General features: G+C 59.5%; 47 protein-coding genes and 1 pseudogene (1 of these 48 running past the window's edge). 37 read left to right on the top strand and 11 right to left on the bottom strand.

All coding sequences use genetic code 11. From position 1 onward, the window contains the following. The 4 genes from JFT58_RS24665 to JFT58_RS24650 all read right to left on the bottom strand — a co-directional run. A protein-coding gene (locus JFT58_RS24665; protein ID WP_332875136.1) for a type II toxin-antitoxin system HipA family toxin crosses the window boundary here: on the bottom strand, window positions 1-1159 show its 5' portion. The gene continues 98 nt to the left of window position 1, outside the view; 1159 of the gene's 1257 nt are visible here — the first part of the coding sequence; the start codon lies at window positions 1157-1159; the stop codon falls past the left edge of the window. Beyond that, window positions 1101-1460: a helix-turn-helix domain-containing protein gene (locus JFT58_RS24660; RefSeq protein ID WP_014716379.1), complete on the bottom strand. Its 360-nt coding sequence runs from the start codon at window positions 1458-1460 to the stop codon at window positions 1101-1103. The genes JFT58_RS24665 and JFT58_RS24660 overlap by 59 nt, the downstream gene beginning before the upstream one ends. A gap of 205 nt (window positions 1461-1665) precedes the next feature. Further along, window positions 1666-2370 (bottom strand): DUF3142 domain-containing protein, encoded by a 705-nt coding sequence (locus JFT58_RS24655; protein ID WP_054896858.1) that lies wholly within the window; start codon window positions 2368-2370, stop codon window positions 1666-1668. Continuing rightward, window positions 2367-4529, bottom strand: coding sequence for a hypothetical protein (locus JFT58_RS24650; protein WP_054896850.1), 2163 nt, complete (start codon window positions 4527-4529; stop codon window positions 2367-2369). Before JFT58_RS24650 ends, JFT58_RS24655 begins: the two co-directional genes overlap by 4 nt. A 194-nt stretch (window positions 4530-4723) precedes the next feature. On the opposite strand from JFT58_RS24650, the gene JFT58_RS24645 reads away from it, so the two are divergent. The 23 genes from JFT58_RS24645 to JFT58_RS24535 all read left to right on the top strand — a co-directional run bounded on the left by JFT58_RS24645 (window position 4724) and on the right by JFT58_RS24535 (window position 37871). Then, on the top strand, window positions 4724-6304 hold the full coding sequence (locus JFT58_RS24645) for a glycosyltransferase family 39 protein (RefSeq protein WP_054896849.1): 1581 nt from the start codon (window positions 4724-4726) through the stop codon (window positions 6302-6304). Between the two features lie 32 nt (window positions 6305-6336). Further along, the gene (locus JFT58_RS24640; protein WP_054896848.1) at window positions 6337-6582 is read left to right on the top strand and encodes a DUF2789 domain-containing protein; all 246 of its coding nucleotides are present in this window, start codon (window positions 6337-6339) and stop codon (window positions 6580-6582) included. Window positions 6583-6682: 100 nt separating this feature from the next. After that, on the top strand, window positions 6683-8155 hold the full coding sequence (locus JFT58_RS24635) for a Fic family protein (protein ID WP_054896847.1): 1473 nt from the start codon (window positions 6683-6685) through the stop codon (window positions 8153-8155). Window positions 8156-8255: 100 nt separating this feature from the next. After that, window positions 8256-8540, top strand: a complete 285-nt coding sequence (locus tag JFT58_RS24630) for a hypothetical protein (RefSeq protein ID WP_125919887.1) — start codon at window positions 8256-8258, stop codon at window positions 8538-8540. 285 nt (window positions 8541-8825) lie between these two features. Next, window positions 8826-9245 (top strand): MarR family winged helix-turn-helix transcriptional regulator, encoded by a 420-nt coding sequence (locus JFT58_RS24625; RefSeq protein WP_034125424.1) that lies wholly within the window; start codon window positions 8826-8828, stop codon window positions 9243-9245. Then, a complete protein-coding gene (locus JFT58_RS24620; protein ID WP_054896846.1) occupies window positions 9242-11320 on the top strand; it encodes an FUSC family protein in 2079 nt (692 codons plus the stop codon). Before JFT58_RS24625 ends, JFT58_RS24620 begins: the two co-directional genes overlap by 4 nt. Beyond that, window positions 11317-11526 carry a DUF1656 domain-containing protein gene (locus tag JFT58_RS24615; RefSeq protein WP_003187469.1) on the top strand — a complete coding sequence of 70 codons (210 nt, stop codon included), beginning with the start codon at window positions 11317-11319 and terminating at the stop codon, window positions 11524-11526. Before JFT58_RS24620 ends, JFT58_RS24615 begins: the two co-directional genes overlap by 4 nt. Beyond that, a complete protein-coding gene (locus JFT58_RS24610; RefSeq protein WP_032878498.1) occupies window positions 11523-12413 on the top strand; it encodes an efflux RND transporter periplasmic adaptor subunit in 891 nt (296 codons plus the stop codon). Before JFT58_RS24615 ends, JFT58_RS24610 begins: the two co-directional genes overlap by 4 nt. Then, entirely contained in the window at window positions 12410-13852 is a 1443-nt protein-coding gene (locus JFT58_RS24605; RefSeq protein ID WP_054896845.1) for an efflux transporter outer membrane subunit, read from the top strand. The genes JFT58_RS24610 and JFT58_RS24605 overlap by 4 nt, the downstream gene beginning before the upstream one ends. An 81-nt stretch (window positions 13853-13933) precedes the next feature. Beyond that, window positions 13934-14566 (top strand): hypothetical protein, encoded by a 633-nt coding sequence (locus JFT58_RS24600; protein ID WP_054896844.1) that lies wholly within the window; start codon window positions 13934-13936, stop codon window positions 14564-14566. Window positions 14567-14818: 252 nt separating this feature from the next. After that, window positions 14819-16315 (top strand): YdgA family protein, encoded by a 1497-nt coding sequence (locus JFT58_RS24595; protein WP_034125427.1) that lies wholly within the window; start codon window positions 14819-14821, stop codon window positions 16313-16315. A 336-nt stretch (window positions 16316-16651) separates the two neighbouring features. Beyond that, window positions 16652-19132: a poly-beta-1,6 N-acetyl-D-glucosamine export porin PgaA gene (pgaA, locus tag JFT58_RS24590; protein WP_054896843.1), complete on the top strand. Its 2481-nt coding sequence runs from the start codon at window positions 16652-16654 to the stop codon at window positions 19130-19132. A 12-nt stretch (window positions 19133-19144) separates the two neighbouring features. Then, on the top strand, window positions 19145-21142 hold the full coding sequence (gene pgaB, locus JFT58_RS24585) for a poly-beta-1,6-N-acetyl-D-glucosamine N-deacetylase PgaB (protein ID WP_060766277.1): 1998 nt from the start codon (window positions 19145-19147) through the stop codon (window positions 21140-21142). 2 nt (window positions 21143-21144) lie between these two features. Further along, window positions 21145-22485, top strand: coding sequence for a poly-beta-1,6-N-acetyl-D-glucosamine synthase (gene pgaC, locus JFT58_RS24580; protein ID WP_054896841.1), 1341 nt, complete (start codon window positions 21145-21147; stop codon window positions 22483-22485). Between the two features lie 2 nt (window positions 22486-22487). Further along, window positions 22488-22964, top strand: a complete 477-nt coding sequence (pgaD, locus tag JFT58_RS24575; protein ID WP_034125431.1) for a poly-beta-1,6-N-acetyl-D-glucosamine biosynthesis protein PgaD — start codon at window positions 22488-22490, stop codon at window positions 22962-22964. A 455-nt stretch (window positions 22965-23419) separates the two neighbouring features. Then, window positions 23420-25141 carry a ShlB/FhaC/HecB family hemolysin secretion/activation protein gene (locus JFT58_RS24570; RefSeq protein ID WP_103299352.1) on the top strand — a complete coding sequence of 574 codons (1722 nt, stop codon included), beginning with the start codon at window positions 23420-23422 and terminating at the stop codon, window positions 25139-25141. Window positions 25142-25171: 30 nt separating this feature from the next. Continuing rightward, on the top strand, window positions 25172-33328 hold the full coding sequence (locus tag JFT58_RS24565; RefSeq protein ID WP_198834688.1) for a cytidine deaminase-like fold-containing protein: 8157 nt from the start codon (window positions 25172-25174) through the stop codon (window positions 33326-33328). Continuing rightward, entirely contained in the window at window positions 33325-33726 is a 402-nt protein-coding gene (locus JFT58_RS24560; protein WP_054896839.1) for a DUF6911 family protein, read from the top strand. The genes JFT58_RS24565 and JFT58_RS24560 overlap by 4 nt, the downstream gene beginning before the upstream one ends. A gap of 1010 nt (window positions 33727-34736) precedes the next feature. Then, window positions 34737-35168 (top strand): hypothetical protein, encoded by a 432-nt coding sequence (locus tag JFT58_RS24555; protein WP_054896837.1) that lies wholly within the window; start codon window positions 34737-34739, stop codon window positions 35166-35168. Window positions 35169-35567: 399 nt separating this feature from the next. Beyond that, on the top strand, window positions 35568-35924 hold the full coding sequence (locus tag JFT58_RS24550; protein WP_054896836.1) for a hypothetical protein: 357 nt from the start codon (window positions 35568-35570) through the stop codon (window positions 35922-35924). Between the two features lie 234 nt (window positions 35925-36158). Continuing rightward, entirely contained in the window at window positions 36159-36740 is a 582-nt protein-coding gene (locus tag JFT58_RS24545) for an imm11 family protein (RefSeq protein WP_229999312.1), read from the top strand. A 103-nt stretch (window positions 36741-36843) separates the two neighbouring features. Beyond that, window positions 36844-37317 (top strand): competence protein ComJ, encoded by a 474-nt coding sequence (gene comJ / locus JFT58_RS24540; protein ID WP_072445731.1) that lies wholly within the window; start codon window positions 36844-36846, stop codon window positions 37315-37317. A gap of 110 nt (window positions 37318-37427) precedes the next feature. Beyond that, window positions 37428-37871, top strand: a complete 444-nt coding sequence (locus JFT58_RS24535) for a hypothetical protein (RefSeq protein WP_072445732.1) — start codon at window positions 37428-37430, stop codon at window positions 37869-37871. A gap of 77 nt (window positions 37872-37948) precedes the next feature. Here JFT58_RS24535 and JFT58_RS24530 read toward each other — a convergent pair whose 3' ends face one another. Then, a complete protein-coding gene (locus JFT58_RS24530) occupies window positions 37949-38206 on the bottom strand; it encodes a hypothetical protein (protein ID WP_005783616.1) in 258 nt (85 codons plus the stop codon). Between the two features lie 253 nt (window positions 38207-38459). Here JFT58_RS24530 and JFT58_RS24525 point away from each other — a divergent pair, with 253 nt between their 5' ends. The 4 genes from JFT58_RS24525 (at window position 38460) to JFT58_RS24510 (ending at window position 41376) form a co-directional block, all read left to right on the top strand. Then, window positions 38460-39152, top strand: a complete 693-nt coding sequence (locus tag JFT58_RS24525) for a hypothetical protein (protein WP_198834687.1) — start codon at window positions 38460-38462, stop codon at window positions 39150-39152. Window positions 39153-39656: 504 nt separating this feature from the next. Further along, entirely contained in the window at window positions 39657-40337 is a 681-nt protein-coding gene (locus JFT58_RS24520; RefSeq protein WP_005783620.1) for a CsgG/HfaB family protein, read from the top strand. A gap of 29 nt (window positions 40338-40366) precedes the next feature. Beyond that, window positions 40367-40729 carry a DUF4810 domain-containing protein gene (locus JFT58_RS24515; protein WP_054896834.1) on the top strand — a complete coding sequence of 121 codons (363 nt, stop codon included), beginning with the start codon at window positions 40367-40369 and terminating at the stop codon, window positions 40727-40729. Next, window positions 40726-41376 carry a DUF799 domain-containing protein gene (locus tag JFT58_RS24510; protein WP_043049149.1) on the top strand — a complete coding sequence of 217 codons (651 nt, stop codon included), beginning with the start codon at window positions 40726-40728 and terminating at the stop codon, window positions 41374-41376. Before JFT58_RS24515 ends, JFT58_RS24510 begins: the two co-directional genes overlap by 4 nt. A gap of 6 nt (window positions 41377-41382) precedes the next feature. Here JFT58_RS24510 and JFT58_RS24505 read toward each other — a convergent pair whose 3' ends face one another. Then, entirely contained in the window at window positions 41383-42306 is a 924-nt protein-coding gene (locus JFT58_RS24505) for a S1 family peptidase (protein ID WP_054896833.1), read from the bottom strand. A gap of 220 nt (window positions 42307-42526) precedes the next feature. Between JFT58_RS24505 and JFT58_RS24500 the strand changes: the two genes are divergently transcribed. The 3 genes from JFT58_RS24500 to JFT58_RS24490 all read left to right on the top strand — a co-directional run bounded on the left by JFT58_RS24500 (window position 42527) and on the right by JFT58_RS24490 (window position 45506). Then, window positions 42527-44155 carry a vWA domain-containing protein gene (locus JFT58_RS24500; RefSeq protein ID WP_054896832.1) on the top strand — a complete coding sequence of 543 codons (1629 nt, stop codon included), beginning with the start codon at window positions 42527-42529 and terminating at the stop codon, window positions 44153-44155. Window positions 44156-44349: 194 nt separating this feature from the next. Next, window positions 44350-44922 carry an RNA polymerase sigma factor gene (locus JFT58_RS24495; protein ID WP_054896831.1) on the top strand — a complete coding sequence of 191 codons (573 nt, stop codon included), beginning with the start codon at window positions 44350-44352 and terminating at the stop codon, window positions 44920-44922. After that, window positions 44919-45506, top strand: a complete 588-nt coding sequence (locus tag JFT58_RS24490; protein ID WP_198834686.1) for a hypothetical protein — start codon at window positions 44919-44921, stop codon at window positions 45504-45506. Before JFT58_RS24495 ends, JFT58_RS24490 begins: the two co-directional genes overlap by 4 nt. A gap of 48 nt (window positions 45507-45554) precedes the next feature. On the opposite strand, the gene JFT58_RS24485 is transcribed toward JFT58_RS24490, so the two are convergent. Continuing rightward, window positions 45555-46586: an SDR family oxidoreductase gene (locus JFT58_RS24485; protein WP_054896829.1), complete on the bottom strand. Its 1032-nt coding sequence runs from the start codon at window positions 46584-46586 to the stop codon at window positions 45555-45557. A 116-nt stretch (window positions 46587-46702) separates the two neighbouring features. Here JFT58_RS24485 and JFT58_RS24480 point away from each other — a divergent pair, with 116 nt between their 5' ends. Continuing rightward, window positions 46703-47602: a LysR family transcriptional regulator gene (locus tag JFT58_RS24480; protein ID WP_054896828.1), complete on the top strand. Its 900-nt coding sequence runs from the start codon at window positions 46703-46705 to the stop codon at window positions 47600-47602. A 252-nt stretch (window positions 47603-47854) separates the two neighbouring features. Here the strand turns inward: JFT58_RS24480 and JFT58_RS24475 are convergent, their stop codons facing one another. Then, window positions 47855-49075 carry an alginate lyase family protein gene (locus JFT58_RS24475; protein ID WP_054896827.1) on the bottom strand — a complete coding sequence of 407 codons (1221 nt, stop codon included), beginning with the start codon at window positions 49073-49075 and terminating at the stop codon, window positions 47855-47857. Between the two features lie 113 nt (window positions 49076-49188). Beyond that, the gene (locus tag JFT58_RS24470) at window positions 49189-50001 is read right to left on the bottom strand and encodes a MipA/OmpV family protein (protein ID WP_054896826.1); all 813 of its coding nucleotides are present in this window, start codon (window positions 49999-50001) and stop codon (window positions 49189-49191) included. Between the two features lie 218 nt (window positions 50002-50219). On the opposite strand from JFT58_RS24470, the gene JFT58_RS24465 reads away from it, so the two are divergent. The 6 genes and pseudogenes from JFT58_RS24465 (at window position 50220) to JFT58_RS24440 (ending at window position 55096) form a co-directional block, all read left to right on the top strand. Next, window positions 50220-50909 carry a response regulator gene (locus tag JFT58_RS24465; RefSeq protein WP_003187519.1) on the top strand — a complete coding sequence of 230 codons (690 nt, stop codon included), beginning with the start codon at window positions 50220-50222 and terminating at the stop codon, window positions 50907-50909. A 5-nt stretch (window positions 50910-50914) separates the two neighbouring features. Continuing rightward, on the top strand, window positions 50915-52090 hold the full coding sequence (locus JFT58_RS24460) for a sensor histidine kinase (RefSeq protein WP_054896825.1): 1176 nt from the start codon (window positions 50915-50917) through the stop codon (window positions 52088-52090). A gap of 522 nt (window positions 52091-52612) precedes the next feature. Beyond that, window positions 52613-52909, top strand: a pseudogene (locus tag JFT58_RS30865) (transposase); the annotation flags it as partial. Beyond that, on the top strand, window positions 52906-53250 hold the full coding sequence (gene tnpB, locus JFT58_RS24450; RefSeq protein ID WP_003425037.1) for an IS66 family insertion sequence element accessory protein TnpB: 345 nt from the start codon (window positions 52906-52908) through the stop codon (window positions 53248-53250). The pseudogene JFT58_RS30865 and the gene tnpB, both read left to right, overlap by 4 nt. Window positions 53251-53287: 37 nt before the next feature. Further along, window positions 53288-54793 (top strand): IS66 family transposase, encoded by a 1506-nt coding sequence (tnpC, locus tag JFT58_RS24445; RefSeq protein WP_003425038.1) that lies wholly within the window; start codon window positions 53288-53290, stop codon window positions 54791-54793. 3 nt (window positions 54794-54796) lie between these two features. Continuing rightward, entirely contained in the window at window positions 54797-55096 is a 300-nt protein-coding gene (locus JFT58_RS24440; protein ID WP_003425039.1) for a plasmid pRiA4b ORF-3 family protein, read from the top strand. A gap of 92 nt (window positions 55097-55188) precedes the next feature. On the opposite strand, the gene merB is transcribed toward JFT58_RS24440, so the two are convergent. Further along, the gene (merB, locus tag JFT58_RS24435) at window positions 55189-55827 is read right to left on the bottom strand and encodes an organomercurial lyase MerB (RefSeq protein WP_003425042.1); all 639 of its coding nucleotides are present in this window, start codon (window positions 55825-55827) and stop codon (window positions 55189-55191) included. A gap of 12 nt (window positions 55828-55839) precedes the next feature. Beyond that, on the bottom strand, window positions 55840-57522 hold the full coding sequence (gene merA / locus JFT58_RS24430; RefSeq protein WP_003425044.1) for a mercury(II) reductase: 1683 nt from the start codon (window positions 57520-57522) through the stop codon (window positions 55840-55842). Window positions 57523-57671: the final 149 nt, after the last annotated feature.

The raw sequence follows: 57671 nt of genomic DNA, 5'->3' as shown, positions 1-57671 counted from the left end.
GCACGACGGCATACATATCCGTGACGATGGACCTTGCTTCATCGGCCCCCAACCCAAAGCGTTCAGGCGTACTCAGCAAATTACTGACAGACGATAACCGGCCTTCATTGCCGATGATGAGCGCCTGCAAGCCTAGTTGGGTAGGGTGGGGCAACACGTCAAATACTGGCGCAAGGGAATAGCCCGAGGCGCTGGTCAGCAGTAGCCCGGTTTGTTTCAGGTGGTCGTCGCTATTGCCGATGAGCACATTGAAAGCCATACGCTTGTAAAGCTCACGCATGTCAAAGGTGGCATCGTCGCTGACCTTCTTCAATACGTCGGCGATCCTGGAGTAGGAAACGGCACCGTCAGCCGCATCAACCCGCATTCTCGGCTTCTCAGTGCTTACCAGAGAGTTGCAGCTGACATAGTGCTCGCGACCAGCGGCTTCATGTCGGTCAAAACGCTCGACCATCAACACCGGTTTGCCGGCGACCTCTACCAACTTGTGCTTGGCTGCGGGTAGACCTGCTGCATCCGCCATTTGAAGGCTGGCGAATTCCGCCCGTGGCTGGTCGAACACATCGTCGCTACGGCCGAGTTTAGCTATCCATTCCTTGCCTTCATGGGTCACGGTGACCTTCGGCCTGGCGCCGCCCATGGAACTCCCAAACTCGAATAACCGTGCGATTTCCGCAGGCAGGTCGACGTCACCCTTCTCGACTCGATCAAGGCCCACCGTGATTTTCTCAAGGTCTTCAAATTGCGGGGGTTGGTGCAGGGTTGGCAGCTGACTTCTTGACGCACTGAACAGCAGGCAACCCACTCCTGCTCCCCGCGAGGCAAGCAGCCATTCAACTTCGTTTTGTGGATGCTGTTTGTGGGTCGCCAGCAGAACACGCCGACCCCAATTATCGGGCGTTGCATCGTCGAGCACACCAAACATGCGCGTCGAGGAATACTGGTTAGGGGTCAGTGGCAAACTCAGCGGGTCAATCGCAAATGCGTCGGGCCGCGCGAGCCAACTGTTGGCGTAGCGAAAAACGAATCCATTCCCATGCATGGCCACCTCGCCAACAGGGACCGGGTCACCGACTAAGTGAGCTGAAAAAACAAAGGCATTACCAATCGGCTTCCAGGACATCGTGTTCTCCTTCAGTGCGAATTCGCTCAGGCTCACGGGCGAGGCTCATGGTAATGCCAACCTGGTCAAGTTCTGGTGACGCAATGCTCGCCATACCTTCTTCCAAGTCCATCGCGCTAAGCACATTCATCAGCACGCCGAGGGATACGCCGGCCTCGCCCTGCCTCAGCCGCTGATACGTCTGCCGTGTAATGCCCGCGCGGCTGCATATGGTGGAGATTTTCAACCGGCGACGAATGCGGGCTATTTCGATACCGTTCCCGATACCTCTCATTAGCTCAGCGCTTCTCTCTGAGATGTACCCTTTGTGCGGGTAGGGCTTCGCTGTTTCTTGCATGATATATCACTCTTTAAAGCAATAAAGGTAACTTATATCATCCAAGCCTCTAAGGCTACCTGCAAAAAACCGGCTCGATGCTAAGGCTTTTTGTAGGAGCGAGCTTGCTCGCGAAAAACTCACAGGCGCCGCGTTCAATCAGGAAACACGCGTTGTCGTTGACGTTTTTCGCGAGCAAGCTCGCTCCTACAGGTGTTACCAAACTTCAAAGATTCTGCAAAAACACCACATACCCCCGAAACCACTCATTGCCCCGCAGATACCCCGGCTCTTGCCACTCCCCGCCCTGAATCAAGCCAATCTTGAACGGCACGCCCAGCCGATTCATCCGCGGCAAATACGCGGCATAGTCAGGGATGCTGTGCCGCCCCTGATACGTCTGCACCACCACTTCATCCACCACGCCTTTGAGCTGGGCGATGGCGGCCGGGTCGGCGTTGCTGCTCCAGTCCATCAGGCCGGTGATGCTCAACCGCAGGTCGGCAGGCAGGCGCTGGCGCAGGTCGCGCAGAAAATCGGCGTATTCGTGCAGGTATTGGGTGCGAGCATCGAAGTCGATCTGGATACCGATCACTGGGTTACCCGTGTCGCGCCAGCGTTGCACCTGGCCGAGCACTTGGGTGTAGACCTGTTCCGGCCAGTGCAAGGTGTGGGCGCGATAGACCACCCAGATTTCGCCTTGGGTAATGCGGGGCACACTGATGCCCTGGGCGATCAATTGCACGCCGCGCTGGGGCGCGCGGCGGGTGGAGTTGATCTGGCCTTGCAGGATGTACAGGGTTTTTGCCTGCTTGATCACCGGCTGGGGCGTGACGCCACTCCACAGCCAGAAGGCGTCGTAGTCGCCTGCGTCAACGGCGCCAAAAGCCGGGCTTGCCAGCAACAGCAAGCCTAGCCACAGCGATTTCACCAGTAGTACTGCAGCGATTTGCCCCACTGGGTATCGGCAAAACCGCTCTTGAGTTGGCGGAACCATGCTTTGCGCACTGCCGGCGCAACGTCTTCGCCGCCGCAGCTGTTGTAGCCGGCCGGCGCGTAGCAGTTGATGGCGCGGAACAACGCATAGGCCTTGTCGGTTTTCGGCGCCTTGGCGTTGGCGATCACCTGTTTGTAGCCGTCCAGGCGCGAGAAGGTTTCACCCTTGAAGTCCGAGGCGGTACTGCCCAGGCTGCCGGCGGCGCGGGGTTGTTCCAACGGCATGCCGTCCAGGCCGTTGCGCAGGATGAATTCACCGAAGCAGTTCAACGCGTGCGGGTTTTTGGCCTCGTTCTGCAGGGTCGCCGCGGTTTGCGCGATGCTTGGGCACGCGTACCCAGATTCGGCCTTGTCGCCGTTCCATTGGAACAGCTTCAAGGTCTGGCCGCTGGTATAGGTGTAGCCCAGGCTGGTGCCGAGTTTGTCGTCAGAGAGCGAGGCCTGCTTGAGGTCATCGGCGAAGGTGGCGTACTGGCCGCGCAGCAGGTCTTTGTAGAGGAGCACGAATTGCGCGCTCTGACGCTCGATCGGGTCGCTGGCGTTGGCGATCTGCTGGCGTAGCAGGTCGGGGCCGGCGACGTTGCGCAGCAGGATGTAGCGCACTTGCTTGGCGCTGATCGGTGAGTCGGCGGCGAACACCTTGGCCAGTTGGCCGCTGCGCTCGTAGTTCATGGCCAATGCCAGCTCCAGCTGGTCACGTTGCAGCGGTTGCTTGGCCAGCGGCAGCAGTTGCAGCCACAGGGCTTCGGCGCCTTTCCAGTCCTGCTTGGCCTCCAGGGCGAGGGCGCGCAGGGTCTGTTGGCTGAAGGCGAAGTAATCCAGGCTCGATGGCACATCCGCAGGCAGGTGCTTCAAGGCCGTGTCGGGTTGGTGTTCGACGTACAGGGCATAGCTGGCTTGCAGGAAGTCAAACAGCGCGGGCTCAGTGGCGAAGGTGCTCTTTTGCTTATCCAGGTCTTCGCGGCTCAACAGCGGCGGGGTGTGGGCCCGCATCGCCATCAGGTCGCTGACCACTTGCAGCATCGGGCTGTTCGCGGCTTTGTTGCCGACCATCAGTAACTTGAGGTCGGCCTCTTCCACCAGTTCGTCCACGCTCACATTGCGCTGGGCGTCGGTGGCCTCGGTGAATTGCCAGGTGAAGTCTTCGGCAAGCTTGGCGTCGTCGTTCGCCAGCCAGTGCACACGGCGCAAGAGCCCACGGGCGGAGGCGACGTAATCGCCCTGTGGGTAAGTTTTCAGGTAACCGAGAAAGCCTTGCTCGGCATCGCTCAGGGCCGACTTATCCACATGCTCGCGTTGCGGCATGCCGTATTCGTCGAAGGCTTCGGCCTGGGCCTGATTCAGCGACGTACGCGCAGTCATGTACAGCGCCGTTTCCTTCAGCCACGGCACATCGCTGGTGGCGGCGGCGGCGAACCCGCGCTCGGCGTAATCGAAGCGCCCGCTGTAGAAATCGCCGGCGGCCTGCAAGTAGGTACGAAACAACTGAGCATTGGCCGACGGGGTCAGCTGCGCGTCCACCACCTGGCGGCTCCAGTCACAGGTGCTCAGTAATTGCAGGCGTGCTTTGACCAACACATCGCGCTCGGCGGGCGGCATCTGGGCCTTGATCACCTGGCTGATAAACGCCGTGGCGCTGTCATCGTCATTGCTGCGGCAACGGCTGCCTTCGCCATTCAGGAAGGCCTGGCCTGCGGTCTTGTACTCCTCGCGCTTGATACCCAGGGGCTGGAGCAAAGTGTCGAGTTCGGCTGTGCGTGAATCGTCAGCCTTGTTGTCAGGCTCCTCATTCGTGGCCGGAGCCGGCACCAGGCGGTACACCGGAAACGGCACCGGGCCGAACCCTTGCGCCAAATCGTCTTCGCCCAAGGCATTGGGGGCCAGGGGTGCTGCTTTTTTGTCGGCCAGCAACAGGCGCAGGTTCACTCGGCTGTCGTTGCCAGGGCTGAGAAACGGCTGGTTGCTGCACGGCTCGTAGCTGTCACGCGATACCCGCCAGTCGGGGTAGCACGAGTCGTCAGAACTGGCCTGGGCCGGTAGGGAAAAACCGGCCAGCAGGGCCAGGGCCAGAGGTGACAGCAAACCGATACGCATAACGTTTCCTTGATCCTGAGTCCTTGGAGAAGGGGCAATAATAGCCTGATCCGGCGAGTGCTTCGGTGAAGGCCTACACAAATTGCTGATTTGTCCGATTCCAGCAGCGAGGCCAGGGCTTTTGGCCTAGAGTGGCGGTGTTTGCGCATGCGTAGTGTTTGTCCTGTAAGAGGGGCAGTAGTAGCGGAGTCGATATGCGTCGGTCTGTGGTAGAGCAACACGAAAAAGACGGGGCATTGCCTGCCTTTCATCGCTTGAGCTGGGAAGGTGCCGGCTGGCTCAGCCGCCTGTGGTGGGTGCCGATCCTGGCGCTGGCCATGGCCCTGCGGTTTTACCACCTCACCTCGGCGGCGATCTGGGGCGACGAAGGCTCCAGCCTGTTGCTCAGCGAATACGCCCTGGCCGACCTGTGGTTTCACGCGGCCCATGATGTGCACCCGCCGCTGTACTTCTTGCTGCTGCGCGGTTGGATCGAGGTGTTCGGCGACAGCATCGGCTCAATTCGCAGCCTGAGTGCGATCCCCGGCGTGGCCGTCGTGGGCCTGGGCATCTGGCTGACACGGCAACTGTCCACCCGACGCGCAGCCGTGCTGGCGGGGATCCTGCTGGTTCTAATGCCCACTGCGGTGCGCTACAGCCAGGAAGTGCGTATGTATTCGCTGCTCGGCGTGTGGCTACTGGGCGCCACGCTGGCGCTGGTGTACTGGGTGAGGCAGCCCGAACGCGCGCGCTATTTGGCTGTGTATGTGCTGCTGATGAGCGCCGGGTTCTATACCCACTACTTCACTGCGCTGTGCGTGCTGGTGCATTGGGCGTACCTGGGGTTGCAGGCGCCGGGTCAGCGCTTGATCACGCGACCTGCCTGGTGGGTCGCCAACGTGGCGATAGTGTTGCTGTATCTACCCTGGCTGCCCAACCTGCTGGACCTGGTGCAGCACGTCGAACAGCTCAAAGTCGGCGGCGACATTGGTTGGGAAGAACCGGTCAATCTGCTGTCACTGCCGTCGATGGTCTGGCAGTTCCTGTTGCAGGATGACGGTCTCGGCCTGTGGCCGCCGCTGTTCTGGCTGTTACCCCTGCTGCTGGCCGTGGTGGTTGTATCGACGGCCTGGCGCAATAACGCGGCGCGCCTACCGGCACTGTTTTGCCTGCTACCGCTGCTGCTGGTCTATGGCGTGTCCTTTATCTCGCCCGTGTTTATCGAGCGCTACCTCACGGTGTATGCGTTAGGCCTGCCGATAGTCCTGGCGCTTGCCATCGACCGTTTGCCGTCCCGTTTGTCCTGGCTGGGCGTGGCGTTGTTCGCACTGTTTGTTGGCGTAGAACTGCTGGGGTTAAAAAACAACTTCGAGGTGGATGAACACGACCAGTTCAACGTGCCGGTGGAGTTCGTCAATCGCAACTACCAGGAAGGCGACCGCATCGTCCTCAGCGACATGATGTGGTACCTCAGCTACGTGTATTACGACCAGACCGACGCGCAACTTCAGCTCTACACCCCCCCCAAACCCGACGGGACTGCCACTCGCCCGAACGCCTATGGTTTCGGCACACTGGTGGACCAGGACGGTGGCCGCATCTATTTGGACCGCCTCTCAGCACTGCCTGCTCAAACGCGACGGGTATGGTTGATCAGCAGCAACGAAGCCCCGGATGAATTCGCGCCGCTGCCCACCAGTTGGCACGAACTCAGTCGCCAGGACGGCGGTGGCGCCAGGGCGCGGTTGTTCGTGCTATGCAACGCACCGGCGCCGCAACCTGAAGGCTGCCGCTAGACTCACTTCAACCTACTTATGAGGAACCCTCCATGGAATCGCCAGTGCACAGCCTACCGGCTTTGTTCAAACAGCTTGGCTTGCCGCACGACCCGGTCAGTATCGAGCAATTTGTCGCCTCTCATTCGCCGCTCAAGCCGGAGTTGAAACTGGCGGACGCGTTTTTTTGGAGCGACGCCCAGAAGGCATTTTTGCGTGAAGAGATTCTGGATGATGCGGATTGGGCGGTGGTGGTGGATGAGTTGAACTTGATGTTGCGGAGTGGGCGAGAGGTGTAAAAAAATATCCAAATAAGGGCGAGTATGTAAAAAAAAATGGTGAGCGGTAAAAAAAACTGGGCTTTAATCGCCTAAGTGAATTTTTTCTGGAAAGCTCGCCATGCCAACAGTCGGATACGCTCATCTGTGTGAGGCGCTGGATCTAAAGGTTATCGCACCCTTGAGGACTGCGATGATCAAGCCGGTGACCAGGATTACCTTGATCGGCGACTGCCTGGCAGTTCCCCATTCGGTGGCGCCCGCCCAACATGCGCTGTTTGAGCATGTGTTATTTGCGCTTAAGCATGAAGGCGTGAACCTGGCGATACTTGCCCAGGTGTTTGAACAGCTCGGCCCAGAACCGTTTTTGGACGCGCTGGCCGACTCGCCTAACGGTGCGTTTATCCGAAAAGCCTGTTTTCTGTGGGAAGGCTTTACCGGGAAAATGCTGGATCACACCCTTCCTGTTCGTGGTCGCGTTGTTCCCTTGTTCGATCCCCAGCGCTATGTAACCGGCCCGAGCATTCGCAACAGTCGTTGGCGAGTGGATTTCAACGGTTTGGGCTCTTTGCATTATTGCGCCACCGTAGAGCGAACGCCTGAGCTGGAAGCGTTGTTGGCGCTTGATGTATTGGCTCGTGCCAAATCCTTCATGGCCACCCTCCCTCCGGAAATGATGGACCGCGCCATCCAGTGGGCATACCTGCACGAAACCCGCGACTCATTTGCCATCGAAAAAGAACAACCCAGCGAAGAAAAATCCCGCCGCTTCGTCCAACTCCTGCGCCAGGCCCACGAAGGCCGTTTGCTCACCGAGGACTACTTGGTCGAGCTGCAAAACAGCGCCATCTCCAATCCGTTTGACAAAGCTGTCGCGTTTCGCCACGAACAGAACCATCTGCACAACGGGCTACGCGGCGCAGCCGGTGTGAGCTACGTGCCGCCAGCTCCCGCGCTTTGCCAGGAATTGATGGAAGAGCTGATGGCCTTCGCCAACCAGCCCGTGCGAGACGTCGATCCTTTAGTGGCGGCCGCGGTCACCGCTTTTGGTTTCGTCTTCCTGCACCCGTTCATGGACGGTAATGGGCGCCTGTCTCGCTTCCTGATTCACCAGACGCTCTGCCACTACGGCGCACTGGAAAATGGTTTGCTGCTACCGGTCTCTGTCGCCATGAAGCACGAGGAACAAGCCTATCTGGAGGCACTCAAGACCTTCTCCCAGCCGACTCGGGAATTCTGGAACGTCACCTGGCTGGACGCCGACCACATGGCGTTCGACTTCATCGGCCACTCCTCGATCTATCGCTACTGGGATGCGACCCGCAGCGTCGAATTCACCCTGCAAATGGCCCGCCGCGCACTGGAAGTGGAACTGCGCGAAGAAACCGAATTCCTCGACCGTTATGACCAAGTGATCAAAGCGGTGAACCAACGCTACGACGTGCGCGGCAGCGATCTGTCGAAGCTGGTGATGATGTGCCTGGATAACGGTGGGAAGCTTTCCAAGCATCGGCGTAAGCAGTTTCAGTACAGTGTGGCGGAAGAGGTGTTTGGGTTTATTGAGGAGGAGAGCTTGAGGTTGATGGGCGAGTAAGAGGTCATCCAGTCACGCCAGATGAGGCGTCTGAAAAAAAGGAATTCCGTATCTGAGTGATGTGATAAGCGCCTCAGATGTTTTGCGAGAGCACAGTGATGTGCAAATTGTCATGTTTATGGGGGCGTTGGTTGGTTTTACAGGCCTCAATTTTCGCATCCTGTGCCATGTTTTTTCTTCAGAAAAAATCAGTCAGGTGGCTTGTCTTTTTTCAAACCCCCTTACGACTTGTGCACATTATTCCGTCCGTTTCGCTCCTGTTGATTGGCGCTCGAGTTTTCCCGCATTACAACGTACTGGCAATGGCTGGATTGATCGCTGCGTCGGAGATTTTAAAAGTCTGGAGCGTGTGGCGATGGAGCAAAAAATGCTGACGCTGACCTAATGTGGGAGCGGGCTTGCCCGCGAAGGCGGCGTGTCAGTCACTGAATATTCAACTGAACCACCGCTTTCGCAGGCAAGCCAGCTCCCACATTTTGTTTGTCGTATGGCGAATATCAGCGATTTGCTGATGCCTACCCTAAAACCCGCTTTACTCAAGCCACATCCCACCACTCATCTGCGAAATTGTTTCAAAACTTGACGATGCTCCATGCATCGACCATATTGATAGTTAGCAAACTAACTGTATGCGAACTATCCAGTGCCTCAATCCCTCGAACAACTCCAGATGAGCCTCAGCAGCAGCATGGTGGTGGGCGCCCGTAATTGGCGCAAAATCTGCCAGACCACGCTGGTGAGCTATGGCATCTCCGAAGCCTGCGCCGTGCCGTTGTTGATGATCGGTCGCTTGGGCGACGGGGTACACCAGGTCAAAGTAGCCCAGGCTTCCGGTATGGAAAGCCCATCACTGGTGCGCCTGCTCGACCGACTGTGCGGTGACGGCTACGTATGCCGCACCGAAGATATCCACGACCGCCGCGCCAAGGCTCTGAGCCTTACCGAGCGTGGCCGTGAGCTGGTGCAGGCGGTGGAGGCGCAACTGGTGCGCCTTCGCAAGGACGTGTTGGCGGATATCGCCCCCGACGATCTGCAAGCGGCACTGCGTGTATTGCGCGCCTTCGAAGCGGCCGAGGCTGTGTCGCCTTGAACGGATTTTTTACCGGCTTCCCGCCTGCCCGCGATTGGTTCTACGGGGTGCGTACTTTCGCCGCGTCGATGATCGCGCTGTATATCGCCATGCTCATGCAGATGCCGCGTCCGTACTGGGCGATGGCCACGGTGTATATCGTATCCAGCCCGTTTGTCGGCCCTACCAGTTCCAAAGCCCTGTACCGCGCCATCGGCACCTTGATGGGCGCGGCGGCGGCGGTGCTGTTTGTGCCGATGTTCGTGCAGTCACCCTACATTCTGGTGGTGGTGATTGCGTTGTGGACCGGCACCTTGCTGTTTCTGTCCATGCACCTGCGCACCGCCAATAACTACGCCCTGATGCTGGCCGGCTACACCTTGCCGCTGATTGCCTTGCCGGTGGTGGATAACCCCTTGGCGGTCTGGGATGTGGCGGAGGCGCGTACCGAAGAAATCTTCCTCGGCATCGCGGTCGCAGCGGTGGTGGGCGCGATGTTCTGGCCTCGGCGCCTGATGCCGGTGTTCGATGGCTCGGTGGCCAAGTGGTTCAGCGACGCCCAGGTCTATAGCCAGCGCTTCCTCACCCGTCAGGTAGACCCAGAAGAAGTCAGTAACCTGCGCGGCGGCATGGTCGCCACCTTCAACACCCTTGAGTTGATGATCGGCCAGTTGCCTCACGAAGGCGCGCGGCCACAAACGGTGCGCAACACCAAGGAACTGCGCGGGCGCATGATCCATCTGCTGCCGGTAATCGATGCACTGGATGATGCGGTGTACGCCATCGAGCATCGCGCACCGGAGTTTCTCGACCGGCTCAAACCGTTGCTGGAAGAGGCCAACGCCTGGCTGCAAAGCACCACCGAACAAGCACCCCTGGAACGCTGGCGCGTGCTGCGTGACCAGATCGACGCCGCCCAACCCCAGGGCGAAGCGCTGGATGACCGCCACACGTTGCTGTTCTCCAACGCCCTGTACCGCCTGGGCGAATGGGTCGACCTGTGGCAAGACTGCCGCAGCCTGCAAGCCGCCATCCAGTGTGAAAGCCAGGACACCTGGCGCGCCGTCTACCGCCACTGGCGCCTGGGCCGGCTCACGCCGTTTCTCGACCGTGGCCTGATGTTCTACTCGGCGTTTTCCACCGTGACCGCGATCATCGTCGCCTCGGTGCTGTGGATTCTGCTGGGCTGGACCGACGGCGGCAGCGCCGTGATCCTTGCCGCCGTCGCCTGCAGCTTTTTCGCCTCGATGGACGATCCGGCACCGCAGATCTACCGGTTCTTTTTCTGGACCGCCATGTCGGTGCTGTTCGCCAGCCTGTACCTGTTTCTGGTGCTGCCCAACCTGCACGATTTCCCCATGCTGGTGCTGGCCTTCGCCGTGCCGTTTATCTGTATCGGCACCCTCACCGTGCAGCCACGCTTCTACCTGGGCATGTTGCTGACGCTGGTGAACACCTCGTCGTTCATCAGCATCCAGGGCGCCTATGACGCGGACTTTCTCAACTTCGCCAACGTCAACCTGGCCGGGCCCGTTGGCCTGCTGTTCGCGTTCGTGTGGACGTTGATCGCCCGACCCTTCGGCGCTGAATTGGCAGCCAAGCGCCTCACCCATTTCAGCTGGCGCGACATCGTCAGCCTCACCGAGCCCGCCACCCTGGCCGAGCACCGGCACATGGCCGTACAAATGCTCGACCGCCTGATGCAACACCTGCCGCGCCTGGCCCTCACCGGCCAGGACACTGGCATCGCTCTGCGCGACCTGCGCGTGGCGCTGAACCTGCTCGACCTGCTGGCCTACTCGCCACGCATCCTCGGTGTGCCACGGGTGTTGCTCAACCAGGTGGTGGAAGGCGTGGGCGGTTACTTCAAGGCCTGCCTCAAGGCGGGTGAACGCTTGCCCGCGCCCAGCGGTCTGCTGATGACCCTGGACCGCACGCGTCGCGCCCTCAATGGCCAGGGCCTGCAAGACGAAGACGACACGCGCCTGCATCTGCTGCACGCCTTGGCCGGCCTGCGTCTGGCGCTGTTGCCCGGTGTGGAGTTCATTGGCGGTACAGAGATGCAAGCGCCGTTACCTGATGGAGCGCCTTTATGATCGGTGACCTGGATATCAGCGGGGTGTTCCTGCCCACGCTGCTGGTGCTGATGGGCATTACTTATGTGTTGTTTCTGGTGGTGCACGGGCTGTTGACGCGCATGCACTTCTATCGCCTGGTCTGGCACCGGGCATTGTTCAATGTGGGGCTCTACGCGCTGTTGCTGGGCGCGGTGGACTCACTCAGTCGATATTTGATGACATGAAAAAACCTTTTTTGACTATCGGCCGTGTCGTCCTGACGTTGTTGATCGTGAGTTTCGCGGTCGTCGTTGTGTGGCGCATGGTCATGTACTACATGTTTGCGCCCTGGACCCGTGACGGCCACATCCGTGCCGACATCGTGCAGATCGCCCCGGACGTTTCCGGGCTGATCCAGCGCGTTGACGTGCGCGACAACCAGTTGGTGACCAAGGGCCAGGTGCTCTTCGCCGTCGACCAGGACCGCTTCAAGCTGGCCCTGCGCCAAGCCCAGGCCGCCGTGGCCGACCGCCAGGAAACCCTGGCCCAGGCCCAGCGCGAGTACAAGCGTAACCGTGGCCTGGGCAACCTGGTGCCCAGCGAGCAACTGGAAGAGAGCCAGTCCCGCGTCGCCCGCGCCCAATCGGCACTGGCCGAAGCGCAAGTGACGGTGGACTCCGCCCAACTCAACCTCGACCGCTCGGTGATCCGCAGCCCTGTGGACGGCTACGTCAACGACCGCGCACCGCGTACCCAGGAATTCGTCACCGCCGGGCGCCCGGTGCTGTCGGTGGTGGACAGCAATTCCTTCCACATCGATGGTTACTTCGAAGAGACCAAGCTCGACGGCATCCACGTCGGCATGGGCGTGGACATCCGTGTGATCGGCGACAACGCGCGCCTGCATGGCCACGTGCAGAGCATCGTCGCCGGTATCGAAGACCGCGACCGCAGCAGCGGCTCGAACCTGTTGCCCAACGTCAACCCGGCGTTCAGCTGGGTGCGCCTGGCCCAGCGGATTCCGGTACGTATCGCCTTTGATGACGTGCCGGCGGACTTTCGCATGATCGCCGGGCGCACGGCGACGGTGTCGATCATTGACGACAAAGTTAAAGACGGGGACAAACCATGAAGCGGCTTCTGGCAACCGCTTCCCTGGGGTTGTTGCTGTCGGCCTGCCAAGTTGTAGGCCCGGATTACAAACTGCCGGAACAGGCCGCAGTCAACCGTGGCGACCTGCAAGGGCCGATCATGGGTGAAGGCAAAAACGTGGTGTCGGCACCGGTGCCGGCGGATTGGTGGAAGCTGTACAAAGACCCGCGCCTGGACGAACTGGTACGCCAGGCCATGGCCTCCAACACCGACCTGCGCGTGGCCGCCGCCAACCTGCAGCGCTCGCGTTATCAGGTGCAGCAGGCCGAATCCGCTGGCGGCTGGAGTGCCGGCGTCAAGGCCGAGGCCCAGCGTTTACAGGAGTCTGGCGAGGCCTTCTTGCTGCCGGACAAAGTCCCGGTAGGCAATATCGGTAGCGTCGGGATTACCACGTCCTATCAATTCGACCTCTTCGGCACCTTGCAGCGCGGCATCGAAAGCGCCCAGGCCAGCGCCGATGCCACCCAGGCCGCGGCGGATATCGCCCGCATCACCCTGGTGGCCGATGTGGTGCGCTCCTATACCCAGGTGTGCGCGGCCAACGAAGAACTGGCGATTGCCAACGAGTCCCTCGACCTGCAAGCCCAGAGCACCAAACTGACCCAGCGCTTGCGAGATGCCGGGCGTGGCGATGAGACCCAGGTGACTCGTTCGCAAACCCAATACAAATCCCTGCGCGCCGACATACCGCGCTATGAAGCTTCGCGTCAGGCGGCGCTGTTCCGGCTGTCGATGTTGCTGGCCAAACCTGTCGACCAACTGCCAGCCGGCACGGGCACCTGTGCCGAGCTGCCACATATTGCTCAACTGCTGCCGGTAGGCGATGGCGCCACGCTGCTCAAGCGCCGCCCTGATGTACGCCAGGCCGAACGCCAGCTGGCCGCCGCCACGGCGCGTATTGGCGTGGCGACCGGCGCGTTGTACCCGGATATCAGCATCGGCGCCACGGTCGGCACCGTCGGCTTGTTGGAGAACCTCGGCACGCCTGCCACCAACCGCTGGGGCTTTGGCCCGATGATCAGCTGGACTGTACCGACCAACGGCGCTCGCGCCCGCGTGCATGAAGCTGAAGCCGCGACCCAGGGTGCCCTGGCCCACTTCGACGGCGTGGTGCTCAACGCCATCCGCGAAACCCAGACCGGCCTGGCCCAATACACCGCCGTGTTGCAACGCCGCGACGCCCTGGCCGACGCCGAACAGTCGGCGCGAGAAGCCGCCGGCCAGACCCATCGCTTCTTCCAGGCCGGCCGCGAATCCTTCCTGGCCGACCTGCAAGCCACGCGCACCTACACCGATATGCGTGCGCAACTGGCGGCGGCCAACACCCAGGTTGCCATGAGCCAGATCGACCTGTTCCTGGCCCTGGGCGGCGGTTGGGAAAGCGGACGAACGCAAGGGGTAAAACCCGGCAAACCGTGAGGTGATTGCTATGCTTTGTCAGGTGAGGCGCCGTGACGCCTCACCCGACAAAGCTCGCGTTTGCTCATGGGGATTCCAAGAATGAAAAACCCTTATGCTCCCGCTTTCTGGTGCGTGCTCTTCGCACTGGTTTTGTTATCGGCCGCGTATTTTTACGGCGTCATGCTCGCCCATCAACTCGACAAGGCCATGGTGTTCCTCGACAGCGCCTGCCTGGTGATCGGCACCTTGTCCATCGGCGTGGTGGCCTGGGCGTCGTATCAAAACCAGCGCGTGAAGAAAAAACTCCTCGAACAGGGCAAGACCCGCGTGGCGATCTGGGACACCAAGGTCGCCCTGCGCCGTGTCGAAACCGTGTTCGATCGCTATTTCTGGGGCAGTTACTGGCAGCCGGGGCGCACGTTCCAGGAAGTCATGGGCGACCTCACCGGCACGCCGCTGGAAAAAAGCCTCGAAATCCTGAAAAAACAATGTGTGCTGCTGGATCGGCAGGTTGCCGACGGTAGGCACTGGCTGGATAACGCGCGGGAATTGTCCGACGTGGCCACGCAAATGGCCCGCGAGCGCTACCAGCTGGACTTTTGCGACCCCAAGGCCGACACCCCCGGCAATGCCGTGATACATCGCGAGTTCGAGGTGCTGGTGTACACCTGGACCGCACGCTTGAAGAGTTTTGATCACCAACTGGATGAAGTCGAACAGGAGTACTCCTGAACTCCTGCTGAACTGATCCCTCTGAAAGGTTGGGCCGTTTACGCCCGCCAGTGCTAATCTTCCCCAGCCTTTGGCCACACGGGCCACGACTGTAGGAGCGAGCTTGCTCGCGAAAGACGCCAACGATAACGCGGGCATTCTGAATGAACGCGGTGCCCATGCGTTGTTCGCGAGCACGCTCGCTCCTACAGGAACCCCTACAGGGTTCAAGGAAGACAGCCCACTTCTCACAGGATTTGATCAGGTCACTTCATGAATAAGCCAGCCGTTGTTTTCTTGGGTTTTGTTGTCGCCGTCGGCGCCGTCAGTGCGGGCGGTGCCTGGTACACCGGTAAACAACTGGAGCCGGTCCTGCAAACCGCTATCCAGAGCGCCAATAAAGAACTGCAGACCTCCATGGCCGGCGTCGATGGCAGCGTGACCCTGGAGCTGGTGTCCCTGGACCGTGGCGTGTTCAGCAGCACCGCGCACTATCGCCTCAAGGGCCAAGGCAGCGTGTTCGGCGAAGACAACCCGAACCCCGAATTGCTGTTCGTCGACCATATCGAACACGGCCCGCTGCCGTTCTCGCGCCTGGTGACCCTCAAGTGGTTGCCGGTCATGGCCACCAGTCACTACGAACTGGAAAAGAACCCCACCACCGAAAAATGGTTCGCCGCCAGCAAAGACGTGTCGCCGCTCAAAGGCGTGGCGAATATCGGCTATAGCCGTTCGGTCAGCGGCAACATCGAATTGCTGCCCCTGGAGTTCAAGGACGCCACTTCCTCGGTGAGCTTCTCCGGCGCCAACCTCAACTTCGACAGCAGCGCCGAAGGCCAGAAGGTCAAGGCCGAAGGCTTCATGAACAGCCTCAAGGTTGCCGCAGTGGACGCCGAAGGCGCACCGTTCGAAGCGGAGCTGGCCGGCCTGACCGTCGCCAGCAACCTGGAAAAAACCACCTTCGGTTTCTACACCGGCCAGAACACCGTGGAGCTGACCGACACCAAGGTCACCTTCGGCCCGCAGAAAGCCGTGCTGACCCTCAAGGGTTTCGAGCAGAAAGACTCCAGCGAAACCAAGGACAACAACCTGGCTGGCCGCGTCGACTACAAGATCGACGAGATCGGCTACCAGGGCAAAGCAGTCGGTTCGGCCGCCATGGCCGTGAGCATGAAGAACGTCGACATTCCGGCGATGCTGGTGCTGACCAAGCTCTACCAGGACAAGATGCAACCGGTGCAAGCTGCCGCTGCTGCCGGTCAACCGGTGCCGGAGCTGCAAATGACCGAAGCCGAGCAAGCCCTTGCGGAAGCCAACGTCAACCAGGTGCTGGCCGCCAAGCCGCAACTGGCCGTGGAAAACCTGTCGCTCAAAACCACCCGTGGCGAAAGCAAGTTCAACCTGGTGGTGGACCTGGCCAAGCCAACGTCCATGGAGCTGCCGCCGGTTGAACTGGGCAAGCAAATGGTCTCGCTGCTGGATGCCAACCTGACCCTGTCCAAGCCGATGATCAGCGACGTGGCGGCCCTGCAAGCCCAGGTGGGCGGCGTGACCGACCCGCAAGCCATCGAACAGCAATCGCAGATGGCGGCTGAGATGGTCAGCAGCATGGCGGTCGGTACTCAACTGGCGACCCTGGTGGGCACCGACGTGGTTTCCAAGCTGCACTACGCCAACAACGAGGTGACCTTCAACGGCCAGAAGATGACCGTTGAGCAGTTCCTCAGCTTTGTGATGTCCAAAGCCGGTGCGGTCAGCGGCGCCCAATAAACCTGAAATGCGATAAAAAAATGTGGGAGCTGGCTTGTGTGGGAGCTGGCTTGCCTGCGATAGCATCGCCCCGGTCTGGCTGGACGACCGAGGTGCCTGCATCGCGGGCAAGCCCGGCTCCCACACAAACCCGGCTCCCACTTTTGTTTTGTGTGAGGGCAAAAAATCGCGGTCGTACAATTCTGAACAATTGTTCTGAATTGTGCTTCCCCCTACTTCCCTAAGGGATAGTTCCTACAGGAAAGCTAGGTCGGGTCCCGAGACGCCGACACCCTGAAGCGTTTCGCTCAGGACCATCTATCGTTAGAGCTTTCCGTGTGTAAGGAAGCTCACGACATGCTGCGAAACCACCCCTACAGTGCCTCAGGCCGGTTGCGTCTGCTTATCGGAGCCGCACTGTGCAGCCAATTGCTGGTCCCAGGCCTTGCATTTGCCGACCCTGCCTACGACGCTCTGATCATCCAGGCCCGCAACGGTCACTTCACGCCGGCGCTGACCCAACTTCGCCAACTCTCCGCCGAACGCCAGACCCCAGGCCAGGTCAGCGACCACCTGGTGATCGCCGGCTGGGCCGGGCAAGATGCTGAAGTGCTCAAGGTTTACGAGGCGCAAGGCAAGCATCGCAACCTCACCACCCAGGCACTCGCCACGGTGGCGCGCACTTATCGCAATCAAAAGCAGTGGGCTCAGGCCGAAGCGGTCTATCGCCAGGCGCTGCTGCGTGAACCCAATAACGTCGACCTGCAACTGGGCCAGGCCCTCACCCAGGCCGATGGCGGCAAAGCCAACGAAGCGGTACAACGCCTGCGCACGCTGGTGGCGGCGCAACCCAATGACCCCAATCGCCGCATGGCCCTGGGATATGCGCTGACACGTGCCGGCCTGAACTACGACGCGCTGTTCGAATTCGACCAAGCCTTTATCCGGGCGGGCGATAAACCCGAAGTGGCGCGTGAATACATCGTTGCCCTGCAAAAGGCGCGGCTGCCGGAGCCGGCACTGCGCCTCTCGGCCAAGCGCCCGGGGCTGGTGGACGCAGTCACCCAGCGCCGCCTCGAAGGTGACCTTGCCGCCGAGCGTGTGCGCATGGCTGAGTTCGCCACACGCAGCGAGAAGGAACGCTACGTCATCGCAGACCGTGCCCTGCAGGACTACGACAAACTGATCAGTCGCTGGGCGCCGGACGCCACAGCCAAGGACGACGTCATCCGCTGGCGCATTGACCGCCTGGGCGCGCTCAAAGCGCGAGCACGGCATGCCGAGGTGATCCGCGATTACCAGACCCTCACTGGCGAAGGCGTGCAACTGCCTACCTACGCGTTGCGTTGGGTTGCCGGCTCTTACCTGGAACAGCGCCAGCCGGAAAAGGCCGAGCCGTTGTACCGCCAGGTACTCACCGCCCCCGACACCGATGCCAGCTATCGGGTCGATGACAGTACGGCGCTGTTCTACGCCTTGTTGGAAAGCGACAAGGTCGAAGAGGCTCGCCAGGTCGCCAACAACCTGGCCAAGGAGCAAAACCCCCGCGTTGAGCTCAAGGGCTTGCCCATTGGTAACCCCAATGACAACTGGATGGACGCCCAACAATTATCCGCCCAGGCCGGTACCTATGGCGGTGACCTGCCCGGCAGCGAAGCCAGCCTGGAAGCCCTGGTGGCCAAGGCACCGGGCAATGTGGGCCTGCGCCTGGCCCAGGCCGACATGTACCGCGCCCGCGACTGGCCGCGTCGCGCCGAAGGCACGCTCAAGGAAACTGAAACCCAGGCTCCCCGCGATATCGGTCTGGAAGTCTCCCAAGCCTATACCGCCATGGACTTGCAAGAATGGCGGCAGATGGACGCGCTCACCGACGACGTGCTCGCCCGTAACCCGGACAACCGTCAGGTGCAGCGCCTGAGCCGCCTGCGCGATGTGCACGACATGGCCGAGTTGCGTGTCGAGGCCTACACCGGCAAGAGCTACGGTGGCGGCAATAACAACGACGCTGGTGCCGTCTCCGGCAGCCGAGACTGGGGCATTGAAAGCGTGATCTACACGCCTCCCATCGACGAAGACTGGCGCCTGTTCGCCGGTGCCGGCTATGCCACCGCCGACTTCCAGGAGGGCACTGGCCAACATCGCTGGCAGCGCGTGGGCGTGGAGCGTCGCACCCGTGACATGACCATCGAAGCCGAAGTGTCCAACCATTCCTATGGCGACGGTTCCAAGCAAGGCGCCAGCGTGTCGATTGCCCGCGACATCAACGACCACTGGCAATACGGCGGCAGCCTTGGCTATTTGCTCAGCACCACGCCGTTGCGGGCCCTGAATGACGGTGTCACAGCCAACGGCGGCAGCGGTTTTATCCGCTGGCGCGCCAACGAAAGCCGCGAGTGGAAACTGACCCTCAGCCCGTCCCATTTCAGCGACGGCAACGACCGCTTCGAAGCCTTGCTCACCGGCCGCGAGGGCCTCTACAGCTCGCCCCATGTGCAAGTGGACCTGGGCCTGGAAGTGGGCGCCAGCCGCAACAGCAAGCAAGACACCGTGTACTTCAACCCGAAGTCGGACTTCACGGTTTTGCCCATGATCAACGTCAATCACGTGCTCTATCACCGCTACGAAACCCAGTGGAGTCAGCAGTTCCAAATCGGCGCGGGTACCTACAGCCAGCGTGACTACTCCACCGGCGGTATTGGCCTGATTGGCTACGGCCAACGCTATCGCTGGAATGACGTACTGGAAATGGGCGCCAACCTCAGCCTGATCAGCCGACCTTATGACGGTGATCGCGAACGCGATCTGCGCCTGCTCGTCGACCTCACTTACCGTTTCTAAAAGAGCCTGACCATGACCGTCCTCAGCCGTTGCTTGTTGGTCCTGGGTGTAATGCTGGCCGCCGCCTGCGCCCAACAACCCGCGCCCTACACTCCACCCGCCGAACGGCCGATAGCGCCCAACGAAGCGCCGTGGCCGAAGAACCACTTTTTGGGCATTGCCTATCACGACGTAGAAGATCGCGACCCCGATCAAGCCGTGGTGGCGGTGCGCACCGAGCGTTTGATCGAGCAGCTGGCGTGGCTGCGTGAAAACGGCTACCAGGCGGTCAGCGTCGACCAGATCCTGGCAGCCCGGCGCGGCGGCCCGGCATTGCCGCCCAAGGCGGTGATGCTCAGCTTCGATGACGGTTATTCCAGCTTCTACACCCGCGTGATGCCGATTCTGCGTGCCTACCACTGGCCTGCATTGCTGGCACCGGTGGGGTCCTGGATCGACACGCCGTTGAACCAACCGGTGGATTTTGCCGGTACGCCACGACCACGGGGAGAGTTCCTGACGTGGCAGCAGATTCGCGAGGTGTCGCAGTCTGGCCTGGTGGAAATCGCCGCCCACACCGATGCCAATCACAAAGGCATCCTGGCCAACCCCCAGGGCAACCTGGAACCGGCCGCCACCACGCGAAGCTTTGACCCCAAAACCAACGGCTACGAAAGCGAAGCGCAGTTCCAGGCGCGTATGCGGGCTGACGTCGCCGCGATTTCGAACAAAATCCGAACCGTCACCGGCAAGGCGCCACGTGTATGGGTGTGGCCATACGGGGCCGCCGATGGCACCTCGTTGGCGGTGGTCGGCGAGCACGGCTACGAGATGGCGCTGACCCTGGAAGACGGGCTCGACGACCTCGGCAACCTGATGAACAGCCCACGCTTTCTGGTGGCCTCAGACCCGGACGGCGAGCATTTTGCCAACAGCATGGTCGCCGTGCAGACCAAAGCGCCGATGCGCGTGCTGCACGTAGACCTGGACAACGTGTACGACCCCGACCCGGCCCAACAGGCGCGCAACCTCGACGTGCTGGTTCAGCGCGTGGTGGACATGGGTGCTGGCACCGTCTTCCTGCAAGCCTTTGCCGACCCCAAGGGCGACGGCCTGGTGCATTCGCTGTACTTCCCCAACCGCCACCTGCCGATGCGGGCCGACCTGTTCAACCGGGTTGCCTGGCAATTGCATACCCGTGCCCATGCCAGTGTGTACGCTTGGATGCCGGTGCTGAGTTTTGCCCTGGACCCCAAGCTGCCGCGTGTGACCCGCTGGGACCCGAAAACCGGCCAGGTCGGCCCCGACCCGGATCAATACAAACGCCTGTCGCCATTTGATCCCAAGGTGCGGCAGGTCATCGGTGAGATCTACCAAGACCTGGCGCGTGTAGGGCCGATTGACGGCATCCTTTACCACGATGATGCGGTGTTCAACGACTTCGAAGACGCCAGCCCCGCAGCACTCAAGGCCTATGCGGCCCAAGGCCTGCCGGACACCATCGCCGCCCTGCGTGCCGACCCGGCCGTGATGCAGCGCTGGACCCGTTTCAAAAGCCGCTACCTGATCGACTTCACCCATGAGCTCACCGCCAAGGTCCGCGCTATCCGTGGGCCGCAGGTACTCACCGCGCGCAATATCTTCGCCGAGCCGATGCTCAACCCTGGCAGCGAAACCTGGTTCGCGCAGAACCTTGATGACTTCCTCCAGGCCTACGACTGGACCGCGCCGATGGCCATGCCGTTGATGGAAGGCCAGGAAGTGAAGACCTCCAACGCCTGGCTGGAAAAACTCATCGCCACGGTCAAGGCGCGCCCCGGCGCCATGGAAAAAACCATCTTCGAATTGCAAGCCAAAGATTGGCGCACCCAGGCCGCACCGGATATCAGCGCTGAGCAATTGGCAGAGTGGATGGGTGTACTCAAACGCCAGGGCGTCACCAGTTTCGGCTACTACCCGGACAACTTCCTGGAAAACTCCCCGGACTTGAAAACTATTCGTCCGGCCCTCTCCAACCAATGGAACCCTTGATCATGGTTGACAGAATCCTGGCTCTATTCGTGTTGGCACTGGTACTGGGCTTGCCCCTGGGCCTGATCTTCCTGGTGACCGGGCAGTTCCTGATGGACTTCGTGTTCTTCTACCCGTTGTTCATGTCGGCACTATGGATAGCCGGTGGCCTGTATTTCTGGCTGCACTGGGAACGCCACTGGCCGTGGAAAGAAGACACGCCGGCGCCGACCCTGGCCGGCGAGCCGCTGATCTCGATCATCATCCCTTGCTACAACGAGGGCGATAACGTCGCTGACACCATTGGCGCGGCCCTCGGCCAGTTGTACCCGAACATTGAAGTGATCGCGGTCAACGACGGCTCCAGCGACAACACCGCCGCAGTTCTCGATGCCCTGGCGTTGCAACACCCGCGCTTGCGCGTGCTGCACCTGGCGCAGAACCAGGGCAAAGCCGTGGCCCTGCGCATGGGCGCCGTGGCCGCCCGCAGCGAATACCTGGTGTGCATCGACGGCGATGCCTTGCTCGACAAAAACGCGGCCGCCTACATGGTCGCGCCGATGCTCGACAACCCGCGCCTGGGGGCCGTCACCGGCAACCCGCGCATTCGTACCCGCTCGACCCTGATCGGCCGGGTGCAGGTGGGCGAGTTCTCCTCGATCATCGGTTTGATCAAGCGTACCCAGCGGGTATTCGGTCGGATCTTCACGGTCTCCGGTGTGGTGGTGGCGTTTCGCAAGAAGGCCCTGGACCGCATCGACTACTGGAGCACCGACATGATCACCGAGGACATCGATGTCAGTTGGAAGCTGCAACTCGATCACTGGGCGATCTTCTACGAGCCGCGCGCGCTGTGCTGGATCCTCATGCCCGAAACCGTCGGCGGCCTGTGGAAACAACGCCTGCGTTGGGCCCAGGGCGGCGCTGAAGTGCTGTTCAAGAACATCCGTGGCATCTGGCAATGGCGCCACCGCTACCTGTGGCCGCTGCTGTTCGAGTACTGCCTGTCTACCGGTTGGGCCTTCACCTTCCTGCTGTCGGTGATCTTCTGGGCCGTGGGTAAATTCGTCACGCTGCCGGCGGCGATCACCGTGAGCTCGTTGGTGCCGCCCGCGTTCACCGGCCTGGTGCTGGCGATGGTGTGCCTGCTGCAGTTTGCGGTGAGCATCCTGATCGACCGGCGCTACGAAAAAGACCTGTGGAAAACCCTGTTCTGGACCGTGTGGTACCCGATGGTGTTCTGGCTGGTCAGCCTGCTCACCACCCTGGTCAGCTTTCCCAAGGTGTTGTTCAACCAGCATCAGAAACGCGCACGCTGGGTCAGCCCGGACCGCGGTATCAAACCTGCACAAGAGGAGGCGTGATCATGAAACTGGTCAGAACTCGCCAAAACACACTGATGTGGATCGTCGATGTGCTGCTGACCCTGCTGGCCTGGGGTGGGTTGATCTGGCTGCTGGCGCGAGGCATCAGCGCCATGCTTGAAACCCACGGCGGCCCACGCATCGAGGCGCCTATCTTTGCTGCGCTCAACACCTTGCAGGTTTACCTGTGGATCGCGTTGTTCAATGCGGTGATCCTGATCAGCTGGGCACGTTATCAACAGCATCGCGGGCGCAAATTCGCCCAGCGCCGCGCCGAGGCCAATGCGCTGAGCGACCAGCACCTGAGTGAAAGTTTCAACTTGGGCGACGGCGACCTCGAACAACTGCGCCGCCCCGGCGTGCTGGTGATTCACAACGATGAAGAGGGCGGCGTTGAAGAAGTGAAGTCCCACGTCTCCCGCGACGTCGAACGCCCCGGCCTGACCCTGGTACCCGACAAAGACAAGGGCATTATGTAGGAGCGAGCTTGCTCGCGAAAAACGCCAGCGATAACGCGTGCTTTCTGAATAAACGCGGCGCCTGTGAGTTTTTCGCGAGCGAGCTCGCTCCTACAAAATGGCGCGAGTGCTCCCCACCTGATTCAACGCACGTGTCGCAATTCCGATAAATGGGATCCAATTCACAAAACCCCCGCGAACTTTTCCCCCTTCTCCGGTACTAACCTAACTCGGCGAACATCTGATGGCTAAGTAATGGCAGTCGGAAAGTCATTCGTCGAATCGCCATCAAAACAGTTGCCACTTGTCGGAATAATCACTGCAAGTGCCCGACTTAAACTCTTTTGATGAAAAATTATCATTAATAATCAACAGGTTAGAAAACTAATCAGTCGAACGGCCCCACGTCGCCCGTTTCTAGGCGGGCTGGAAGTTCGATGTTAGTTTCGCGGCCCTTGATTTTCGATGGATCGAACATGTCTTCGTTATTGCCATGGACCCGGTTATTGCTCTGCACCCTCCTGCTCACCTGCATGGGCCTGAACAGTGCATCCGCCGCCCCCACGCCTGGCGATCAAGACTTGATCCGCGACCGGCAGAACCGCCTGCTCGAAGAGCAACAGCGGCGCCTCCAGGAGCTTCAGGATCTGCCCGGCAAAGCGGACAAGCCCCAAGCCCCGGCAACCCCGGCCGACACCCGTTGCTTCCCGATCAAAACCATCGAACTCAAAGGCGCCGACAGCCTGCCGGCGCCCGACCGCGAGCGCTTGCTCAAGCCCTACATCGGCCAGTGCCTGGGCGTGTCCCAACTGAACGACCTGCTCAAAACCATCACCGACTACTACCTCGGCAAAGGCCGCGTCACCAGCCGTGCCTACCTGCCGCAGCAAGACCTCTCCACCGGCCATCTGCAAGTGCTGGTGGTGGAAGGCAAACTCGAAGCGTTGCGCAGCGCCGAAGGCAGCACGGTGACCGACCGCGAACTGGCCATGGCCTTTCCCGGCAAAGTTGGCGAAGCACTTAACCTGCGTGAAATCGAGCAACTGGTGGACCAGCTCAACCGCCTGCCGTCCAAACAGGCGCAGATGGAACTCACCCCCGGCAAGCAAATCGGCGGCAGCGACGTGGTGGTCAAGAACACCGCGCAAAAGCCCTGGCGCGCCAGCCTGTCGCGCAACAACGACGGGCAGAAAAGCACCGGCGAACAGCAATGGGGCGCTGGCCTTGAGTGGGACAGCCCACTGGGCCTGGGTGACCAACTGATGCTGCGCGGCGGCCATGACGCCATCAGCGACCACCAGAAAACCTCGAAAAACACCATGCTCTACTACAACCTGCCCTGGGGCTGGTGGAACTTCAGCTACACCTACAGCGAAAGCGACTACCGCACCTACGGCGTGACCGACGGCTTCAAATTCAAGCAGGACGGCGACAACCAGAACCACCAACTGCGCGCCGAGCGGGTGATCCATCGCGACGATGTGAGCAAGACCTCGGTCAACGTCGGCCTGGCGCACCTGCGCACCAACAACTACATCCTCGACGCACGCACCGAGGCCAGCAGCAACCGCCTCAGCGAACTGCAACTGGGCGTCAACCACGGTCGGCGCATCGGCAGTGCCTTCGTCAACCTGGACCTTGGCATGCAAAGCGGCATCGGCCTGCTCGACGCCCAGTCTCAAGACGAGCGTGACCCGCTCGGTCGGCGTCAGCCCAATTCGCGCTACCGCAAATACACCGCCACCGTCAGCTACCTGCAACCGTTCAGCCTGTGGGGCGAGTCGTTCAGCTTCAGCAGTTTGGCCACCGGCCAACGTAGCGAAGACCCGCTGTTTTCGCCGCAGCGCATGAGCCTCGGCGGCTCGGCCTCGGTGCGCGGTTTCAAGGACCAGTTGCTGACCGGCGACAGCGGCGGCTACTGGCGCAACGAAGTGCGCTGGGCGCGCCCGGTGACCCTCGACTGGATGCGCCCGGCCTTCGCCGAGTACGGCGCCAGTGTCGGCTACGACCAGGGCGTGATCCGCAACGACCGCTACAACGACAACGTTCATGGCCGGGTGTCCAGCAACTCCCTGGAGCTGTTCGCCCGTGGCAAACACGTCAGCACCAGCGTGACCTTTGCTCATTCGTTAGAAAGACCCGGTGTGGTTACCGAGCGCGAAGCGCCGATCTACTTCCGCATGGATTTTTTCCTGTAATTCAACGCCCCGCTGCATGAGAGCCTGACAATGGATGTTCGCCAATTCGCCTTCCTGGCCCGCCAACCTTCTGCCGCCCTGAAGCGCCGGGACGCGTTCTTCGGCCTGCCCAAGCGCGGGCTGGCGTTGATCCTTGCCAACGCACTGTTCTGGCAGCCGCTGCTGGCCCAGGCCGAGGGCATTGTGGTCAGTGCGCCGGGCACCACCGTGGGCGCGGCGGGCAATGGCGTGCCGGTGGTAAACATCGCTACCCCCAATGGCGCGGGCTTGTCCCATAACCAGTTCAAGGACTACAACGTCGGCCCCAACGGCGTGATTCTCAACAACGGCAACACCGCCATGGTCAACACCCAACTGGGCGGGATCATTGTCGGCAACCCCAACCTCAAGGGCGGCGCGGCGAACGTCATCCTCAACGAAGTCAACGGCGGCAGCCCCAGCCAGTTGCGCGGCTACACCGAAGTGGCGGGGCAGTCGGCCAAGGTCATTGTCGCCAACCCGTACGGCGTGACGTGCAGCGGTTGCGGCTTTATCAACACCCCCAACGTCACCCTCACCACCGGCAAACCGGTGCTCGACGCCAGCGGCCAATTGCAGCGCTATGAAGTGGATGGCGGCGCCGTGACCATCGACGGCGAAGGCTTGAACGCCAGCAACGTCGAACGTTTCGACATCATCACCCGCTCGGCCAAGATCAACGCACAAATCAACGCCCGCGAACTCAACGTGATCGCCGGGCGCAACGACGTCGATGCGCAAAGCCTGAAAACCACCGCCCGCGCCGATGACGGCAGCGCCAAGCCGGAGCTGGCGATCGACTCGTCGGCCCTGGGCGGCATGTATGCCGGCGCGATCAAACTGGTGGGCACCGAGGCAGGTGTGGGCGTGAAGCTCGACGGCACCCTGGCCGCCAGTGGCGGCGATATTCAGCTCGACGCCAACGGGCGCCTGAGCATGGCGCAGGCGGCGGCCACCGGTAACGTCAAGGTCACCGCGCAAAACGTCGACCTCACCGACAAGGTCTACGCCAACGGCAACGTGCAGGTCACCAGCGCCCAGGCCCTGGTCAACCGCAAAAGCATCGCCGCCGGCCAGCGCATCGACATCAACGCGGCCAGCGTGAACAACCCCGGCATCATCGAAGCCGGCGTCGCCGCCGATAACAGCCGCAACACCACCGGCGATCTGGTGGTAAACGCGCAAACCGTCACCACCAGCGGCAACCTGTTGGCCAGCCGCGCACTGGCGATTACCGCCGCGCAAGCGCTGACCAACCAGGGCGCGATCATCCAGGCCAAGACCGTCGAGGTCAGCAGCGCCAAACTCACCAACCAGGGCGCCAGCGCACGTCTGTTTGGCGAACAAACCCTGGCGATCAACTCGCCGGCCATCGTCAACCTCGGCGGCCTGATCCGCTTCGGCGAAGGCCAGGCCGCCACGCTCAACAGCGCCTCCCTGGACAACCGCCAGGGCCGTATCGAAATGGCCGGCGGCAGCCTGGTGCTCACCAGCGCCGACCTGAACAACAGCGGTGGGCAAGTCATCGCCAACGACCTGACCGTCAACGCCGGCAGCCTGAACAACCAGAACGGCGTGCTGGTGGCCAAGACCGCGACCGTCACTGCCAGCAACCTCGACAACAGCCTCAAGGGCCTGATCCAGGCCGACGGCGGCGCGCTCAACCTCGCCGTGTCCAACACCTTTAACAACAACCAGGGTTTCGTCCAGGCCAGCACCGATCTGAACGTTACGGCCGGCACCCTCAGCAGCAACGCAGGCGGCGTACTGAGCGCCGACACCGGCAAGCTCACCCTCACCGCCGCGCAACAGCTCAACAACGCCCAGGGCCGCTTGCAGGCCGGGCAGGGCGATATCGAACTGCACGCCGCCAACCTGGATAACCAGGGCGGCACCATCGTCGGCAAGCAACTGCTGCTCGACGTGGCCGGCGGCGATATCGACAACCGCGCCGGGCGCGTGTTGGGTGACCACCTCGACGTGCGCGCCTCGGGCCTCGACAACCGCAACGCCGGCCTGCTGGCCGGTGGCGCCCAGGGCGTAAGCCTGCTGCTCAAAGGCCCGGGCCAGTTGCTCAACGCCCAGGGCCGCATCCAGAGCGAGGGCCTGCTGCAACTGCAAGGCGAGCGCTTCGACAACAGCGCCGGCATCCTGCTGGGCCAGACCGTCGACGTCACCGCGCAGACCTTCACCAACAGCAACAAAGGCGCGCTGGTCAGCGATGGCGGTGATGTGGTGCTCAAGGTCAGCGACCTGCTCACCAACGTCGGCGGCCAGATCGACGCAGGCGAACGCAGCGTGCTGGTCAAGCAGCTCACCACCCTCAACAACGACGGCGGCACCCTGCGCGGCAAGCGCCTGGACATCGCCGCCCAGCACCTGAACAACGACAACGGCCAACTGCTGGCCGGCGCCGAAGGCCTGAGCTACAGCGGCCAGGATGTAAGCAACCGCAAAGGCCTGATCCTCAGCGGCGGCGCCCTCACCGAACTGAACACCACCCGCCTGGATAACCAGGGCGGCACCGTGCAGGGCGACAGCCTGAGCGTCACCGCCAACAGCGTCGACAACGCCAGCGGCGGCCTGATGGCCAGCCTGGTCGGTAACCTGCAACTGACCGTAGAAGCCCTGGCCAACCGTGGCGGCAAACTGTTCGGCAAAGAACAAGTGACCGTCAGCGGCGCCACCCTCGACAACAGCGCGGGCGGCCAGGTCAGCGGCAATCAGATCAACCTGACCTCACGCGACACCCTCACCAACCAGGGCGGCCTGATCGAAGCCAACCAGGGCCTGGCCCTCACCGGCGGCAACCTGGACAACAGCGCCAACGGCCAACTGCGTGCCCTGGGCGGCGCCAGCAGCAAACTCAACCTCAGCGGTGCGTTGAACAACCAGAACGGCACCCTCGAATTCGGCAGCCAGGCCTTCAGCCTTGACGCCGCCAGCCTCAACAACCAGAACGGCATGCTGCAACACGCCGGCACCGGCCTGTTCCACCTCAACACCGCCAGCCTCGCAGGCAGCCAGGGCAATATCCAGGGCATGGGCAGCGCCGACTGGGCATTCGGCAAGGTCGACGGCCTGGGCCGCGTGCAACTTAACGACGTGCTCACCTACAAGAGCGACCAAGGGCTGGCCCTCAAGGCCGGCGACCGCATGGCCAGCGCCAAGGGCTTGATCCTCAACGTGGCCAGCCTGGACAACGGCGGCGAACTGCTCAGCGACGGCGACATCAGCATCACCACCGGCGATATCACCAACAGCGGCCGCGTCTCGGCCCTGCAAACACTCACCCTCGTCGCCAACAACCTCAACCAGAACGGCGGCCGCCTGGCAGCCACCCATGCGCGCCTGACCCTGGGCGGCACCCTGGACAACCTCGGCTTCCTCACCGCCCGCCAGCAACTGGACATCGCCGCCGCGCAAATCAACAACCGTGGCACCCTCGGTGCCCAGGGTGCAGTGAACCTCACCGCAGTCAACGGCATCACCAATGCCGCCGACACGCTGCTGTTCAGCGGCGGCGACATGACCTTGCGCAGCAATGGCTTCAGCAACAGCTATGGCGATGTCTACAGCAAAGGCAACCTGAGCTTCGCCGCCCGCGATGGCGGGCGTGCCGTGCTGTTCAGCAACCGCTCCGGCACCGTGGAAAGCGAAGGCTCGATCGCCATCAATGCGGGCTTTATCGAAAACGCCAAAGATGAATTCGAACTCGGGCAAACGCTGACCACCGGCAGCTTGAGTTGGATCTGTGGCCAGCACTGCGGCGAGAGCGACAACTGGGAACGCGGCGAGATCACCATCTACGAAACGTACCTCGAGGCGGCGACCAAGGACTCGGTAGCGGCGCGCCTGGTGGCGGGCAAAAACATGCTGCTGCAAGGCGACAACGTGCAGAACCGCTACAGCCTGATGGCCGCCAATGGCGACCTGAGCATCACTGCCGGTGACCTGCTCAACCAGGGCGCCGCCACGCGCACGGGCCAGCGCAAGCTTGTCATCGGCACGCCAGGTCACGTCTCCGACGATTTGTTTGAACGCATGCAATACGTCGACGTGCCCGCGTTCAATGCGGCCACGGCGGCCGGGAATTTTGATAAGGCGCGCTTCGAAGAACTCAAAAGCCGCTCACCCAACAGCCTGCCGTTCGCCTACGCAAGTGACGTGACCACCTGGACCAACAACAGCGGCCCCGGCTACGACGCCACCCTGCAAGCGGGCGGCACGGTCAACCTCAACGTCGCCCGCACCCTGCAAAACGGCACGCTGCACAACAACACCCTGGCCCAGTTGACCGGCACCCTCGGCGACGACCAGACCGGCATCCCCGTCGGCGGCATCAACATCAACCTGAGCAAACACGCCAACGACCCGAGCGCCCAGGCGCCCGGCAGCGTATTGCCCGTGGTAGGCGTGGCCCCTGGTGGCGGCTTCGTGCCCGTGGACTACACCGGCACCGCGTTTGCCCCGGTCGACCCCACCACCTCGCCCACCTTCCAACTTCCCAAGGGCGAGTACGGCCTGTTCGTCAAAAACGCCGACCCCGCCAGCCACTACCTGATCGAAACCAACCCCGAGTTCACTTCCGTATCGGGCTTCCTCAGCTCCGACTACCTGCTCGGCAAGCTCGGCTTCAACGCCGACAACGCCTGGCGCCGCCTCGGTGACGGCCAGTACGAAACCCGCTTGATCCGCGACGCCGTCCTCGCGCAAACCGGCCAGCGCTTCCTCGCCGGCGGCCTGTACAGCGACGCCGAGCAGTTCCGCTACCTGATGGACAACGGCCTCGCCAGCAAAGACGCCCTGCGCCTGAGCCTGGGCGTGGCCCTCACCGACCAGCAAGTCGGCGCCCTGACCCACGACATCGTGTGGATGGAAAACCGCGTCATCGACGGCCAGACCGTGCTCGTACCGGTGCTGTACCTGGCCCAGGCCGACTCGCGCAACGTGCGCGGCAACAGCCTGATCCAGGGCCGCGACCTCAACCTGGTCACCGGCGGCGACCTGATCAACGTCGGCACCCTGCGCGCCAGCAACAACCTCTCCGCCATCAGCAGCGGCAGCATCTACACCGGCGGTCTGGTCGAAGCCGGCAACAACCTCAACCTGCTGGCCCAGGACAGCATCCGCAACGCCATGGCCGGCGAAATCCGCGGCAAGCAAGTCAGCCTCACGGCGCTCAAAGGCGACATCACCAACGAAACCACCGCCATCCAGGTACGTGACGGCGCCGGCATGCGCACCCTCACCGACACCAGCGCCGGCACCATCGTCGCCCGCGAAAACCTCGCCATCGACGCCGGGCGCGACCTCACCAACCGAGGCGCACTCGTAGCGGGCAACGACGCCAACCTCACCGCCGGCCGCGACCTCAACCTCATCGCCGCCAGCGACACCCGCGTCAAACACGAGACCCGCGACGGCGGCGAAAAATCGAGCATCACCACTGACGTCAAAAACCTCGCCGCCAGCGTCACGGCGGGCGGCAACCTCAACATGCAGGCCGGGCAAGACGTCAACATCATTGGCAGCACCGCCACCGCCGGCAAAGACCTCAACATCGCCGCCGGCCGCGACCTCAACGTCGCCTCGGTCAGCGACATGCACAACGTCGAGGGCAAGGAAAAGGACGGCACAAAACGCATCAAGACTTCGGACGACCAGACTACTCAAGTGGCAAGCGTGCTGACTGCGGGTGGGGATTTCGTCAGCCAGGCGGGGCGTGATACCACGATTGTGGCGAGCAGGATCAGTGCGGGGAATGAGGCTTATCTGTATAGCGGGGATAAGTTGAACCTGCTGGCGGCGCAGAACAGCACCTACAGCCTTTACGACATGAAGGAGAAGGGGGGCTGGGGCGCGAAGAAGACCAAGCGTGATGAGGTGACCCACGTCACGAATGTGGGGACTGAGATCAAGACTGGTGGTGATCTGTCGCTGGTCAGTGGCGGTGATCAGTTGTATCAGCGGGCCAAGCTTGAGAGCGGTAAGGACCTGGCCATCACCAGTGGCGGCGCGGTGACCTTCGAGGCGGTCAAAGACCTGCACCAGGAGAGCCACGAGAAGAGCAAGAGTGACCTGGCGTGGACCAGCGCGAAGGGCAAGGGGAATACCGACGAGACGTTGCGCCAAAGTGAGTTGAAGGCACAGGGTGAGTTGGCGATCAAGGCGGTTAACGGGCTGAAGATCGACATTAAACAGATTGATCAGAACACGGTTAGCCAGACGATTGATGTGATGGTCAAAGCAGACCCACAGTTGGCTTGGTTGAAAGAAGCCGAGAAGCGTGGGGATGTGGATTGGCGGCAAGTGCAGGAACTGCATGATTCGTTCAAGTACAGCCATTCCAGCTTAGGCCAAGGAGCCATGCTGGCGATCATCATCGTAGTGACAGTTTTGACGGCTGGGGCCGCAAGTAGCGTCGCGGGCGCTGCTGCGGGTGCCAGTGCCGGGTCTGGTACGGCAATGGCTGCGGCAGGCAGTTCGGCTATGGTCTCAGCTGGTACGGCGGTTGGGACCGCAGCAGCCGGTTGGGGCAACGTTATGGCAACTGCTTCGTTAACTTCAGTTGCCAGTGGAAGCACCGTCAGCTTCATCAATAACGGCGGAAACATCGGTGCAACTTTTCAAGACATTACGTCAAGCAAAGCCTTGAAGGGGTATGCAACTGGGGCGTTAGCTGCAGGTTTTACCGCTGGCGTGCTTGATCCTGCGTTTGGTGTAACTGGCGACAACGTCAATCACATTACAAAAGGGTTTGACCTCAGTTCCGCGTCTGACATCGGTAGGTTTGCCGTCTATTCGGGGGCGCAAGGAGTTGCCCAAGCAAGTTTAAACACTGCTATTCAAGGCGGTAGTTTTGGAGACAATCTCGGTAGTTCCCTACGGTCGCAGTTGCAGAGCACGTTGCAAGCGGTCGCCTTTAACGCTGTAGGCGATTACTCGAAAGGCCAAAAATGGTCAGAATCAGGGCCTCAAAAAATCGCTCTGCATGCTTTGGTTGGCGGGCTTTTGAGTGAAGCTGGCGGCGGCAGTTTTGCTACGGGCGCTCTCGCTGCTGGAGCTAACGAAGCACTGGTAACCTCACTGGCGAAAGTGGTAGATGGCGATCCAGCGTTGTTGCTAGCCGCTTCGCAATTGGTCGGAATTGCGGCCGCTGGTGCGACTGACGGTGACGTGCAGAAAGGTGCTGAAATCGCGAAAAATGCCACGGCCTATAACTACCTAAATCACCATGAAGTTGATGATTTAGTTAAGGATTTGAAAGGGTGCCGTGGGGCAGCCAGCCCTTCATCCTGCCGTAGCGATGTGGCTACTAAGTACGCAGGAATCAGCGATAAGAAAACTGGCATTACGCTGCTGAAGTGTGATGATCCTACGAGTTGTAATGCGCAGCGCCTAGACGTGGAGGCGGGTAATGCAGCGCTGGATAAATATGATCAGAGCGGCGGGCTCAACAAAGCAGAACAGTCTATCGTTCGGGGCTTCCAAGATAAGAATCAGGACGACACGCGCCTCGCGGTGCAGCAAACTATGAAGGGTGATCATGCCGAAATGGTTGGCATGATGTTCGGCGGTGGGTTAGGAGGGGCAGGTAAGGTTGCTGGGCGAGTCGTTGAAGGAGCAGAGTTAGGAGCAGCCAAAGGCGCTGCGTCTAAGAATGCAAACGCAACAAGCATGTTTACGGATTCCGAAACCGCTGCACTGGCCGAGAGGAATGTTATAGAAGGGGCGGCTAAGGGCGCGGCTCCGAAAGTAGCCGCAGAGGGAAAGGTAGGTGGACAAACCTTCCAAGACGTCAATCAGACCTCTCGTCCGCTCAACGAGGCAGACCCGAAAATACCTTCGTTGATCACGGATAGGATTGCAGATAAAGCTGCTACGAATCCTGGCAAGCTTTATCCAAACGGAAATATGAAAGATGCCCACGCAGAAATAGGTGTGATTCAGCAAGCATATAGCTCTGGTAAAACTGCGGGGGCGGACATGTCCATGACGGTCGCAGGAAAAGATGTATGCGGTTTCTGCAAAGGTGACATTGCTGCTGCCGCAGAAAAAGCTGAGTTGAAATCGCTCACCGTGAAAGCTATAGATGATAAAACGGGACTTCCGAAAAACTATTACTGGGAGTCAGGCATGAAGTCCATTAAGGAGAAAAATAGATGATAATTGGAGGGTATACACTTAATCCTGAACACGGTAGATTGCAAATCCCTCTTGTTCGCCAACCGTCCCTGGAAGATGTGAAGTCCATTATAAGCAAGTATAGAAAATTTGACGGTGTCGCTTCGTTGTCTATTTCACCGACGCCTGAATATGGACCGTATGAAATCAATCTTTACGCTGATTCTGGAAATTATCTTTTGATGCTAAATCAATACCTTGAAGATGGTGAGCACGTCGTGCGTACTCTTAATAATACGTCGATGGGGACAAGTTCAGTTGAGATTTTGGGCGACTATTACCCGGCGAGTTTCATAACTAGAGATATAGGTGTCGTTACTTCTTGTTTTCAAGAGTTTTTGAATTTTGGTGATGTGAGTTCGTTCGTCTTGAGTGCATAGAAATAATAAAAATGTAATAAAAGAGTAAAAGGGGACAGTAAAAGGGGACAGATTTATTTTAATTCGAGATGGCGGTAAAGCCCTATTAAATAAATCTGTCCCCTTTTGTTCGTGCCGCCTGCTCTGCTTGTAAATTATGGAGCACTGTACGATAAGTACCGCCCAGCAATTGAGTCGGAGAAAAAGCGTGAAAATTAATAAATGGCTTTTAGTAGTATTATTGTCGGCCTTGGCTGGCTGCGCACCTTCCCATTCCAATTGGGAAAATGGAATGAATCTATGGGTAGGTACTCATTTCGATTCCCACCTTTACAAAGACTGCACTCGAGGATGTGGCGACTCATATTGGTCGCCTGTAAATAAAAATAAGACCTTTGATAAGGTTGTTGATGAAAACGGAGGCAGGCGGTATTACATAACTTGGATTAGGGATTGCCGATATTCGGTTTTTGTCGCTGCGGATCGGCTAATAAAGTCATGGAGATACGAAACTTCTAACGTAAAAGGATGTTATGTCGTTTAACTGCTGTTTTAAGGGTAAAGAAAAGAGAGAAAAGGGGGCGGATTTATTTAAATTAGAGTTTAAAGGTGCATTAAATAAATCAGTCCCCTTTTGTTGAGAAGAACGAATTAGTATGGTTTCCAATTTCGGTGAGCTGCAGAAAACCGTGAGTTTGATAGGCGCTAAGTTGGGAGCGCCTAAGTCTATGCTGTTGGTTAGAGAGAGCTCCCCCGAAGATGGTACTCCTCACGTGGAGTTTAAAAGTGAGGGTTTTGAATATGTCTCCTCAGAAAGAGGTTATGAGAAAGGGGACAGATTTATTTAAATTAGAGTTGAAAAGCATATTAAATAAATCTGTCCCCTTTTGTTATGTTCAGGGTTCGCCACTTACTGTGCCACTGCCTGATACACGGCATTTGGATGCGCATATGCCAGGAGGGTTTAGATATAATCCAGGCGGTCCAGGGTCGGCTCTCCCGGCATACCCTCCAAAAAAAGGAGCTGAATAATGCATTCCGTACCGCTAGAACATGAGAAGCAAAAGTTGATTTTCTACGTGGCTCAAGACTTAGATCAGTCTATTAGATCTAATGTGCAGCAGCTCGTGAATGAGCTCGCTGCGTCAAGAATATGGAGCATTGCCCCGCCAACCTTTATTGACGCGATAGACGAAGGGGGCGCGGAAGTGGTGGGTGGAATGTTGGAGATTTATTCAGCACTGCAACCGAATATACTGTCTGTTGATATGGATTCAAAAAATCTAGATGAAGTGGAAGAAATAGTCTGTGCCGTAAAAAAGTTATCGGAAAAGGAAGATATTTCCTTTGAGTTTCAGTTGGATACAACTTTTGTCGGCGCCATTGATGATGGTGTTGTTGATCGAGTCTTGTTGGAGGGACTGCTCGTGCCGTGGCGAAATCATATAAATGGAAAAAGTTGAGTCGGTGCCAGAGCGGAGATGAATAAAAAAGTGAGAAAAGGGAAAGGCTTATTTAGAATTAGAGTTGAAAAACGTATTAAATAAATATGTCCCATTTTTCACATTTTCACGGAGAGAAAACGTGAAAAAAATTAGCGTAATAATGGTAGTTGTATTTCTGATTGTGGGTTGCGCGCCGTCACGGTCTGCGTGGGTATCCAGTAAAGATGGATGGGTAGGTACCACCTTTTAATCTCACGAGAAAAGGGGACAGATTTATTTAATATTAGAGTTTAAAGGCGCATTAAATAAATCTGTCCCCTTTTGCAGTGATCCTCATGGTAAGCAGTACTTTAGCCCCGCGACTACTTTTGAAAAGAATTTTTCAGGTTATGTTGTTGTTCCAAAGGATGCTCTGAAATGAAATTAAGCATTAAGTTTCCCGAGAATTTGTTAACCCACAGCCTGCTCGAGCAAAGGCTGATTCCTTGCATTTGCAAAATTGCAACGGAGTTTGAAATTGAATTTTTGGACCCTTTGCCAGAAGCTGCAGGAACCGTTCTGGAGTGGGATCGTGCAGAACTTGAAAAAAGAGCGATAGGTGGGGTAGGTGGGCAATACTCTCACTATGCACACGGTCGGGTGTCGTTAAAAAAAGTTGATATTGATATCTACCAAATATTGGATCTTGAAATGTTTTATAGGCTTTTTGGATGGTGCAGCATCTTGGAAGATGGTAACTATGCGCCGCCGGGGCAGTTATGGGATGATGAATAAGTTGAAGAAAAGGGGACTGAAGAAAAGGGACAAGAAAAGAGGGCAGATTTATCTAGACTAGAGTTTAAAGGCTGTCTAGTCCTGAAGCAGGTGTAAACCTATTTCAGGACTAGACAGTCCCCTTTTTTCGTTGATTCGTGACAAAAATATTGGAAGGGATTAAGTCAGAAGCAGTAATCGTGGGTAGTGAAGTTAATAAATGGCTTACGAGGGACTGAAATGAGATATTACTTAATGCGACAAGATGTAACTGTCTGCGATAGGTGGGTGCTCGGAGATGTACATCATGTAGATAACTGGCATTTCAGTGATCCTCCAGTTAATTTTATGGAGCCAGGCACATATACCCTCGATGTAAGGTTCGACGGTAAAGAAGTTGATTATTCCCTCGCTGGATACGCCAGTATTCCTGTTTTAAGCGAGAGGGCAAAAAATTCGCTCGCCGGTTTGCCAGAGACAGACGAACTTTATCAGCATGTCGTTTTTGAGCCGGTGAAGATAAACAATAAAGTGGTTTGCCAGAGCTATTTTTTGATGATTATTGAAACGCAAATTGATTGCGTGGATGAAAAGCGCTCTCGCTATAAAAAGTTTGAGGTAGATGATCCTGTTAGGCCAGATATGGCCGGCAACTATCGTGCTTTCTACAATTTAGTGGTTGACCCGGGCAGGGTCGGATCAAGTCATATATTTAGACTTAAAAAATATTTGGGTGCGGTCATAGTAAGTGAAGAAGTGAAACGGCGATTTATGGCGGCTGGTGTTGTCGGCGTACTGTTTGATTCTGTTAATGGCGATCAAGAAACCGTTGCCTAGTTAGTCAGGTAGTTGTGAGGGCGGCGAATTTACTTAATTCGTGGTGGTAGTACAAAGGCTATTGAGTAAATCTGTCCCCTTTTGTTGAATTAAGGTGGGGCTAATGGCTGGGTTTAGAGAAAGTATATATTTGTCTTATTCGCAATTTTGCGTGTTTTTAAGCTCGCTTGATCAGCCGTATAATGATTGGAGTGATCGTAGTTATGCGCAAGGATTTGCGTGGAGGTTAGGAAGTGCCTCTTTTAGAGCTTTGATCGACGAAGGGGATCATATAATTAGCGTTTTCATTAACGAGCAAGTGCCCGCTATTAGCGCAGACGTGGTTCGGGCTCTTAAAGTTCCCTTCACGGTGAAAGATAGAAATGTTGAGCTTGGTAGTATTTCGAGTACGGTTCCTCTAGAACTGCCTGAAGGAGATTATTCTCTTCAGGTCGAATTTATAAGACCCTCCTCAAGTGGAGCGTATGAAATAAATGTCCATTTGAATTTAGGGGGCTGCGATTTTGAGGTGTTGAGAGCAGACGCCGAAATTGACGAGCAAGGTGAGTTTGATATCGATGCGGTTCCAGCAGGATAAAAATTCGGAGAAATGGGTAGAAAAGGGACAGATTTATTTAAATTAGAATTGAGAGCCTATTAAGTAATTCTGTCCCCTTTTGTTGTATTTAATTACATAGGGGGCGATTTGTGTCGGACAAACAAGTATATGAGCTAACGATTGATGATCTTGATAGCTATAGCGTTTGGTTTTTTCCGATGGACGAAACAGTGGAGGATGAGTCAACTGTACGCCCCCTCGCCGAACAGGAAACGTGCTCAGATTTTCAGATTATCGTTCTAACTGATTTTCTTGGTGAAAGTGGCGCTGTGTATCGCGGTTATTTATATTGGGACTCCAATGCCGCAATTGAATACGTAAAGCCTGTTATATTGTCTGATAAGGGAGACGCAGTAAGTTTTTGGAGCGGTATAGTCACTCCAACGTGGGAAAGTTCGGAGTTTGCCTGTTCGATTAGAACCGAGCTGCCTATTTCTTATGCCTCAGAATCGGTTTTCGGTCTTCCTTCCATTTGCGGAAAGCTGGAGGGACTTTATTATCTTTCGGATGATCAGGTTTGCTGCGTGAAATGACGAAAAAAGTGGACTGGTTTATTAAGTTGAATTGCTCACGCATAAAGGGGGCGACACTAAGGCCGCCCGATTTTCACTCAGGACGGATCGGCATTCAGCCTGCGACTGATGACATCCAGCAAGTCACACCCATCGCGCAGCGGAATGGCCAGCAAATGGGCGAAGTCTGAAAGCACGACGGCATCGCTGCTGAGTTGTTCGCGGAAGGCCAGGTTTTCCAGCAGTTGGGTGACGGCCCGAATGCGGTGCACGGCGGCGTCGTGAAGGACGTCGAGAGGTGCCTGGGTGTCGATGATCAGGGCTGGGACGGTGCAGTCGTGGCCGGTTAGGGGAATGTATCGATTCATCATTAAGCTCTCTGGATTATTGAGGGCTCGTTCTTCGGGTCGCCAAACCCGGTCGCTTTTTGAGCGACGGCCGGACTATAAGCCGCACCGCCAAGCCCGCGCAAGGCATCAAAATGCCGCTGCTTCGGAGCGTGCCCGCAGCGGCTAACATCTTGCTATCCATTGCCGACATACTGCCCACGAACAAACGCACTACGAATACGCAAATCCGAAGCCTCACCCCAAACATTAAAGGACCAATGTGAAAAACCTCCTCCTCATTCTCTTCACCACCCTCATCCTCGGCGGCTGCCTCAGCCACCCTCTCACCCCCGAAAACCGCGCGCAGATCAAGACCGTCAAAGTCCTGCCCGTGAAGTGGGAAAAGAACATGGTGTACTTCGGCCGCGAACAGGCCTGGGGCGCGGCCCTGGGGGCCGGGGTTGGTGCGGGTGTTGGCATGGCCAGCGGAGCGTCCAAGCTGGGTACTGCGGCGTTGAGTGGCGCCGGGTTTGCCGGCGGCATGAAGCTCGGGCAGTTGGCCGAGATGCCGACGCCGGTGGCTATTCTGACGGTGATGGAGGCGGAAAAACTCGATGTAGGCGTGTTGCTCAAGCAGGGCTTTGTCGATGAGTTGGGCAAGACTTCGACGCTCAAGGTGGTCGGCGACGATGAGCCCGCTGATGCGCAGATTCAGCTGACCGTGTCCGAGTGGGGCTTTCGCCTGACCCAGGGTTTCAGCAGCGTGATTTATCCGACCCTTAACGTGTTAGCTCAGATGGATCGCGGCGATGAGATGGTCTGGCGCACCTTTGAAGCGGTCACGCCGTTCAATGGTCAGAACGTTTATGGCTATACACCGTTAACCTACCGCACGGACCCTGAAGCTTTGCGCCGGGCGTTGACCGGGATTACGCAGATTTCTGCGCAGTATCTGGTGAAGGAGCTCAAGTAGGGCTGTGCGAAGGCTGGCGGCTGTTGATGGGCGGGCTTGGGCTAATGCCAGTCAGGGTTAAGCGCAGTTCCCCTGTGGGAGCGGGCTTGCCCGCGAAGGCGGTGTGTCAGTCGCTGCATCTGTTGCTGCACTATCGCTTTCGCAGGCAAGCCAGCTCCCACATTGGATCTTCGTTGCTTTGGGCATTGCGTTCGTTTAATTGATCGGCATTGGGCTTGCCCGCGAAGGCGTTGTGTCAGTCGCTGCATCTGTTGCTGCACTACCGTTTTCGCAGGCAAGCCAGCTCCCACATTTGATCTTTGTTGCTTTGAGTATTGCGGTCGGCAGTAGGCTAAGCCCCCCCACCTATGGCCGAAACAACTTGAGAACCGCTCTCAACCCCGTAAAATGCCGCAGCCGTTGCATCACCGTCTTTCAGGGAAGAATCCAGGCCAGCGCGTTTTCAAGCTGCCTTTCTCCTTGGAAAACCCAGCAACGCTGATTTCCTCACCCAAGGAGCACCCTGTGAAGACACTGTCCAAAATCCTGCTGTCGGGCCTCACCGCCGCGGCGCTGTTGACCGTGGCCGGTTGCGCCACCGAGAGCAACCGCGCGATGCCGGTGGAGCAAGTCGCCAGCGCCCACGTGGCCTATTCCGGCGTGCGTGTGCCGATTGCCGTGGGTAAGTTCGATAACCGCTCCAGCTACATGCGCGGCATCTTCTCCGATGGCGTTGACCGTCTCGGCGGCCAGGCCAAGACCATCCTTATCACCCACTTGCAGCAGACCAACCGCTTCAGCGTGCTGGACCGCGACAACATGGGCGAGATCTCCCAGGAAGCCAAAATCAAAGGCACCGTGCAGAAGCTCAAGGGCGCTGACTATGTGGTGACTGGCGATGTGACCGAGTTCGGCCGCAAAGAGACCGGCGACCGCCAGCTGTTCGGCATCCTCGGCCGTGGCAAGACCCAAGTGGCCTACGCCAAAGTTGCGTTGAATATCGTCAACATCAATACCTCCGAAGTGGTGTATTCCACCCAGGGCGCCGGTGAGTACGCGCTGTCCAACCGTGAAGTGATCGGCTTCGGCGGCACCGCCAGCTATGACTCCACCCTCAATGGCAAGGTGCTCGACCTGGCCATGCGCGAAGCGATCAACCGCCTGGTCGACGGCATCAACGCCGGCGCCTGGAACCCGCGTAACTGATCAGCCACACCACAAGGAGCAGTACACGGATGAGCAAGGCAGTGAAGTTGGCGCTGACGCTGGCAGCAATCGCAACGGTAGCCGGGTGCCAGACGGCGCCCCAGCCCCTGTATCAATGGGAGAGCTACCAGCCGCAGGTTTACGAGTACTTCAAGGGCGAGCCCAAGGAAGCGCAGGTGGAAGCACTGGAACGCGATCTGCAGAAGATCAACGCCAGTGGCCGCAAGGCGCCGCCGGGCTACCACGCGCACCTGGGCATGCTGTACATGAACATGGGCAAGGATGACCAGATGGTGCAGGAGTTTCGCACCGAGAAGGCCCTGTTCCCTGAGTCTGCTGCGTACATGGACTTTCTGTTGAAAAACGCCAAGACCGGAGTCGCCACCAAATGAGCCTGTTAAAACTCACCGGCGCCTTGCTGGCCCTGGCGTTGCTCGGCGGTTGCGCCGCGCCCAAGACGGTCGATTATTCGGCGTACAAACAGGCACGGCCCAAGTCGATCCTGGTACTGCCGCCGATCAACGAATCGCCGGAAGTGCAGGCGTCCTACAGCCTGGTGTCGCAAGTCACCTACCCGCTGGCCGAAGCCGGCTACTACGTGTTGCCGATTGCCCTGGTGGACGAAACCTTCCGCCAGAACGGCCTGACCACCGCCAACGATATCCAGGCCGTACAACCGGCCAAGCTGCATGACATCTTTGGTGCGGACGCGGCGCTGTACATCACCATCAGCGAGTACGGCACCCAGTACATGCTGATCTCCAGCGACACCTCGGTGACGGCCTCGGCCAAACTGGTGGACCTGCGCACCGGCACCACCCTGTGGACCGGTTCGGCGCGGGCGTCGAGCGAGGAGGGCAACAACAACGGTGGCGGCCTGGTGGGCATGCTGATCACGGCGGCGGTCAAGCAGGTGATCAACAGCTCCACCGATGCGGCACACCCGATTGCCGGTATCACCAGTGCGCGCTTGCTGTCGGCGGGGCAACGCACCGGGCTTCTGTACGGTCCGCGTAATCCCAAGTACGGCACGGACTGAACCGCGTCACCTCTGACGACGGTGCTGTTGGATCAAGTCGATGCGTGTGGCCGTGCCCATTGAGTCGCGCTGCCCGTTTACGCTGGCGCCGATGGAACCGTTGTGCAAGGCAACGATCTCGCCGGTGTCGACGCTGATCAGCGGTGAACCGGAAGTGCCGGGTTTCTTGAAGGCATCATGATAGACCGTGCCCTGATTACGGCTGTGCTGGTCGTATCCCTTGAGTGTGGTGGGTTGGCCCTTGGTATTTAAAAATGAAATGCCGAGGGCGTCTTGCCCATGGTTGGGCATAAAGACTTTCTGCCCAGGCGATGCTTGGGGGCCGGAGGCCAATTTGAGCGGCCGGAACTGCTCGGCCAAGGCTTTTTTCTCGCCGGCGGGCAAGTCGACACGCAGCTCGGCGTAGTCCAGCCGTGCATCGCCACTGAGCGGGTTGGGGTCCAGCGGCACTTTGCGCTCTACCTTCATTCGGCCGGTGCTGTCTTGTTCATACCCCAGCCACAGTTCGAGCTTGCTGCCTTTGGCCAGCGCGTCGCGCACATGTTGGTTGGTCAGTACGCTGTTGCCATCGTTGATCAGCGAGCCGGTACCCAACGAACGGGTATGCACGCGTTCGTAGCCCCATGAGTCACGTGTAATGCTCACTTCGCGAATCGTGCCCACGGCCCTGGCGGCGGTATGCATAGGCGTGCCCTTAAGGGATGCGTTGGCGTAGTTCTGCAAGGAGAACGGCGCTTGTTGTTGTACGGGCATTGGCTCGGGGCGCGGCTTGTACGGTGCTGTCTGCGCTGGCGTCGGCGGTTGAGGCCTGACCTGGGCGGGCCAGGTTGGCGCATTGCTTGCGCGTGCCAGTGCGCTGGCATAACTGGCTCGTTGGCCGACTGCGGGATGCTCATAGCGGTGTGTGAGGTTGTTGCTTACGAAGGTCATCGTGGTTTCTCTGATGTGAAAAGCCTCCAGGAAGCTCAAGAAACAGACGGTTCTGACTGGGAGGCGAGCTCTCGATATGTGGTTGCTGGTGACGGCCGGTTCAGTCGGTTGTGTCTCCAAGTGTGAGGCAGCGATCGGAGCGGATAAAGTGTTTAACCCGTATGAGTGCCGCCTCACGTCTGATCTGTTGAACGGATCATTCATTCACGAGGTTCAGCGCATGTCCCGCTCTCTGCTACTGCTGCGTCCTGCTGCCCACGGCTTTGCCGTTACCCTGCTGGTGGTGCTGGTCGGGTGTGGGCTGTCATCGTCTCCCGAAGTCGCCAAACCGATTGAACCGGCGCCTCTCGCCGAACTTCACAGCGCGCCGATCCAGAATGCAGTGGTCAAGCGTATGGCGATGCCGGCACCGATGGCGGTGCGAGAAATGGCGAGGATGGACTACCGCAGCGAACCCCGCGAGCAATACGCCAACCTGCCGGATAACCCGGTGCATCGCGTTTCCGAAACCCCGGTCTCCACCTTCAGTATCGACGTCGATACCGGCAGCTACGCCAACGTCAGACGTTTCCTCAACCAAGGCCGCCTGCCACCCGAAGGTGCGGTACGACTGGAGGAAATGGTCAACTACTTCCCCTACAATTACGCACTGCCCACCGATGGCTCCCCATTTGGCGTGACTACCGAGCTGGCCGCCACGCCGTGGAACCCGCGTACAAAACTGCTGCGCATCGGTATCAAGGCCTCCGATCAAGCCGTGGCAGAACTGGCGCCCGCCAACCTGGTCTTCCTGGTGGATGTGTCCGGCTCCATGGACCGTCGCGAAGGCTTGCCGCTGGTCAAAAGCACGCTGAAATTACTGGTGGACCAACTGCGCGATCAGGACCGTGTGTCACTGGTGGTGTACGCCGGTGAATCCCGCGTGGTGCTCAAGCCCACCTCGGGCGCTGAAAAAGCCAAGATCCGCAACGCCATCGACCAACTCACCGCCGGTGGCTCCACCGCAGGCGCGTCCGGCATCGAACTGGCCTACCAGATGGCCCGCGAAGGTTTTATCGACAAGGGTATCAACCGCATCCTGCTGGCCACCGACGGTGACTTCAACGTGGGCATCAGCGACTTCGACAGCCTCAAGCAAATGGCGGTGACCCAGCGCAAAAGCGGCGTGTCCCTGACCACCCTTGGCTTCGGTGTGGATAACTACAACGAACACCTGATGGAACAACTGGCCGACGCGGGCGATGGCAACTACGCCTACATCGACAACCTGCGTGAAGCGCGCAAGGTGCTGGTGGAGCAACTCAGCTCGACCCTGGCCGTGGTCGCACAGGATGTGAAATTGCAGGTGGAATTCAACCCCGCCCAGGTCAGCGAATACCGACTGCTGGGCTATGAAAACCGCGCCTTGAAGCGTGAGGATTTCAACAACGACAAGGTCGATGCCGGCGAAATTGGCGCAGGGCACACAGTGACGGCGTTGTATGAAATCGTGCCCAAGGGCGAGAAGGGCTGGTTGGACCCTTTGCGCTATGCCGCTGCGCATGCGACCGAAGGCCAATCCGCAGAGCTTGCGATGCTACGGGTGCGCTACAAACCCGCTGCGGGCGGCAACAGCCAATTGATCGAACGCCCCATCGCCAACCAAACCACCCCGGCCAGCGACGACCTGCGCTTCTCGTCTGCCGTGGCCGCCTTCGCCCAACAGCTCAAGGGCGATGGCCGCTACACTGGCAGCATGAGCTTGCAAGACACCGCCAGATTGGCACGCTCGGCCCGCGGCGATGACCCGTTCGGGCTGCGCAACGAGTTCGTGCAACTGGTGGAGTTGGCCCAAAGCCTCAAACCCTGACCTCGCTCACAACCGAGATCAAATGTGGGAGGTGGCTTGCTGCTAAAGCTTTTTGTAGGAGCGAGCTTGCTCGCGAAAAACTCACAGGCACCGCGTTTATCCAGGAAGCACCCGTTATCGTTGACGTTCTTCGCGAGCAAGCTCGCTCCTACAGTAACCCTGCTTCGGCTGACCAAAAGGAGTTCGCCCATTACATGGCCGTTCCAGACGACTCACCCAGCGACGAATCGCTGCTGGCCCGCTACCGAACCGGTGACGCGGGCGCCTTCGAAACCTTGTACACGCGCCACCGCCAGGGCCTGTACCGCTTCCTCGTGTCCCTGTGCAACAAAGCCGAACTGGCCGAAGAAATCTACCAGGACACCTGGCTCAGCCTGATCCGCAGCACCACCCAGCCACAAGGCCGGGCGAGTTTTCGCACCTGGTTGTTCCAGATCGCCCGCAACCGCCTGATCGACCACTGGCGCAAGCACGGCATCCACAACCCCCTGCACGACAGCTACGATGAACAGCTCCACGCCCAGGCCGATGACAGCGACGGCCCCGAGCAACAACTGACCCTCAGCCGCGACCAGGCGCGCCTCGACGCGGCCCTGCAAGCGTTGCCCGAAGACCAGCGCGAAGTGTTTCTGCTGCGCCTGCACGGCGAGCTCGAAGTACCGCAAATCGCCACCCTCACCGGCGCCCCGCTGGAAACCGTAAAAAGCCGCTTGCGCTACGCCCTGCAAAAATTGCGGCGCCTGCTGGCCGAGGAGGTACCCGTATGACTGACTCCCGACACACCCCGGACGACGCGCTGCTTCAGCACTACCGTCAACACAGCACGGGCGAACCGCCCGCGTCCCTCGACGCCTTCATCCTCAACGCCGCCCGCCGCGAAGCCCCGCAGCCGCAACCCAGCCTGTGGCAACGCTGGCTGCAAGCCTGCCAACGCCCGCGCTGGCAAATGGCATTTGCCACCGTCGCCGGGTTGGCACTGATGATCGGCGTGGTCATGCGCTCCCCCGTGCCGCCACCCGAAACCTCCACCGCGACATTCTCTGCGCCGCACCACGAAGAAGCCGCCCAGCCAGCGCCGCAAGCCTTCTCCGCCCCCGCGCCAATGGCCCGGATGGCGATAGCGCCACGGGTTGAAAGTGCGCCTGCTCAAGCCGAAAGCGCAGTGGCGGATCAGCCAGCGCTGAAACTCAGCAAACGGGCGCTGCCTACGTTGGAAGCAGGTCTGCAGGAAATTGTGAACCTGCGTCGAGCGGGTGAAACCAGGGCCGCGGATGAAAAACTGCTGGCGCTGTACCAACGCTTTCCCGAGGAGGACTTGCCGGCACGGCTAGAGGCGTTGCAACAGCAGTGAACCCGCCGCCACGAACCAGCCCCAGGCCTGTCGACCTGGGGCTTTTTATTACAACCCGCCGTAGGCCCGGGACCACGCCACCGTGTCCGTGAGGGTCTGCTCCAATACACGAAAACTCAGCCCCAGTTCCTCTTCACTTTTACGGTGGTCAAAGCGGGTACGGTGCTCCTCGCGTATCAACAACCGCAATGTCGCCATGCTCAGCAAGATGGGCTTTCCAGTCAGGTACGCATAGGCCTCTTGCACCGCTGCCAACAGGTACAGCGCGGGCAGCGGCAGTTGGCGCGAGGGTACCTTGACCCCGGCAATACGCCCCAGCACCGGCATCAGCTGGCGCATGGTCAAGTTGCGACCGGCCGCGAGATAACGCTCGCCCCGTCGCCCGCTTTGGGCGGCAGCAATGTGCGCCCAGGCCACATCGCGGGCATCGACCAGAGAAAAGGTGCCCGGAATCAGCCCCGGCAGCTTGCCGTTGATAACGTCCCGGACCAACTGCCCCGAAGACGTCGGCCCACGGTCACCCGGCCCCCACATCCAACCGGGCAAGACCATGCAAGCGTGCATCTGCGGATGGCTTTCAAGAAACCTCAACACCTCCCGCTCAGCCAGGATCTTGCTGCGGTAGTAGTCATCCGCATCGGCTTCGACCCGCAGGCACGTCTCGTCGATCGGCGTACCGGGGGCACCGTCGAGCACGGCAATCGACGAGGTGTGCACAAACCGTCGCACACCGGCGTCATAGGCCTGTTGCAGCAGGGCTCGGGTACCGACGACATTGATCTTCTCCAGTTCCTCCCAATGGCTGCCGCCCTTGTAGTTATCCCGAAAAAACGCCGCGCAGTGAAACACCGTATCGCAGCCTTGCAACGCCGCCGCGAAGGCATCCACATCCGCCATGTCCCCCACCACCTGCTCCACGCCCGGCACATCGCCGAACTGCTGCGCACCCTTGGCCGCCGAGCGCACCAGCGCCTTCACCGCATAACCCCGTGCGACCAGCTCCCGTACCAGGTTATTGCCCAGCAAGCCGGTGGCACCGGTCACAAAGGTGCTGCGCAAGCGATTGGGGTTCGTGTTCATACAGGCCATTCCATTTGTTGAGAAGGCCAGTAGATATACCGGTCAGCCCGCGCCGTAAAAACAGCGCCTACGGCATAATGGCTTTGCACATCTGCACACCAGGGAAGCGCGGAGATATGGCATTGCAGGCAAATTGGGACGATCTTCGACTGCTGCTGGCAGTCTCACGGCGCGGCAGCTTTTTACAGGCAGGCCAGTTACTTGGCATTGCGGCGTCTACCGTCTCCCGCCGCCTCACCCAACTGGAAACCGCCCTGGGCGAACCACTGGTGGAACGCGGCGTGGAAGGCTGCCGGCTCACCTCCCGAGGCCAAGCCCTGGTAGACGTCGCCCTGGCAGCCGAATCCGGCCTGCGCCGCCAGGCCCCCGCCGACGGCACGCCAGCAACCCTCAGCGGCACCGTGCTGGTGAGCGCCGGCGAAGGCTTTTCCGCCAGCGTGCTTGAGGCCGCCAGCCGCTTCACCTCCCAGCACCCAGGCTGTTCCGTAGAACTACAGGTCACCACCGACTTTCACAAAATCGTACGAGGCGTGGCCGACATCGCCATACGCACCGCACACCTGGGCGAACCTTCCCTGATCTACCGAGGGCTCGGCAAACTCGCTTACGGCGTATTCGCAACTGCTGAATACCTGCAACGGTTTCCTGCGCTAACGCCAGCTACCGCCGCCAGTATCGCCTTGCTGCCGCCGCTGGATCTGCTGCCGCAAATGCGCGCTGCGAAAGCTGCGGGGGTGGACCGTGCGCCGATCAGGGTGAGTTCGTTTGCGGTGCAGCTTGAATCGGTGAAGCGGGGGATGGGGGTGGCGGTGTTGCCGCGTATTTTGGCGACGGGGTTGAGTGAGGTTTTTCAGGAGATAGAACTGCCGGCGATGGAGGTTTATTTGGTTACGCGGCCGCAGGCGTTGAAGCAGGGGCATATTCAGGGGTTTTTTGGGGTGTTGGAGGGGGTGTTGCGCGGTGAAATTTCAAGCCTGGAAAAGCAGCATTCCGGGAATTCATCAAGGCCTTCGTAATACTCAACCCATCGGGATGTAGGCGCTTAGCCACTCGTAGCAACATCGAGTTGCGCGTGCAAGTGGCTCACAAAAAAGCCCCGGGTCTAAAGACCTCGGGTGTTTCATTCATATCTGGCTCCACACTTCTGCGGCGATGGTGCTGGCGTCCTTTGACATTTCCAACACACCAATGCGTTCTTGCCATTCCTCGAATTTGACAGGTAGAAAGGACGCATTTGTAATGCGCAGCGCAGCTTCGGTGATATACCTCTAAGGCATTAACTGCATCTCCGACAAACCGTATTCCCCCAACGAATACAGCAACGTCCCATACCCCAGCTGGACGTAGCCAACCCTGTCAGCACCATAATCCCCGCCACCACCTTCCACTTGGACGTTATTTGCCATGGCCTGCACATTCGGTGCGCTGAGGCCCTTTCGCACGGCGTAGTGGTTGTAGAGCAGTTCCCATATCGGACGGGTTTCGCCGCGATGATCGGCCGAGATGACGGTCTGTTTGAAGCTGCTGTTGGGGATGGGGGTAAACGGCACCTCCTGGCCAAGGTTGTACTTGGCCACATACTCGGCGCCCTGCAGCACGCGGTTGTTCTGGTAGCCGAACAGGTCGTTGCCCTGGCTCCAGGCCATTTGGCAGAAACTGCCGAGCAGGGCTATGTCGAGCATTGCGTGTGACTGATCACGTCCGCTTTCCTGGACTTGACCAAGGCCATCGCCGTAGAGCTTCCACACCGCGTGGGCGATGGCGCCGTTACCGGTGCCGTGCTTGAAGTAGTCGACGGCCTCGTTGTAGAGATCGCGGCGGTCGGTCAGTACGCCGATGGCCAGCATCGAGTTCATGTTGGCTAGGTCCCAGCTGGCCCCATGATGATCAGGCCGGGCGCCGTCGTGGTTCACCAGGAAGTCATGATTGATGGGGTAGAACACAGTGAGCATCATGCCTTGAAAACGCTGGAAATCTTCCGCCCGCCACTTTGGGTAGCTGCGCAGCAGTTCGGCCGCGTTGGCCAGTTGGTAGCCGTACAAGCCTGCCACCAAAGCTCTGCCGGGCTTGTCTTTGATCGCGGTGAGGGTCAAGGCCCACTGGTTCAAAATACTCACGGCCTTGTCGGCATACGCCGGGTTGTTGGAGATCTGCCAGCGCAGGGCCAGTGCATACGCGGCGGCTGCGTCGTTGAACAGAACACTGTCGTTATTCGGGCCGCCTGAAGTGGGGTACACCACCGGCATCGGGTTGGGCTGCCAGGCTAATGAGGCATGGGGGTTGGCGATCAGCTTCTGCCAGCCGGCCAGCCACGGCTGGTTATAGTTGGCCAGCTTCTCGCGTATCCGCGTGAAGTCCTCCCGGGTCTGGAGCAGGCCAGGATGCACGAACGCTTCGGTATGCAGGGTGGGGGAGGCTTGACTGCCGATACTCATCAATAGCGCATAGAGCAGCACGGCTCTTTTGGACAGGTACTTCAAACGGATCATCGTGTGTACGCCCTGATGGGGAGAACCTTGCGCGGTCTGAAAAGCCATTCGCACAGGACTGGAATCTGCCCCAGGGATAGTTCAGATGAAGCCTGCATACCCGGGGCTTGTTGTCAGAACGTGTAGTTGATTGCAAACAGGCCCAAGCCTGCGGTTTCGCGCCTTACCAGCGGGCTGTCGCTGGCCTGGTCAGCGTATTGAGTCAGCGTCAGGCTGGCCAGCGTTGACCAGTGCGCGTCGAAGGTGTGCTGCCAGTTCAAGGCAGCGGAGTAGGCATAGATCCCGGCGTCGGCGGTGTACTTGCTGTAGATCGAGCGTTGGCTCTGAGCCTGGGTGACGCCGAAGAACGTCTGGTTGTAGCGGCTATCGCCGGCATGGGCGTCGATGGCCAGGCTCAGGGTGTCGCGGTCTGTGTGCAACAAGATGCCTTCCAGGCCAAAGCGGTAACGGTTGCCTCGGTGCTCGCCGGCCATGCGCAGTTCGGCTTCGCCGTTGACCGACAGCCAGTCAAGCAGTTGTTGGCTGAGGGTAAAGTCGGCGACGGTTGCGCCGTTGATATCGCCCATACCTCTGAGCTCGTCGCCGCCCGGGCTGGTGATGCTGTCCTTCTCTTTGCGGCCCAGGTCGTAATTGATCGCTGCGCTGGCGCTAAAACCACTGTCGGATTGAAATTGCAGGCCCACGCCGCGAGTGGTGTCGGCGAACAACGCTCCGTGCTGGATGCTGAGCATCGGCAGTACGAGCGGACGGTAGCGGTCAGCACCCATGTAGCGAGGCGTGACACCCATGCCAAGGCCCAGGGTAACGGTGGTTTCTTCGGCTGTCGGGCTGGCGTCGGTCGCCTGAGCCTGGGGCGCGAGCGCGCAGCACAGCAGCGTGACGGCGCCCAACAGAACGTTGTGGGTAGGGGAGGTGGTGAAGTTCATGGTCAAGCCCTATGTGCAAAAGAAGACAGCAGTGCGCCCGCCGACGCGCGACACAACACCTCCCTCTGATCGAGCTGTTCAGGCCCGTTGATAGGCTTGGACAGCGATGCAGTGGTCGGCATAGGATCGGCTCGCGAAAGCGGGCGTAGGGCAATACTGGCAGCGCACTTTCAATAAACCGCTCGTAAATTATCAAGGTTTCATCAAGAGGCTTCTTTGTGTCAGGAAAACGTATCCTCATCGTCGAAGACGACGCCGACAGCGCCAACATTCTCGAAGCCTACTTGCTCCGGGATGGCTATGAGGTGGCCCTGGCCGAAGACGGCCAGCGCGGTCTGGACCTGTACAAAAGCTGGCAGCCCGACCTGATCCTGCTCGACGTGATGCTTCCGCGCTTGAGCGGCACCGAGGTGTTATCCGCCGTGCGCCGTAGCAGTGACACGCCGGTCATCATGGTCACGGCCATGGGCGACGAACCGGAAAAACTCGGTGCCTTGCGTTATGGCGCGGACGACTATGTGGTCAAGCCTTACAGCCCGCGCGAAGTGGTGGCGCGGGTGCACGCGGTGTTGCGGCGCACCACCGGCAACCAACCGGTCGAACACCTGCTGCGCCATGAAAACCTGCGGGTGGATCTTGTTGCGTTTACCGCGGCCATTGAGCAGGGCGAAGCACCACCGCAATGGCTGGACCTGACCCCAACGGAATTTAAGCTGCTGGTGACGTTGCTCAAGACGCCGTCCAAGGCCTTCACTCGTGATGAGTTGCTGGAAATCTGCCTACCGGAAAGCGAAGCCCTGGCCCGCGTCGTCGACACCCACGTGCACAACCTGCGCCGCAAGCTGGAAAACCACGGCATCACCGGCGTTCTGGTCACGGTGCGCTCCATTGGCTATCGATTCAGGTAACGCACATGCTTGAGCAACCGCGGGTCAACGACAAACCCATGTGGCGCTGGATCGGCCTGCGCATGAGCCTGCTGGCGATCGGCGCGGTGGTGGTGATCTCGGTGTGCATGTGGATCAACGTCACACTGTCGGACTGGTATTTTGTGCAGCATCTGCCGCCTGGGCCGCGTGAGGAGCTGCTGGCGTTGCGCGCCGAGCCAGAGCTCAATGAGGCACGCTTGCGTCAAGTGGTTGCCCAGTACTATCCGCTGGACTATTTCCAGCCGGCTATCGCCAATCGCGACTGGCTGATACTGATCGGCCTGGTGCTGGCCGCGATCCCTATCATCATTGGCTTCGGCCTGTGGTTTTCGCGGCCCTTGTCCAGCCAGTTCTCGGCAATTGCCCAGGGCGCCCGGCGAGTCGCCGGCGGTGATTTCCTGACTCGCCTGCCGGTGCACCGCGACGCGCCCGACGAGCTGCAACGGCTGGTCAGCGACTTCAACAGCATGACCACGCAACTGGAGCGCTATGAGCGCGATGTGCGTGAATCCAGCGCGGTCATTGCCCACGAACTGCGCACACCCTTGAACGCCGCCATGGGGCGCGTGCAGGGTATGCTCGATGAGGTATTCCCCAGCGATGCCATGCAGTTGGGCATGGTCAAGCGTCAGCTCGATCAACTCAGAAAGCTGGTGGATGATTTGCACCTGTTGTCGATGGCTCGTGCTGGCCGGCTGGTGCTGGAGCGCAGCGAGTTTTCTCTGGTAGCTCTGGTGGCGGAGCGGTTGGCGTGGTTCCAGCCGCAGTTGGATGAGGCTTGCGTGCTGACGCAGGTCAGTATTGCTGATGGGCTTCGTATGCATGCCGATCGTGATCGCCTGGGCCAGGTGATCAACATTCTGGTCGATAACTTGCTGCGTTATGCGGCCGGGGGAGGCGAGTTGAATGTAACGGCGCGCCGGGTTCACGGTTCGGTGGTGATTGAAGTCGGTGACCGAGGGCCAGGTATCGAAGCCCAGCATCTGGACAGCGTGTTCGACCGCTTCTGGCGTGCAGAGCGCTCCAGGGCACGTTACTCGGGGGGGAGCGGGCTAGGCTTGTCCATCGCCCGTGCGATCTGCCACGCCCATGGCGGTACCATTACTGCCCGCAATCTGGCCGAAGGCGGTACGCTGATCAGGGCGGAGGTTCCTGTGTAGGCGTTTCTTCTTTGCTTGAGACCGGCGCTCAAGACGGTGAAATCGTAATGATCGTAGAGCTGGAAAACTGCTTGGGAAAAAGGGAGGGGAAAGGGGATTTATTTTCACCTCTACTATCCCGACGCGACTCAACACTCTTTCACCACCCACCAAACGCACAAAAAAGCCCCAGATCTCCCGACCTGAGGCTTTTTCATTCCAAATTTGGTGCCCCGGCGTCGTTTGAACCGATAGGTTTGGTGCCCTATTTATGGGGGCTTTTCTATCAATCCTTGGTTAGGCATACACGTGGGCATACACGGCGGTGCTTCCTAGGAGGAGCCCACAGTTGAAAAAATGGCGGTTCAAGGCCAATCACTGTAACCGTCCGGCCAGCACCCTCTCCTGACAGCCCTCCAAATTGGCCAAGATAGTGGACACCATTTTTTAGTGGACACTATCTTGGATACAGTTGCCCCAGCCCGTCGAGCCGGTCGCCGCCCCAACTTTCCGCTGGACTTTAAACGCCAAGTCGTCGAGGCCACCTTCCAGCCTGGCGCCTCCGTGTCATTGATCGCTCGCGAACATGACGTCAATGCCAATCTGGTCTTTCGCTGGCGGCAGCAATACCAAGAAGGGCTATTCGGCCCGGTCAGCCAGAGTGCTTCGTTTTTGCCAGTCCAGGTGATCGAGGCGCCAATGGATCTGCCGCCAGTCTTCCAGCCACAGGCAGAGTGTCATTCCGAGATCGCAGTTGAGGTAGGAAAAGCCAAGTTGCGTATCACCGGAGCACCAGACCCGCAGACGCTGCAACTCGTCTTGCAGCAGTTAGTGCGATGATTGCCCCTCCCGCTGGAACCCGTATCTGGATCGCCGCTGGCGTCACGGACATGCGTCGTGGCTTCGACGGTTTGGCGGCCATGGTGCAGACTCAACTGGAAGCCGATCCCTTCTCCGGTCAGATCTTCGCCTTTCGCGGACGGCGTGGTGACCGGATCAAACTGTTGTGGTGGGATGGCGACGGCTTGTGCCTGTTTTGCAAACGGTTGGAGCAAGGACGCTTTGTCTGGCCGCAAGCAACCAGCGGCAGCGTGTCGCTGACGACCGCGCAGTTGTCGATGCTGTTGGAGGGCATTGATTGGCGCCGGCCAATTCGTACAGCACCCGTCCTCGCGGTCTGACTTGCCGCGCTGAAAAAATCCCCAGTAATATTCGGGCATGACCCTCGTGACCGACTCCCTGCCGAATGATCTTCAAGCCTTGAAGGCGCTGATCGCTGCCCAGCACGCAGAGATTGAGCGCTTGAAGATGATGATCGCCAAGCTGCGTCGTACGCAGTTCGGTCGCAGCTCCGAGCAACTGGAAGCGATGATCGACCAGCTCCAGTTGAGCCTTGATGAGCTGCAAATCAGCCAAGCCGAAATGACACCTCCAGTCGAGCCGGCACCTCGCGCAGTTTCGCGCCGTAAACCATTGCCTGAACACCTACCTCGCGAAACCCACGTTCATCAGCCCGAGTCGCAATGCACTGGCTGCGGTGGGACGCTTCGCCATTTAGGTGAGGATGTGTCCGAAGTGCTGGAGTACGTTCCGGCACGTTTCAAAGTCATTCGCCATGTCCGTCCGAAGTGGGTTTGCCGCTGCTGCGAGCACTTCGCCCAGGTGCCGGCACCGAGTCGCCCGATCGCCCGAGGTCTTGCCGGCCCAGGGTTGTTGGCCCATGTGCTGGTCTCGAAGTTTGTCGATCATTTGCCGTTGTATCGGCAGTCCGAGATCTACGCCCGTGAGGGCGTGGAGCTGGAGCGCTCAACCCTGGCCGACTGGGTTGGCCAGAGCAGTCAGTTGCTGCGACCACTGATCAACGCCCTTGAGCACCACGTCATGAGCGGACACAAAGTCCATGCCGACGACACGCCGATTGGCGTGCTCGCGCCGGGCAACGGCAAGACCAAATCGGCGCGCCTGTGGACGTACGTGCGGGACGACCGACCTACGGGGGACGCGACACCGGCGGCGGTCTGGTTTGCCTACTCGCCGGATCGCAAGGGGCAACATCCCCGCGCGCATCTCAAGCGCTTCAGCGGGATCTTGCAGGCGGACGGCTATGCCGGTTTTGCTCAACTATATGCCACGGGCACCATTGAGGAAGCGGCGTGTTGGGCTCACGCCCGGCGCAAGTTTTACGAGGTCTACAAAGACCTGGCTTCACCACTTGCCGCCGAGGCGCTGCAACGGATTGCGGCCCTGTATGCCATCGAAAGCGAGATTCGAGGGCAACCGCCCAACCTGCGAAAAGTGGTTCGGCAAAGCCGAGCCAGTCCGCTGCTGGAACAACTCCACGCGTGGCTCAACCAGACGCTGACTCAACTGTCGAAAAAATCGGCATTGGGCGGTGCGATTCTCTATGCCCTCAATCGGTGGCAGGCCTTGGTGCGCTATTGCGATGACGGGCGAATTGAGATCGACAACAACGCTGCCGAACGCGCGCTACGTGCTGTCGCGCTAGGCAGAAAAAATTATCTGTTCGTCGGTTCCAACGCCGGCGGCGAACGAGCGGCTGCGATTTACAGCCTGGTGGGTTCAGCCAAACTCAACGACCTGAACCCGCAAGCCTATTTGACACACGTGCTGGAGCGCATCGCCGACCACCCGATCAATCGGGTCGACGAACTGCTGCCCTGGAACGTTTCTCTCGCCTCCACGGAACTCTGCGAGGCCGCCTGATCCATGGTCAAAACTGTTCGCTTGCCAAAACCCGAACCTGATTTGTTGCTACTGCACATTGAATTGAAGTGGATCGAACCTGCCATCTGGCGCCGTGTGGCGGTGCCCGAGAACATCACCTTAGGCAAATTGCACGCGGTGATCCAGATCGCAATGGGCTGGCACGATGACCATCTGCATGAGTTTGAAATAGCTGGTGAGAGTTACGGTATTCCCGACTCCGATGGATGGGGGCCTCCCGTGAACTCGGAGACCCGCAAGACTCTGATCAAAGCGTTGAACGGGAAAAGGACATTCCGCTAGGTCTATGACTTTGGCGATGGCTGGGATCACCGGATCAAAGTCGGAAAGAGAAATCCGATGCCCACTCCGTAGGACATTGAGTCGAAATCCAATCACGATGTTCTCATTGGAAGGGTCTGCAACAGATGTCGATTAAGCTCCTGGCCCACGCCGAACGCCTCTTGGACGCTTACGATAGTCAATCCTTGATGCTTGGAGGCCCAATCTTCTGCCGCTGGGATAGATGCGAAGAAATGCACATGGCAACAGAAGGACTGACGAACGTCGGCCGCCTCCTGCGGCAATACCAGTGACACTGCCACGTCGGCAGGTTCAACAGCCTGTATCTCGCTGGGTGAAACCGTAAGCGAAACGGGTGCTCCAGTTGCAGCGCAATGCGACGAGACGCGAGCTGTACGGCCGATTAACGCCGGGAGCATCAGGGTGTCCAGCGCGCACCAGGCATACAGCCGGCGGTTGTCAATTTCCAAGACATGCGACGTCTCGCGCAAGGTGAGGACATAGCCGATGATGTTCCCATCGTTGTCGTATTCGGTACTGGTGGCTTGTTCGAGCACAGCCGCCACTTGCTCAGCGGGCCAGCCAAGAGTCCTGGCAAGCGTAGTTCGCGAAATCGGGCGTCCCTTGGCAAGTTCACCCAGTAGCGCGACCAAGAACTCCGCAAAACCTTTGGGCCGGTTGGTCGGGGTGAGACGTTCGGCGATCTCGGTAATGTAGCGGGCAAATTTCATGGTGCTCTCCATTCATCCAGCGCAGCAGGACAATTGCTTTACGTCCTTGGTGAAAGTCTGCGCCGCGAGCTTCAGGCCCTCGACCATGGTTAGGTAGGGGAACAACTGGTCGGCCAGCTCCTGCACGGTCATGCGGTTGCGAATAGCCAGCACCGCCGTCTGAATCAGCTCGCCCGCTTCCGGGGCCACCGCCTGCACGCCGAGCAACCGACCAGAACCCGCTTCGGCGACCAGCTTGATGAACCCTCGCGTGTCGAAGTTGGCCAGCGCACGCGGCACGTTGTCCAGGCTCAGCGTGCGACTGTCGGTTTCGAGGCCTGCGCGCTGTGCTTCCGCTTCGCTGTAACCGACGGTGGCCACCTGCGGATCGGTGAACACCACCGCCGGCATGGCATCGAGATTAAGCGTAGCTTCGCCGCCGGTCATGTTGATCGCCGCACGGGTGCCAGCCGCCGCCGCGACGTAGACGAACTGCGGCTGGTTGGTGCAGTCGCCGGCTGCATAGATATCCACTGCGCTACTGCGCATGCCCTGATCGATCTGAATGGCGCCGCGTTCATCCAACAGTACACCCGCCGCTTCCAGGTTCAGGCTTTGGGTGTTGGGCGTGCGGCCGGTGGCGACGAACAGTTGGTCGGCGCGCAGTTCACCGTGGTTGGTGGTCAGTACGAATTCGCCGTTGGCGTGGGTCACCTGACTGGCTTGTGTCTGCTCAAGCACGTCGATGCCCTCCATGCGGAAGGCTGCGGTCAGCGCCTCGCCGATGGCCGGATCTTCGCGGAAGAACAGCGAGTTGCGCGCCAGGATGGTGACGCGGCTACCCAGCCGGGCAAAGGCTTGCGCCAGCTCCAAGGCCACCACGGATGAGCCGATCACGGCGAGCCGTTGCGGAATACTGGCGCTGGCCAGTGCCTCCTCCGAGGTCCAATAGGGGGTGTCTTGCAGCCCGCGAATCGGCGGCACGGCCGCACCGGCGCCGGTAGCGATCAGGCAGCGGTCGAACGCGACTTCGCGCCCGCCCCCCTCGACCAGTTCGACGCTGAGCGTGTGGCCGTCCTGGAAGCGAGCGGTGCCACGCAGCACGGTGATGGCTGGTGTGCTCTCCAGAATGCCTTCGTACTTGGCGTGACGCAGTTCGTCGACAAGGCCTTGCTGTTGCGCGAGCAGCCGCTCGCGCAGGACGGTCGGCGGCGTGGCGGGCATTCCGTCATCGAACGGACTCTCGCGGCGCAAATGAGCCACATGCGCGGCGCGAATCATGATTTTCGACGGCACGCAGCCGACGTTGACGCAAGTGCCGCCGATGGTGCCGCGCTCGATCAGAGTGACGCGGGCGCCGGCTTCCACCGCCTTCAAGGCGGCCGCCATTGCCGCACCGCCGCTGCCTATGACTGCAATGTGTAGCGCGTCGCCGTTTTTGCCGACCTCGGTGTCGCTGCGCAACCAGCCCAGCGCCTTATCGAGCTGGCCGGGGCGCGGTTGTAGCGAGGCGACTTCGAACGACGCTTGATACCCAAGGGCCTCGACGGCGGCTTGCATTTGTTCACGGCTGACAGCCGCGTCGGCCGTCATTTCGGCCTTCCCACCGGCGTAGGAGACGTCCGCCCGGTGCACGCCGGAGATTCCCTCCAGAGCATCTCTGACGCGGTCGGCACAGGAGGCGCAGGTCATACCGTGGATTCGCAGTGTGGTCATAGCGTTTACTTCCTCAAATGGGTCTCTTTGCGGCATTACTGTTTTGGCTGTGGTGGGCAGGCACCCGGGGCGCAACGGGGGTGCCTGGCCACCACAGCCAAAACAGTAATGCCGCAAAGAGACCCATTTGAGGAAGTAAACGCTATGAC

It is taken from the genome of Pseudomonas sp. MF6767 (genome assembly GCF_016405475.1).
Classification (GTDB): domain Bacteria; phylum Pseudomonadota; class Gammaproteobacteria; order Pseudomonadales; family Pseudomonadaceae; genus Aquipseudomonas; species Aquipseudomonas paracarnis.
This window is presented reverse-complemented; position numbering and strand designations above follow the sequence as displayed.

Bases quoted from the DNA above. Each gene is read 5' to 3' on its own strand.
- JFT58_RS24660 (WP_014716379.1), bottom strand. From the start codon at position 1,460: ATGCAAGAAACAGCGAAGCCCTACCCGCACAAAGGGTACATCTCAGAG.
- JFT58_RS24650 (WP_054896850.1), bottom strand. From the start codon at position 4,529: ATGCGTATCGGTTTGCTGTCACCTCTGGCCCTGGCCCTGCTGGCCGGT.
- JFT58_RS24645 (WP_054896849.1), top strand. From the start codon at position 4,724: ATGCGTCGGTCTGTGGTAGAGCAACACGAAAAAGACGGGGCATTGCCT.
- JFT58_RS24640 (WP_054896848.1), top strand. From the start codon at position 6,337: ATGGAATCGCCAGTGCACAGCCTACCGGCTTTGTTCAAACAGCTTGGC.
- JFT58_RS24635 (WP_054896847.1), top strand. From the start codon at position 6,683: ATGCCAACAGTCGGATACGCTCATCTGTGTGAGGCGCTGGATCTAAAG.
- JFT58_RS24625 (WP_034125424.1), top strand. From the start codon at position 8,826: ATGAGCCTCAGCAGCAGCATGGTGGTGGGCGCCCGTAATTGGCGCAAA.
- JFT58_RS24615 (WP_003187469.1), top strand. From the start codon at position 11,317: ATGATCGGTGACCTGGATATCAGCGGGGTGTTCCTGCCCACGCTGCTG.
- JFT58_RS24610 (WP_032878498.1), top strand. From the start codon at position 11,523: ATGAAAAAACCTTTTTTGACTATCGGCCGTGTCGTCCTGACGTTGTTG.
- JFT58_RS24605 (WP_054896845.1), top strand. From the start codon at position 12,410: ATGAAGCGGCTTCTGGCAACCGCTTCCCTGGGGTTGTTGCTGTCGGCC.
- JFT58_RS24600 (WP_054896844.1), top strand. From the start codon at position 13,934: ATGAAAAACCCTTATGCTCCCGCTTTCTGGTGCGTGCTCTTCGCACTG.
- JFT58_RS24595 (WP_034125427.1), top strand. From the start codon at position 14,819: ATGAATAAGCCAGCCGTTGTTTTCTTGGGTTTTGTTGTCGCCGTCGGC.
- pgaA (WP_054896843.1), top strand. From the start codon at position 16,652: ATGCTGCGAAACCACCCCTACAGTGCCTCAGGCCGGTTGCGTCTGCTT.
- pgaB (WP_060766277.1), top strand. From the start codon at position 19,145: ATGACCGTCCTCAGCCGTTGCTTGTTGGTCCTGGGTGTAATGCTGGCC.
- pgaC (WP_054896841.1), top strand. From the start codon at position 21,145: ATGGTTGACAGAATCCTGGCTCTATTCGTGTTGGCACTGGTACTGGGC.
- pgaD (WP_034125431.1), top strand. From the start codon at position 22,488: ATGAAACTGGTCAGAACTCGCCAAAACACACTGATGTGGATCGTCGAT.
- JFT58_RS24570 (WP_103299352.1), top strand. From the start codon at position 23,420: ATGTCTTCGTTATTGCCATGGACCCGGTTATTGCTCTGCACCCTCCTG.
- JFT58_RS24565 (WP_198834688.1), top strand. From the start codon at position 25,172: ATGGATGTTCGCCAATTCGCCTTCCTGGCCCGCCAACCTTCTGCCGCC.
- JFT58_RS24560 (WP_054896839.1), top strand. From the start codon at position 33,325: ATGATAATTGGAGGGTATACACTTAATCCTGAACACGGTAGATTGCAA.
- JFT58_RS24555 (WP_054896837.1), top strand. From the start codon at position 34,737: ATGCATTCCGTACCGCTAGAACATGAGAAGCAAAAGTTGATTTTCTAC.
- JFT58_RS24550 (WP_054896836.1), top strand. From the start codon at position 35,568: ATGAAATTAAGCATTAAGTTTCCCGAGAATTTGTTAACCCACAGCCTG.
- JFT58_RS24545 (WP_229999312.1), top strand. From the start codon at position 36,159: ATGCGACAAGATGTAACTGTCTGCGATAGGTGGGTGCTCGGAGATGTA.
- comJ (WP_072445731.1), top strand. From the start codon at position 36,844: ATGGCTGGGTTTAGAGAAAGTATATATTTGTCTTATTCGCAATTTTGC.
- JFT58_RS24515 (WP_054896834.1), top strand. From the start codon at position 40,367: ATGAGCAAGGCAGTGAAGTTGGCGCTGACGCTGGCAGCAATCGCAACG.
- JFT58_RS24510 (WP_043049149.1), top strand. From the start codon at position 40,726: ATGAGCCTGTTAAAACTCACCGGCGCCTTGCTGGCCCTGGCGTTGCTC.
- JFT58_RS24505 (WP_054896833.1), bottom strand. From the start codon at position 42,306: ATGACCTTCGTAAGCAACAACCTCACACACCGCTATGAGCATCCCGCA.
- JFT58_RS24500 (WP_054896832.1), top strand. From the start codon at position 42,527: ATGTCCCGCTCTCTGCTACTGCTGCGTCCTGCTGCCCACGGCTTTGCC.
- JFT58_RS24495 (WP_054896831.1), top strand. From the start codon at position 44,350: ATGGCCGTTCCAGACGACTCACCCAGCGACGAATCGCTGCTGGCCCGC.
- JFT58_RS24490 (WP_198834686.1), top strand. From the start codon at position 44,919: ATGACTGACTCCCGACACACCCCGGACGACGCGCTGCTTCAGCACTAC.
- JFT58_RS24485 (WP_054896829.1), bottom strand. From the start codon at position 46,586: ATGAACACGAACCCCAATCGCTTGCGCAGCACCTTTGTGACCGGTGCC.
- JFT58_RS24480 (WP_054896828.1), top strand. From the start codon at position 46,703: ATGGCATTGCAGGCAAATTGGGACGATCTTCGACTGCTGCTGGCAGTC.
- JFT58_RS24475 (WP_054896827.1), bottom strand. From the start codon at position 49,075: ATGATCCGTTTGAAGTACCTGTCCAAAAGAGCCGTGCTGCTCTATGCG.
- JFT58_RS24470 (WP_054896826.1), bottom strand. From the start codon at position 50,001: ATGAACTTCACCACCTCCCCTACCCACAACGTTCTGTTGGGCGCCGTC.
- JFT58_RS24460 (WP_054896825.1), top strand. From the start codon at position 50,915: ATGCTTGAGCAACCGCGGGTCAACGACAAACCCATGTGGCGCTGGATC.
- tnpB (WP_003425037.1), top strand. From the start codon at position 52,906: ATGATTGCCCCTCCCGCTGGAACCCGTATCTGGATCGCCGCTGGCGTC.
- tnpC (WP_003425038.1), top strand. From the start codon at position 53,288: ATGACCCTCGTGACCGACTCCCTGCCGAATGATCTTCAAGCCTTGAAG.
- JFT58_RS24440 (WP_003425039.1), top strand. From the start codon at position 54,797: ATGGTCAAAACTGTTCGCTTGCCAAAACCCGAACCTGATTTGTTGCTA.
- merB (WP_003425042.1), bottom strand. From the start codon at position 55,827: ATGAAATTTGCCCGCTACATTACCGAGATCGCCGAACGTCTCACCCCG.
- merA (WP_003425044.1), bottom strand. From the start codon at position 57,522: ATGACCACACTGCGAATCCACGGTATGACCTGCGCCTCCTGTGCCGAC.